The 57671-nt window shown below is 44.0% G+C and carries 53 protein-coding genes and 3 tRNA genes (2 of these 56 cut by a window edge); 29 read left to right on the top strand and 27 right to left on the bottom strand.

The window, feature by feature from the left end; genetic code table 11:
* The 4 genes from recD to PYW33_RS13835 all read left to right on the top strand — a co-directional run.
* On the top strand, positions 1–354 hold the end of the coding sequence (recD, locus tag PYW33_RS13850; protein ID WP_004647339.1) for an exodeoxyribonuclease V subunit alpha. Its footprint begins 1428 nt before the window's first position; 354 of the gene's 1782 nt are visible here — the last part of the coding sequence; the start codon falls outside the window, past its left edge; the stop codon is at positions 352–354.
* A gap of 894 nt (positions 355–1248) precedes the next feature.
* A complete protein-coding gene (gene rpsO, locus PYW33_RS13845) occupies positions 1249–1518 on the top strand; it encodes a 30S ribosomal protein S15 (protein ID WP_004278577.1) in 270 nt (89 codons plus the stop codon).
* Positions 1519–1778: 260 nt separating this feature from the next.
* Complete coding sequence (pnp, locus tag PYW33_RS13840; protein ID WP_016806862.1) at positions 1779–3866, top strand: polyribonucleotide nucleotidyltransferase; 2088 nt, start codon at positions 1779–1781, stop codon at positions 3864–3866.
* A 250-nt stretch (positions 3867–4116) separates the two neighbouring features.
* Positions 4117–5352 (top strand): magnesium transporter CorA family protein, encoded by a 1236-nt coding sequence (locus tag PYW33_RS13835; protein ID WP_004647341.1) that lies wholly within the window; start codon positions 4117–4119, stop codon positions 5350–5352.
* A 114-nt stretch (positions 5353–5466) separates the two neighbouring features.
* On the opposite strand, the gene PYW33_RS13830 is transcribed toward PYW33_RS13835, so the two are convergent.
* The 6 genes from PYW33_RS13830 to PYW33_RS13805 form a co-directional block, all read right to left on the bottom strand.
* Complete coding sequence (locus tag PYW33_RS13830; RefSeq protein WP_004278574.1) at positions 5467–5724, bottom strand: HP1242/YdcH family protein; 258 nt, start codon at positions 5722–5724, stop codon at positions 5467–5469.
* Positions 5725–5813: 89 nt separating this feature from the next.
* The gene (locus PYW33_RS13825; protein ID WP_004647342.1) at positions 5814–6143 is read right to left on the bottom strand and encodes a chaperone modulator CbpM; all 330 of its coding nucleotides are present in this window, start codon (positions 6141–6143) and stop codon (positions 5814–5816) included.
* 484 nt (positions 6144–6627) lie between these two features.
* Positions 6628–7089, bottom strand: coding sequence for a DUF2147 domain-containing protein (locus tag PYW33_RS13820; protein ID WP_004647343.1), 462 nt, complete (start codon positions 7087–7089; stop codon positions 6628–6630).
* Positions 7090–7410: 321 nt separating this feature from the next.
* The gene (hslO, locus tag PYW33_RS13815; protein WP_004647344.1) at positions 7411–8286 is read right to left on the bottom strand and encodes an Hsp33 family molecular chaperone HslO; all 876 of its coding nucleotides are present in this window, start codon (positions 8284–8286) and stop codon (positions 7411–7413) included.
* A 50-nt stretch (positions 8287–8336) separates the two neighbouring features.
* On the bottom strand, positions 8337–10190 hold the full coding sequence (locus tag PYW33_RS13810; RefSeq protein ID WP_004647345.1) for a cation:proton antiporter domain-containing protein: 1854 nt from the start codon (positions 10188–10190) through the stop codon (positions 8337–8339).
* A gap of 75 nt (positions 10191–10265) precedes the next feature.
* Entirely contained in the window at positions 10266–12488 is a 2223-nt protein-coding gene (locus PYW33_RS13805) for a primosomal protein N' (RefSeq protein ID WP_004647346.1), read from the bottom strand.
* Between the two features lie 150 nt (positions 12489–12638).
* Between PYW33_RS13805 and gspF the strand changes: the two genes are divergently transcribed.
* The 3 genes from gspF to PYW33_RS13790 all read left to right on the top strand — a co-directional run bounded on the left by gspF (position 12639) and on the right by PYW33_RS13790 (position 14978).
* Positions 12639–13844 carry a type II secretion system inner membrane protein GspF gene (gene gspF / locus PYW33_RS13800; protein ID WP_004278568.1) on the top strand — a complete coding sequence of 402 codons (1206 nt, stop codon included), beginning with the start codon at positions 12639–12641 and terminating at the stop codon, positions 13842–13844.
* Between the two features lie 79 nt (positions 13845–13923).
* Positions 13924–14358 (top strand): type II secretion system major pseudopilin GspG, encoded by a 435-nt coding sequence (gspG, locus tag PYW33_RS13795; RefSeq protein WP_004278567.1) that lies wholly within the window; start codon positions 13924–13926, stop codon positions 14356–14358.
* 284 nt (positions 14359–14642) lie between these two features.
* Positions 14643–14978, top strand: a complete 336-nt coding sequence (locus tag PYW33_RS13790) for a hypothetical protein (RefSeq protein ID WP_004278566.1) — start codon at positions 14643–14645, stop codon at positions 14976–14978.
* Positions 14979–15131: 153 nt separating this feature from the next.
* Here PYW33_RS13790 and lnt read toward each other — a convergent pair whose 3' ends face one another.
* A complete protein-coding gene (lnt, locus tag PYW33_RS13785; protein ID WP_004278565.1) occupies positions 15132–16691 on the bottom strand; it encodes an apolipoprotein N-acyltransferase in 1560 nt (519 codons plus the stop codon).
* Positions 16688–17527, bottom strand: coding sequence for an HlyC/CorC family transporter (locus PYW33_RS13780; protein ID WP_004278564.1), 840 nt, complete (start codon positions 17525–17527; stop codon positions 16688–16690). Before PYW33_RS13780 ends, lnt begins: the two co-directional genes overlap by 4 nt.
* A 201-nt stretch (positions 17528–17728) precedes the next feature.
* On the opposite strand from PYW33_RS13780, the gene tusA reads away from it, so the two are divergent.
* Together tusA and PYW33_RS13770 are read left to right on the top strand one after the other, a co-directional pair.
* Entirely contained in the window at positions 17729–17986 is a 258-nt protein-coding gene (gene tusA, locus PYW33_RS13775) for a sulfurtransferase TusA (protein WP_004278563.1), read from the top strand.
* 103 nt (positions 17987–18089) lie between these two features.
* Positions 18090–18608: a hypothetical protein gene (locus PYW33_RS13770; protein WP_004278562.1), complete on the top strand. Its 519-nt coding sequence runs from the start codon at positions 18090–18092 to the stop codon at positions 18606–18608.
* Between the two features lie 41 nt (positions 18609–18649).
* On the opposite strand, the gene PYW33_RS13765 is transcribed toward PYW33_RS13770, so the two are convergent.
* Positions 18650–20362 (bottom strand): electron transfer flavoprotein-ubiquinone oxidoreductase, encoded by a 1713-nt coding sequence (locus PYW33_RS13765; RefSeq protein ID WP_004278561.1) that lies wholly within the window; start codon positions 20360–20362, stop codon positions 18650–18652.
* Between the two features lie 186 nt (positions 20363–20548).
* On the opposite strand from PYW33_RS13765, the gene PYW33_RS13760 reads away from it, so the two are divergent.
* The 5 genes from PYW33_RS13760 to PYW33_RS13740 all read left to right on the top strand — a co-directional run bounded on the left by PYW33_RS13760 (position 20549) and on the right by PYW33_RS13740 (position 24972).
* Positions 20549–21160, top strand: a complete 612-nt coding sequence (locus PYW33_RS13760; protein ID WP_004278560.1) for a DUF1285 domain-containing protein — start codon at positions 20549–20551, stop codon at positions 21158–21160.
* A gap of 48 nt (positions 21161–21208) precedes the next feature.
* Positions 21209–22081, top strand: a complete 873-nt coding sequence (murI, locus tag PYW33_RS13755; RefSeq protein WP_004278559.1) for a glutamate racemase — start codon at positions 21209–21211, stop codon at positions 22079–22081.
* Positions 22082–22197: 116 nt separating this feature from the next.
* A complete protein-coding gene (locus PYW33_RS13750) occupies positions 22198–23226 on the top strand; it encodes a DUF4062 domain-containing protein (RefSeq protein WP_004278558.1) in 1029 nt (342 codons plus the stop codon).
* Between the two features lie 65 nt (positions 23227–23291).
* The gene (hemH, locus tag PYW33_RS13745; RefSeq protein ID WP_004278557.1) at positions 23292–24305 is read left to right on the top strand and encodes a ferrochelatase; all 1014 of its coding nucleotides are present in this window, start codon (positions 23292–23294) and stop codon (positions 24303–24305) included.
* Between the two features lie 22 nt (positions 24306–24327).
* Positions 24328–24972, top strand: a complete 645-nt coding sequence (locus PYW33_RS13740) for an MBL fold metallo-hydrolase (RefSeq protein WP_004278556.1) — start codon at positions 24328–24330, stop codon at positions 24970–24972.
* Positions 24973–25012: 40 nt separating this feature from the next.
* Here PYW33_RS13740 and PYW33_RS13735 read toward each other — a convergent pair whose 3' ends face one another.
* Together PYW33_RS13735 and PYW33_RS13730 are read right to left on the bottom strand one after the other, a co-directional pair.
* Positions 25013–25195 (bottom strand): hypothetical protein, encoded by a 183-nt coding sequence (locus PYW33_RS13735; RefSeq protein ID WP_004278555.1) that lies wholly within the window; start codon positions 25193–25195, stop codon positions 25013–25015.
* A 175-nt stretch (positions 25196–25370) separates the two neighbouring features.
* On the bottom strand, positions 25371–25544 hold the full coding sequence (locus PYW33_RS13730; RefSeq protein WP_004278554.1) for a DNA gyrase inhibitor YacG: 174 nt from the start codon (positions 25542–25544) through the stop codon (positions 25371–25373).
* A gap of 85 nt (positions 25545–25629) precedes the next feature.
* Here PYW33_RS13730 and PYW33_RS13725 point away from each other — a divergent pair, with 85 nt between their 5' ends.
* Complete coding sequence (locus tag PYW33_RS13725; RefSeq protein ID WP_171054286.1) at positions 25630–26274, top strand: class I SAM-dependent methyltransferase; 645 nt, start codon at positions 25630–25632, stop codon at positions 26272–26274.
* Between the two features lie 4 nt (positions 26275–26278).
* Entirely contained in the window at positions 26279–27478 is a 1200-nt protein-coding gene (locus PYW33_RS13720) for a TIGR03862 family flavoprotein (RefSeq protein ID WP_004647349.1), read from the top strand.
* Positions 27479–27628: 150 nt separating this feature from the next.
* Here PYW33_RS13720 and PYW33_RS13715 read toward each other — a convergent pair whose 3' ends face one another.
* Entirely contained in the window at positions 27629–28216 is a 588-nt protein-coding gene (locus PYW33_RS13715) for a hypothetical protein (RefSeq protein ID WP_004647351.1), read from the bottom strand.
* Positions 28217–28231: 15 nt separating this feature from the next.
* Positions 28232–29008 (bottom strand): class I SAM-dependent methyltransferase, encoded by a 777-nt coding sequence (locus tag PYW33_RS13710; protein ID WP_004278550.1) that lies wholly within the window; start codon positions 29006–29008, stop codon positions 28232–28234.
* A 113-nt stretch (positions 29009–29121) separates the two neighbouring features.
* Here PYW33_RS13710 and PYW33_RS13705 point away from each other — a divergent pair, with 113 nt between their 5' ends.
* The 3 genes from PYW33_RS13705 (at position 29122) to PYW33_RS13695 (ending at position 31757) form a co-directional block, all read left to right on the top strand.
* The gene (locus PYW33_RS13705) at positions 29122–30393 is read left to right on the top strand and encodes an alpha/beta fold hydrolase (RefSeq protein WP_004647352.1); all 1272 of its coding nucleotides are present in this window, start codon (positions 29122–29124) and stop codon (positions 30391–30393) included.
* Positions 30394–30518: 125 nt separating this feature from the next.
* Entirely contained in the window at positions 30519–30716 is a 198-nt protein-coding gene (locus PYW33_RS13700; RefSeq protein WP_004647353.1) for a hypothetical protein, read from the top strand.
* Between the two features lie 87 nt (positions 30717–30803).
* Positions 30804–31757, top strand: a complete 954-nt coding sequence (locus PYW33_RS13695) for a 2-hydroxyacid dehydrogenase (RefSeq protein ID WP_004278547.1) — start codon at positions 30804–30806, stop codon at positions 31755–31757.
* A gap of 68 nt (positions 31758–31825) precedes the next feature.
* Here PYW33_RS13695 and PYW33_RS13690 read toward each other — a convergent pair whose 3' ends face one another.
* The 4 genes from PYW33_RS13690 to PYW33_RS13675 all read right to left on the bottom strand — a co-directional run bounded on the left by PYW33_RS13690 (position 31826) and on the right by PYW33_RS13675 (position 34477).
* Positions 31826–32299, bottom strand: a complete 474-nt coding sequence (locus PYW33_RS13690) for a hypothetical protein (protein ID WP_004278546.1) — start codon at positions 32297–32299, stop codon at positions 31826–31828.
* Between the two features lie 229 nt (positions 32300–32528).
* A complete protein-coding gene (locus tag PYW33_RS13685) occupies positions 32529–32918 on the bottom strand; it encodes a hypothetical protein (protein ID WP_004278545.1) in 390 nt (129 codons plus the stop codon).
* A gap of 265 nt (positions 32919–33183) precedes the next feature.
* Positions 33184–34006 (bottom strand): IS5 family transposase gene (locus tag PYW33_RS13680; RefSeq protein ID WP_115736961.1). Its coding sequence is split into 2 segments (ribosomal slippage): positions 33184–33624 and positions 33626–34006, totalling 822 coding nucleotides; the frame shifts between segments, so codons are not numbered across the junction.
* A 39-nt stretch (positions 34007–34045) separates the two neighbouring features.
* The gene (locus tag PYW33_RS13675; RefSeq protein WP_004647355.1) at positions 34046–34477 is read right to left on the bottom strand and encodes a Pycsar system effector family protein; all 432 of its coding nucleotides are present in this window, start codon (positions 34475–34477) and stop codon (positions 34046–34048) included.
* A 92-nt stretch (positions 34478–34569) separates the two neighbouring features.
* On the opposite strand from PYW33_RS13675, the gene PYW33_RS13670 reads away from it, so the two are divergent.
* Positions 34570–35598, top strand: coding sequence for an IS701 family transposase (locus tag PYW33_RS13670; RefSeq protein WP_080591875.1), 1029 nt, complete (start codon positions 34570–34572; stop codon positions 35596–35598).
* A 13-nt stretch (positions 35599–35611) separates the two neighbouring features.
* On the opposite strand, the gene PYW33_RS13665 is transcribed toward PYW33_RS13670, so the two are convergent.
* From PYW33_RS13665 to glyQ, 3 genes are all read right to left on the bottom strand, one after another.
* Positions 35612–36295 (bottom strand): adenylate/guanylate cyclase domain-containing protein, encoded by a 684-nt coding sequence (locus PYW33_RS13665; RefSeq protein WP_004647356.1) that lies wholly within the window; start codon positions 36293–36295, stop codon positions 35612–35614.
* A gap of 70 nt (positions 36296–36365) precedes the next feature.
* A complete protein-coding gene (gene glyS, locus PYW33_RS13660; protein WP_004278543.1) occupies positions 36366–38435 on the bottom strand; it encodes a glycine--tRNA ligase subunit beta in 2070 nt (689 codons plus the stop codon).
* Positions 38435–39418: a glycine--tRNA ligase subunit alpha gene (gene glyQ, locus PYW33_RS13655; protein WP_004278542.1), complete on the bottom strand. Its 984-nt coding sequence runs from the start codon at positions 39416–39418 to the stop codon at positions 38435–38437. The genes glyS and glyQ overlap by 1 nt, the downstream gene beginning before the upstream one ends.
* Before the next feature lie 312 nt (positions 39419–39730).
* Here glyQ and PYW33_RS13650 point away from each other — a divergent pair, with 312 nt between their 5' ends.
* Positions 39731–40537 carry a transglutaminase-like domain-containing protein gene (locus PYW33_RS13650; protein ID WP_004278541.1) on the top strand — a complete coding sequence of 269 codons (807 nt, stop codon included), beginning with the start codon at positions 39731–39733 and terminating at the stop codon, positions 40535–40537.
* Positions 40538–40781: 244 nt separating this feature from the next.
* Positions 40782–41891 carry an HPP family protein gene (locus PYW33_RS13645; RefSeq protein ID WP_004278539.1) on the top strand — a complete coding sequence of 370 codons (1110 nt, stop codon included), beginning with the start codon at positions 40782–40784 and terminating at the stop codon, positions 41889–41891.
* A gap of 37 nt (positions 41892–41928) precedes the next feature.
* On the opposite strand, the gene PYW33_RS13640 is transcribed toward PYW33_RS13645, so the two are convergent.
* A complete protein-coding gene (locus PYW33_RS13640) occupies positions 41929–42309 on the bottom strand; it encodes a hypothetical protein (RefSeq protein ID WP_004278537.1) in 381 nt (126 codons plus the stop codon).
* Between the two features lie 405 nt (positions 42310–42714).
* The gene (locus PYW33_RS13635; protein WP_004278536.1) at positions 42715–42990 is read right to left on the bottom strand and encodes a PspC domain-containing protein; all 276 of its coding nucleotides are present in this window, start codon (positions 42988–42990) and stop codon (positions 42715–42717) included.
* Between the two features lie 244 nt (positions 42991–43234).
* Between PYW33_RS13635 and PYW33_RS13630 the strand changes: the two genes are divergently transcribed.
* Positions 43235–43924: a hypothetical protein gene (locus PYW33_RS13630; protein WP_004647358.1), complete on the top strand. Its 690-nt coding sequence runs from the start codon at positions 43235–43237 to the stop codon at positions 43922–43924.
* A 182-nt stretch (positions 43925–44106) separates the two neighbouring features.
* Here the strand turns inward: PYW33_RS13630 and PYW33_RS13625 are convergent.
* The 5 genes from PYW33_RS13625 to PYW33_RS13605 all read right to left on the bottom strand — a co-directional run bounded on the left by PYW33_RS13625 (position 44107) and on the right by PYW33_RS13605 (position 50116).
* Positions 44107–44182: transfer RNA gene (locus PYW33_RS13625), tRNA-Lys, on the bottom strand.
* A 72-nt stretch (positions 44183–44254) separates the two neighbouring features.
* Positions 44255–44330, bottom strand: a tRNA-Lys gene (locus tag PYW33_RS13620).
* Positions 44331–44350: 20 nt separating this feature from the next.
* Positions 44351–44426: transfer RNA gene (locus tag PYW33_RS13615), tRNA-Lys, on the bottom strand.
* Between the two features lie 195 nt (positions 44427–44621).
* Positions 44622–46463: a long-chain-acyl-CoA synthetase gene (locus PYW33_RS13610; protein WP_004647359.1), complete on the bottom strand. Its 1842-nt coding sequence runs from the start codon at positions 46461–46463 to the stop codon at positions 44622–44624.
* A gap of 173 nt (positions 46464–46636) precedes the next feature.
* A complete protein-coding gene (locus tag PYW33_RS13605; protein WP_004647360.1) occupies positions 46637–50116 on the bottom strand; it encodes an Rne/Rng family ribonuclease in 3480 nt (1159 codons plus the stop codon).
* A gap of 766 nt (positions 50117–50882) precedes the next feature.
* On the opposite strand from PYW33_RS13605, the gene PYW33_RS13600 reads away from it, so the two are divergent.
* From PYW33_RS13600 to PYW33_RS13575, 6 genes are all read left to right on the top strand, one after another.
* Positions 50883–51839 (top strand): RluA family pseudouridine synthase, encoded by a 957-nt coding sequence (locus PYW33_RS13600; RefSeq protein ID WP_004278531.1) that lies wholly within the window; start codon positions 50883–50885, stop codon positions 51837–51839.
* Positions 51840–52201: 362 nt separating this feature from the next.
* Complete coding sequence (locus PYW33_RS13595) at positions 52202–52870, top strand: HAD-IA family hydrolase (RefSeq protein WP_004278528.1); 669 nt, start codon at positions 52202–52204, stop codon at positions 52868–52870.
* Positions 52871–53277: 407 nt separating this feature from the next.
* Entirely contained in the window at positions 53278–54075 is a 798-nt protein-coding gene (locus PYW33_RS13590; RefSeq protein WP_004647361.1) for a 2-keto-4-pentenoate hydratase, read from the top strand.
* Positions 54076–54099: 24 nt separating this feature from the next.
* Positions 54100–54996, top strand: coding sequence for an acetaldehyde dehydrogenase (acetylating) (locus PYW33_RS13585; protein WP_004647362.1), 897 nt, complete (start codon positions 54100–54102; stop codon positions 54994–54996).
* 12 nt (positions 54997–55008) lie between these two features.
* On the top strand, positions 55009–56028 hold the full coding sequence (gene dmpG, locus PYW33_RS13580; RefSeq protein WP_004647363.1) for a 4-hydroxy-2-oxovalerate aldolase: 1020 nt from the start codon (positions 55009–55011) through the stop codon (positions 56026–56028).
* Between the two features lie 430 nt (positions 56029–56458).
* Positions 56459–57671, top strand: the 5' portion of a protein-coding gene (locus PYW33_RS13575) for an OprD family outer membrane porin (RefSeq protein ID WP_004647364.1). 50 nt of this gene lie beyond the right edge of the window; only the first 1213 of its 1263 coding nucleotides appear in the window; it begins with the start codon at positions 56459–56461; its stop codon lies beyond the right edge, outside the window.

The following is a 57671-nucleotide window of genomic DNA, read 5'->3' as shown; positions in this document are numbered from 1 at the left end:
GAGCAATCTGGTCAGCACCAGTTTGAAGTGTATTTTCCGAGTTTAGAAAAATGGGTGTTAGCCACCCGTTTACCTAAAAGTATTGAAACTGCTTTTGCACTGACCATTCACAAATCTCAAGGTTCAGAATTTTCCCATACCGCAGTGGTGCTGGATCAATATGCAAAAAATTTATTGAGCAAAGAGTTGATTTATACTGCAATTACTCGAGCCAAAAAAGTGGTCAGTTTATTGGTAGATTATGATGCTTTTACACAAGCACTTTGTGTCAGAACCACCCGGAAAAGTGGTTTGAGCCAAAAAATCATTGAAAAATCTAGTAATTTAATTGGCAAAAATAATCAAATCTTGTAGGTAAAAGCTTACAAGGATTCAGGAAATTGACGCATAGAGCTTTTGCTCGGTTTTTGAGAAGATTGGTTCTACAAAATAACTCAACACGGAAAGTTGAGCATAATCGTATAATGATAATAATAATGTCGGTAGACAGCGAACTTACAGTGAAGTAAGTGAAAGAGGAAACTTACAGCCGCTAAGCCTTGTAGTTTTGGGAGAGACTACAAGGCTTTTTTATATCCTGATTTTTTTATAGGAAGCTTGCTGGATTTTTATCCTAATTTCTTAGCAAAAATTTTCAGCCCTAGCCAGTAAACTTAAGTAAATAGCGTTAAATAAAACGAGAGCTATGTAACATTATGCAAATTTTCACCCTGTGATGTACGAAATGGCTTACAGCAAAATGAGGCAAATACCTCTATTTGTCTGGTGGGAATATGGCAAAATCTACCACACAAGGAAGATGATTTTTCAACAGGATGTTTGAAAATAATAATAAGCGTAAAACGCCATAATAATACAATAAATAATAATGATAAGAGAAAGAACTACAGCGCCAAAAAGCCCGAGTTTACTCGGGCTTTTTTTTATCCATTTTCTATGGGGAGTAGCTGAAGATTCAAGCGAGCTAAAGGGTTTGCGGGCTTTTCAAAGGAGTTTCTATATTTAATTTATTCTGGATTTATTTCATTAAAATAATGCAAAACCTAAATCTTTAAGGAACAAGAGTCATCGGATCTGAGCTGTATCAATGAGCAACCAAAACCATGCAAAAATCTGGATCTATTTTTGCAATTTGATGCGTTTTCCCTTAAAATATGCAACTTGCTGTAGTGATGCACGGCAGTCAAGGTTTTGAATTCTCATCACTTTGATTTTTATCAAAATATACAAGCATCTCGGAGAAATCGAATGGCTTTAACTAACGCAGATCGCGCAGAGATCATGGCTAAATTCGCTCGCGCTGAAAACGACACTGGTTCACCAGAAGTTCAAGTAGCTCTTTTAACTGCTCAAATCAATGATTTACAAGGTCATTTCAAAGAGCACAAACACGACCACCATAGCCGTCGCGGTCTTATCCGTATGGTTAACCAACGTCGTAAACTACTTGACTACCTTAACGGTAAAGACCACGGTCGTTATGTAGCATTGATCGGTGCTTTAGGTTTACGTCGTTAATTCGATTTAAACTTTATTTTCGGGTGTATTGCATGCTTTGTGCTTTATTGCTGAAAACTAAAGTCGGTTTAGCTTTGCGCTAAGCCAGTGGAAGGGGCGAATGTTTCGCTCCTTCTTTGTGTTTAAAAATAGTATTTAATCTGGTGAGGTCGGCTTCTAAGCTTTGTCATTTACTCGTCCATATGGTCATGAATGCCAAACCTTAGGGGTCTCCACTAGAATAATTGTTCACAAGAACTAGGAAAAAATAAAACATGTCAATGTTTAATATTATTCGTAAAGAATTCCAATTCGGTCAGCACAACGTTATCCTGGAAACAGGTCGTGTTGCCCGTCAGGCAAATACTGTTGTGATCACCATGGGCGGCGTACAAGTACTTGTTGCTGTTGTGGCACAGCCTAAAGCAAAAGCAGGTCAAGACTTCTTCCCATTGACTGTAAACTATCAAGAAAAGCAATATGCTGCTGGTCGTATCCCGGGTGGTTATGGCAAGCGTGAAGGCCGTCAGTCTGAAGCTGAAACTTTGATTTCACGTCTGATTGACCGTCCAATTCGTCCGTTGTTCCCAGAAGGTTACTTTAACGAAATTCAAGTTACAGCTACTGTTATTTCTTCTGACAAAACCATGGATGCTGACATTGCTGCAATGTTAGGTACTTCAGCTGCATTGTCTATCGCTGGTACACCTTTCCGTGGTCCGATTGGTGGCGCGCGCGTTGGTTTAATCAACGGTGAATACATCCTGAACCCAAACCTTGAACAACTTAAAGAGTCTGATCTTGATCTTGTTGTTGCGGGTACGGAATCTGCAGTATTGATGGTTGAATCTGAAGCGAAAGAGCTTTCAGAAGACCAAATGCTGGGCGCTGTATTGTTCGGTCATGACGAAATGCAAATTGCGATCCAGGCGATCAAAGAATTTGCTGCAGCTGCAGGCGCGGTTGAGTCAACTTGGGTTGCTCCAGTTAAAAACGAAGAACTTCTTGGTAAATTGAAAGAAGCTTTCGAAGCGAAAATCTCTGAAGCTTACACGATTGCAGTGAAACAAGACCGTTATGCGGCACTTGACGCGCTTTATGCAGAAGCAGTTGCACAGTTCGTTCCTGAAAATGACGAAACTGGCATTGCAGAAGAAGTAAATGAGCTGTTCGAAGACCTTAAATACCGTACCGTACGTGACAACATCCTGTCTGGTAAGCCACGTATTGATGGTCGTGATACCAAAACTGTTCGTGCAATCGACGTACAAGTAGGCGTTCTAGATCGTGCTCATGGTTCTGCATTGTTCACACGTGGTGAAACTCAAGCCTTGGTCACAACGACTTTGGGTAATACACGTGATGCGTTGATGGTTGATACTCTTGCAGGTACCAAAACTGACAACTTCATGTTGCACTACAACTTCCCTGCATACTCTGTAGGTGAAACGGGTCGTGAATCTGGTCCTAAGCGTCGTGAAATCGGTCACGGTCGTCTGGCACGTCGTGGTGTTCAAGCTGTACTTCCTGCGGCTGACCGCTTCCCATACGTGATCCGTATCGTATCTGACATCACTGAATCTAACGGTTCATCTTCAATGGCGTCTGTATGTGGTGCTTCATTATCATTGATGGATGCTGGTGTTCCACTTAAAGCACCAGTTGCAGGTATTGCGATGGGTCTAGTGAAAGAAGGCGAGCGTTTCGCAGTTCTTTCTGACATCTTGGGTGATGAAGATCACTTGGGCGACATGGACTTTAAAGTAGCTGGTTCTGCAAACGGTATTACTGCGCTACAAATGGACATCAAGATCGAAGGTATCACTGAAGAGATCATGGAATCTGCATTGAATCAGGCTTATGCGGGTCGTATGCACATCTTGAATGAGATGAACCAAGTGATTTCACGTGCGCGTCCTGAAATTTCGATGCACGCACCGACATTCCAGGTGATCAACATTAACCCGGATAAAATCCGTGATGTGATCGGTAAAGGCGGCGCGACCATTCGTGCAATTACTGAAGAAACTAAAGCAGCGATCGATATCGAAGATAACGGTACAGTTCGCGTATTTGGTGAAACTAAAGCGGCTGCGCAAGCTGCAGTTGCCAAGATCCAGGCACTTACTGCTGAAATCGAGCCAGGTACAATTTATACAGGTAAAGTGATTCGTATCGTTGAATTCGGTGCGTTCGTAAATATCCTGCCAGGTACTGATGGCTTGCTTCACATCTCTCAAATCTCAAACGAACGTATTGCGAACGTGGCAGATGTATTGAAAGAAGGTCAAGAAGTGAAAGTACAGGTTGCGGATGTTGATAACCGTGGCCGTATCAAATTGACGATGAAAGACATCGAACAAGTTTAATTCTTAAAATATTCACATGGGAAAACTCATGTGAATAACAACAAAAAAGCCCTGAGATTGGTCAAAGTGTTTACTTTGGCTGGCTCAGGGCTTTTTTTATGCCTTCAATAAGATTCTGCTACGCAAATAAAGACTGATTGGATTGCTTAAGTCTTCGGCTCGGCTCATAATTTTAAGACGGATAGATGGGGAAGGCCTAGCTCTATCCTGCAACAACAAAAAGCAGAATTGTGAATAGAGAATTGTCTTAATGCAGGTTTATTATTTTTACCAACATCCGACCGAACATCATATTTTTGTACAAAAAGAGCCTATTGCTCAAGCCGAACCTGAATTTATCTGGATCGACTATACCCGGGCAGATGTGGTTAATCGGGCTGAGACTTGGCAAAAAGAAATAGAACAGCAGACCCATTTATACCTAAACGAATTGCATGTAAACGATATTCTTAATTTAGAACATCCTTGTGTATTTGATAGCATGGATGACTATGAGTTGCTTATTTTTCGCAAGCTGATTACCCCGGATGATGACATCGAGAGCGGTGAGCAGGCGCTGGAACAGCATGAAAAAGTATTTGGTCTGGCGACTACTCCGATTAGTTTTATCATGACTCCTCAAGTGCTGATTACAGTACGTGAGCAAGGCAATAAAGCAATAAAAAATTATATTTCCCGTATTGAAACCCATGTGATCCGTTCCACTCAGGAACAAAATAAGTCACGAAAACTCCCGATGACCCCGCTGGATTTATCGTTACGTTTGCTGAATAGCATGGTGGATGGTTATTTGGATTTACGTGTGCCTTTAACCCGACGGGTTGAATTCTGGCAACAGGAGTTATTACAGGGGCATCGCCGCTTTACTAAATGGAACCAGTTATTGCAAGAAAGCATATCTTTTCAACAAGTGGAAAATCTCTGTGAAGAGCAAATTGATACCTTGCAAGAACTGCGAGATGAAATTATCGATAATTATCCACACTTGAAAGGCAAGAAGAAGTCGGAACGGCAGGATATTATGCTGGTCCGAATGAATGACCTGGTCAGCCATGTAGAGCGCATCCAAAAACACACTGTTCGTTTGCGTGCCTCGATTCAGGCGGCTATCGACCTGCATTTTTCAGCCATTGCTAATCAGACCAATGAAAATATGCGCATCTTGGCGATAATTACCGCTATTTTTGCACCGCTGACCTTATTGACCGGGATTTACGGGATGAACTTTGAATTTATTCCGGGGGCGAAATCTCCTGTCGGGTTCTGGAGTATGTTAATGATCATGTTCATTAGCACGGTATTGCTGGTGTATTATTTCTATCGCAGACATCTGGTCGGCCGAGGGGAGCGCAGTGTGATTGATCTACTGGCACAACAGCATAAGAATCAACACGTGAATCTGTTCTGGTTCCTGGACTATGAGCCGATTAAGCAATCAGTGAAAGAGACCATGAAAGAAGTTGAAAAGCTGACCAAATTAAAATAGAGCTACCTTTATCAATCGATATTTATAAAAGTTGTCCTATTTTTCAAGCACACGTAGATCAGTGGACTTCAATTTTAGATTAGCTCTGTAGAAATCAACACTCTGTTCTGCTGATCACTCAACTTGAGCTGTTCGAGTCAGTATTTTATAGATTTCATCTTTTAATTTCAGTTTTTTACGCTTGATCGCCTCAATATCATTGTTGATATGATTGACTGGATCAAGTTCAAGCTGGCTGATTTCTTTGTCCAGCTCATTATGTTCCTCGAATAACTTGGCAAAATAGGGATTTTCCTCGCGAAGTTGCACAATCAAGTCGCGGTATTCGGGAAACATGTATTTGATTTTCTTATTGCAATCTTTGGTTTTCATAGGGATTCTTATACTCTAATCATAAAATTAAATATAAATATGTTCTGATCTGCACTTGAAAATGCAGATCGACAGAACATGAAAAGGATTTACTTGAAGTGCAAATGTTTGACCTCGCGACGTAACTCCTGCACTTCATCAATGAGGTCCAGCATCATGGCAACGGCGCTAAATGAGGCATCAAAATCGCGTTGCAGGCGATAGGCGCGTTGTGCACGCGAGATATCTTCACCGAGGAAAGTGCTGGTCGGGGTTGTAGAACGATTTGGTAAAATTCCATGTTCAATTAACTGCATGACCCATTCCGGGCTTTGTCCACACGCTTCTGCAAAGTGGATCAAGTCAAATGAACGATCGTCTATAATTTCTGAGGGGGTATAACCTTGGGAAAAACTTTCTTGGTACTGAATCGTAGTCATGGGTCTACTCCTTAAACAGCCAAGTGTGCAAAATCCGGAGAAAGGGAAGGTGCTAAAATAGAACGCTTTCCAATCCTTGGACATGCAGACTCAGAGTGATGACTCAAATGATCATGAGTCAAGAGTCGGGATGCGCTGGTAGTTGATGAATCAGTCGGTCTGACCGGATCTTTATCAGCAGCATGCGAGGCAAAGAAGGTTAAAGCTGAAATGGTTTTTATAATTTTATGTGTTATCGACAAAGCGTATTCAATCACTTTCCTGTGTTGAATAGAGGGTGCCATATGAAGTCTGTAAAGCAGACCAAAGGGCAAAATTGAACGAGGCTGAAGATTGATCATCATAAATGGATAAAAAATAACCGTCTTCAATCCATTATTATGACTTTGCCTGCCCCAAAACAGTTTTTATTTGTACCTTATTGTTTCAAATCATGACAAAGAAAAAAGCCCCTGATACAGGGGCTTTGAAAATATTTCTGAAATTAATATTTTACCCAGGTTACACTGCGGCCAATTACCGATACCCCGACATAACCACGCAAGGTAAGACGTTTGCCATTGGCACTTAAGCGTGCTTTACCTTTGTAAACTTTGCCACTGATCGGATCAAGCACTTTGCCATCATGGTATTCCCGCGGCTTTTTCGGATCTGCCTTAAAATCCCAGATAAACGGCAGGCCTAGAAAAGGCTTGTTCTTGAGCTGACCTGGACATTTATGACAGATCCCCATTTTTTCTGCGCCAGGCAGGCTGCGTGTTTCGACAATCACCCCTTCATAACTGCCATCTGCTTTCTTGCGAATTTCCACATCCGCACGAGAATAACCCGATTGATCATCGATGGTTTTCCATTTACCCAATAACGGATCTTCATAGGCAAAGGCCAAGCTAGAAACTGCTGCTAAACTCATCCCCATTACTAGAGTATTCAATAATTTTCTCATAACATACCTGTTAAATTGATGATGTATTCATTTTAGAATTATTGCTCTAATTTATTTTAAAAGCATAATTAAATCAATAGGATGAACTGTGAAGTCTTTCTCATAATTTTTTGAAAATGATGAATATTTAGGTTTTGTTAATGTGAATAATCTTATAATTCAACAGGGATTCTTAGATTGGATTCACAGGAGAGTTTGATTCAGGGAGTAGACGGGTTTTCTAATGTAGGGGAATACGCTCTGTTGAACTCAGTCCCATAGGTTTTAAAATATAAAAAAAGCATTCCTAGGAATGCTTTTAAACTTAAGGATTCTAAGTACTTAGCTCAGGTGTTTACCAAATAGACCCAAGGCTTCTTCAGCCGTAAAGGTATATTGGCTATTACAGAACTGGCAGTCCATCTCGATCGGATTCTGGAATTCCAGCGTTTCACGGATCGACTCTACGCCGATTTGCTGTAAAGCGACTGCACAACGCTCTTTAGAGCAGGTACAACCGAACTTCAACACTTCCGTATCTGGCAGACGCACTTCTTCTTCATTATATAAACGATACAGAATATCAGTGGCTTGCAAACCGACTAACTCTTCAGTTTTTAGGGTCTCTGTGAGCATGGTCAGACGTGGCCATAGGTCTTCATCTACCCGGCGTTGTTCTTCTTCACTATTACGTGGTAACAGCTGAATCAGTAAACCACCTGCACGCTGATGGTCGCTCGCCAGCACAATGCGCGTTGGAATCTGTGCAGACAGGTCATAATACTGCATCAGACAGCCCGCCAAATTTTCTTTATCAAGGGGTACAATCCCCTGATAACGCTCGCCAAATTCTGGTTCGATATTGATGAACAGAACCGGAGAGGTGAGTGACTTCAACACGGTACTGCTGTCTTCACCGACCAGAAAGTGCGGATCTTCTTCATAGTCAGCCAAAGCGCGAACTTCACCCAAATGGTTACATTCAGCCATAGCCCATTTAAATGTGCCTGATGCCTGAATTTGCAGGCTGATACGTCCTTTAATCTTCAATGTGCTGGCCAGCAGTGCAGTGGCACTGAGCATTTCACCTAGCAGGATTTTAACTGCAGGGGCATAGTCACGTTGCGCTAAAATGGTTTGTAAAGCTTCTTCAAGATGCACCACTTCACCACGAACAGGGCTATCTTCAATAAAAAAGCGTTGGCGTAAATCAGACATAAAATTCTCCATAACCCTGCTTTAATGGTGTCATTATTGTAAAACACAAGTTATGACAGTTCATCTCTTAACGTATCAATTCCTGCGCCGTTTGTATCCTGTTGCTGCTGTGTAGCTTGTTTTTGCGCTTTATGGCGTTGATCCTGGGCAAACAGATGCTCCAGTTCGGCTAAACTGCTCCGCTGATTTTCATAATTTGGATGTTCATCCGGATCCAGATGATATTGGCTGTTGAGCAGTTTTTCATCCTGTTCGCGGAAGTTTTGAATCTGTTGCTGGCTATTTTCGAGGTCAGGATTGAGCTGGTTTAGTAAGGCCTGACTGAGTTCCAAAGCTGAAAGATAAGTTTCACGCCAGATGTGTTTCACGCCCAAATCCTGCAATAAATGCACATGATGCCGGTCACGGGCACGTATCCATAAACAGGTTTCAGGATAATTCAGCCGCAGATGCCGCACGATCAGCATCGAGTCTTCAATATCATCAATCGCCACAATCACCTGTTGCGCTGTAGCAATGCCGGTCTGTATCAAGGCTTCCGGTTCTGTTGCATCTGCCTGATAGAAAGGGATGTCGTACTGCGCCAGAAGTTCAGTGGCTGGCAAATTGCTGTCCATGACACTAAAAGCGTGTTGCTGCTGCAGTAAAATCCGGGCAATAATCTGTCCGAAGCGGCCAAAGCCAATCAGCAGGATTGGTGTATGGGCTTGAGGATTGGAATCGGTTTCAAAGGTTGCCGCCAGATGATTGTGGCGATCCAGACGCGGTAAGATCTGGCTATGCAATAACCAATAAAATGCGGGGGTCAGCAGCAAGGAAAAACTCACCATCCAAAGCAAGGGGGACAGTAGATTGGCCGTAATAATCTGGTCGGATACTGCAATCACCAGTGCCAGTAAGGCAAATTCGCCGCCTTGCGCCAGACTGGCTGCCAGCAGGGTACTATTGCGCCAGCTATTTTGATGATAACGTGCCAATGCCAGACTGATTGCAAACTTGACCAAGATCAAAGCGAAAGTGCCGCCCAGAATCATTCCGGGGAAATCCAGCAGATCAGCTAAGTGCAGTGACATGCCCAGACTGATAAAGGCCAAGCCGATCAACACGCCCTGAAAAGGTCGAATCGTACTTTCTACCGCAGGCCGGAAATCTGAATCTGCCAGTAAAATGCCGGCAAACAAGGCGCCGAGAAATAGATTCAGTCCAAGGGTATTCATTAACACCAGCAACCCCAAGGTCACCGCAATCGCGACAATCGCATGCAGTTCATGACTGCCACTTTTGGCAATCCAGCGATACAGCGGTTGCATCAGGTAGCGATTACACAGGAACAGACCGCTCAACGTCGCGATGAGGGCAGCAAAGTAGGCCACGCCATGTTCGGTCGAGCGAATCCCGGCAAATAAGGGAATGGCTGCAATCACCAGAATGGCCAACAGAGCATGAATCAGCAGAATCGAATAGGCTTGCTGACCATAGCTGGTGGCGAACTGTTCCTGATGATTGAGATGTTGAATCACCAAAGTCAGGGCGGACAAACTGCCGGCGAGTCCAATTACAATGCTGGCGAGTAGGCTTTGCTGAAGGAAAACCCAGGCCATGAGCGTGAAAATCAGGGTGCTGATTAGTACCTGTAAAGCAGCCATCATCCACAGGGAGGGATTAATCTGCACAATGCGTTGTGGTCTGAGTTGCAGGCCGATCCAGAACATCAGTGCCATCAGGCTGACTTGCATGAAACTACTCATGACTTCGGGTGTCTGAATCAGGTGCAAAAGGCTTGGACTTAAGATGATCCCTGTTAACAGATAGCCCAGCACACTTGGCAATCTGAGCCTTTTACTCAGTGGCACTATCAACAGTGCAATGACCAGAACCAGTGTTATTTGTAACAGTATCGACATTTTCCTGCCCTAAATTTATTCTTGATCCAGACTTGCAGTTTCGTATTCCAGATCGATCCTCAGGCGCAATATCTTTTAGCTCAGTTCCTGAGGGTCGATGTCCAGCGTGAGCTTCATGCTAGAAGGTTTGTCCTGCAGCATGTTTTGCCACCAGCTACGCACATAGTAATGCAAACGTGGACGATCCGCTGACAATAGCACCATATGCGACTGATAGCGCCCCGCCTTGCGTTCCATTGGCGCAGGAATCGGTCCCCAGATGTCCAGCTCCAGATCAGGATATTGCCTGAGGAGTGCTGCATGTTTCTGTAAGAATTCGGTATTTTGTGACTGATCCTTGGATTCACAGCGAATCAGGATGGCATAACGATAGGGCGGCATTCTGGCCATCTGCCGTTCTTTTAAGGTTTGCTGGGCAAATACGCGATAATTTTCATTGACCAGGGTATTCAGCAGGGCATGATCAGGTCTGAGGGTCTGTAGGTAAACATCACCCTTATGTTCACCACGGCCTGCGCGGCCTGCCACCTGCACAATCAGTTGTGCAGTCCGTTCAGTAGCACGGAAATCCACACTGAGCAGACCGGAATCGATATCCAGAATCGCCACCAGCGTCACATAAGGAAAATGATGGCCTTTGGCCAGCATCTGGGTGCCAAGCAAAATGGCAGGTTCGCTTTTCTGAATCTTGTCATAGATTTTTTGCCAGCTGCCGACCCGACTGGTGGAATCGCGATCGACCCGAATCACCTCAAAATCCGGAAAGAGCTCATTCAGATGCTCTTCGACTTTGCCGGTGCCCATACCCAGTGTAATCAGTTCCTGATGCTGACATTGTGGGCAGTGTTCCGGCATACGGTGAATAGTACCGCAGTGATGGCAATGTAGATGCTGATAAGGCTGGCGGTGTACAGTGAAGTTGGCATCACAGTGCGGACATTTCGCCTGCCAGCCACAGCTGCCACACAGCAGGACGGGGGCATAGCCACGGCGGTTTAAAAAAATCAGCACCTGTTCTTTTTTCTCCAGGCGCTTTTTGATGTCCTGAATCAATTGCAGGCTAATCCCATGCTTTTTTTGCGCAACTTTTAAATCCAGAATATGGATTTTGGGCATCAAGGCCGTGCCGGCACGCTGGTTCAGCTCCAGTGCCTGCATCTTGCCATGTTGCACCAGCGCATAACTGTCAATGCTTGGTGTGGCTGACCCTAAGATTACCGGACATTGCTGTAAATGGCCGCGGTACAGGGCGACATCGCGGGCATGATAGCGGAAGCCTTCCTGCTGTTTAAAGGACAGGTCATGTTCTTCATCCAGAATGATCAGGCCCAGATTCGGCATCGGGGTATAAATGGCAGAACGTGTACCGAGTACGATTGAGGCTTTGCCGGTTTCTGCCGACTGCCAGGCTTGTAGCCGTTTGGAATCATTCAGCCCGGAATGCAGCAACGCAATATGGCAATGAAAACGGGACTGAAAACGGCTGATGGTTTGCGGCGTCAGGCCGATTTCCGGCACCAGCACCAGCACCTGTTTGCCCTGTTTCAGTACCTGTTCCATGATCTGCAAATACACTTCAGTTTTACCGCTGCCGGTCAGACCATCCAGTAAAAAAGCTTGATATTGATTGCGATATTTTAATACCTGTTCGACTGCATGTTTTTGTTCAGGATTGGCAGTAAGCGGCATTTGTGCCAGCTGCATCGGCTGCGGATTGAAATCTTGTGGCTCCAGCACACAGGCGCAAATCTCTTTTTTCTCCAGCGCTTTTAAGGTCGCGGTTTCAATCCCGGCCATGTTCAGCACATTTTCAGTGGTCCCGACCGGATGCAGTTTTAAAATCCGGTAAGCTTCCTGCTGCTTGTCCGAACGGCGTACTTTGGCCTCGGCATCAGGGTCCAGGAATTTCCAGGTACGGGCCAGCAGGTTATAAGGCTTACCCTGACGCAACAGAGTCGGCAGGGCACTGTGGACGACTTCACCGATCGGAAACTGGTAATACTGCGCTGACCATGTCAACAAACTTAAAACTTTGGCATCTATAATGGCGCGTTCATCGAGCAGTTCGGTTACTGCCTTAAGCTTAAAGCGTGGGTCGAGAGGAGTGTCTGCAGGCAGTTTTTCGATAATCACCCCGACCAGATTCTGCCGACCAAACGATACCAGTACACGTGCGCCAATCTGCGCCTGTTCAAATTGTTCTGCACTCATTGTGTAATCAAAACAATCAAATACATGTACAGGTACAGCAACGCGTACGCGATAAAGTAGACTGGAATCGGTGTGAGAATTTTGCATATCTTGGGGTGGAGATCCTGAAGAAATTTCGTCGTGCTTAAAGTTCGATTATGTTAGAGTGAGCAGATAATTTATATCAAAGAATATGAATGATTTCGGTGGTCTGACGCAACAGCGTTAAGCAAAATTTTGGAAAATTAGAGCATTACAATGCCTGCATATCAGTTTATTGCGCTTGATGCTTCAGGAAAGCAGCAAAAAGGCGTGCTGGAGGGGGATTCTGCACGTCAGATCCGGCAACAATTACGGGATAAAGCACTTATTCCGGTCTCTGTTGATCCTGTCGAAAAAAAAGACCAGCAGCATCGTCGAAAATGGTTTGAAAAAAGCATCACCGCCTACGATCTGGCCCTCATGACCCGGCAGCTATCTGTGCTGGTCGCTGCCGCGATTCCGCTGGAAGAAGCCATCCGCGCCGTCGGCAAGCAAAGCGAAAAAGTGCATGTACAAAACCTGCTGATGTCGGTTCGCTCCAAGGTACTAGAAGGGCATAGTCTGGCGCAGGGTTTGCAGCAATCCGGACGTTTTCCTGAACTGTATATTGCTACGATTGCGGCCGGTGAGCGTTCCGGACATCTGGACCTGATTCTGGATCAGTTGGCTGACTATACCGAAAACCGGTTTGCCATGCAGAAAAAAATTCAGGGTGCAATGGTCTATCCGATTATCCTGATGCTGATGTCCTTTGCGATCGTGATGGGGCTGATGACCTATGTGGTGCCGGATATCGTCAAGACTTTTGATCAGAGTAAAGACGCCTTACCGTGGATTACCGTGGCCTTGATGAAAGCCAGTGATTTTATCCGCATTGCTTGGCCATTTTTATTGATTGGTGGTGCTTTGGGGATTTTCCTGTTGGTCCGGTTTTTAAGAACCACCGCCGGGCATTATGCCTTTGACCGTCTGACCTTAAAATTACCTTTATTCGGCAAATTGTCACGCGGGATTAATGCCGCACGTTTTGCCAGTACCTTATCCATTTTGACCCAGTCTGGCGTGCCGCTGGTCGATGCACTGCGCATTGGTGCTGCAGTCAGTAACAACTGGGTGATCCGTGATGCTGTCAATCTGGCAGCGGAAAAAGTCACTGAAGGTGGCAACCTGGCGACCCAACTGGAACGCAGTGGTTATTTCCCGCCGATGATGGTACAAATGATCAAAAGTGGTGAAGCGTCTGGTGAACTGGACCGCATGTTGGAACGTGCTTCACAGATGCAGGATCGCGAAGTGACCACCCTGATTTCAACTTTACTGGCCTTGCTGGAACCTTTAATGCTGGTATTGATGGCCAGTATTGTTTTGGTGATTGTGATTGCAGTGATGCTGCCAATTGTGAATATGAATAATATGATTTAAACAGAAGCCAGTTAGAATTTTGCTGTGATCAAGATTCAAGTGGAAATTCTGAATGATGCAAATAAATGAGAGAGATTGAATGAAAAGGAATCAATTAAATAAACAGACGGGCTTTACCTTAATCGAAGTCATGGTGGTGATTGTTATTCTCGGTGTGCTTGCTGCGCTGATCGTTCCGAACGTGATGGGACGCGGTGAAAAGGCCAAAGTAGATACCACCGTGATCAAGTTGCAGAGCATTGCAGGTTCACTGGATCAATACAAGCTGGACAATGGCAAGTATCCAAGTATGCAGGAAGGTGGTCTGGATGCACTGGTGAATCAGCCAGCGACTGCAAAAAACTGGGTGCCGGGCGGTTATGTCAAAGGCGGTTTTCCAAAAGACAGCTGGGATAATGAACTGCAATATGTGATTCCGGGCACCGATGGTCGCAGCTTCGATCTGTATTCATTTGGTGCAGATGGTCAATCGGGTGGTGAAGGAACAGATGCCGATATTTATTATCAGCCTTAATTGAGAATCATTATAAATTCTCGATAGATGGCATATATCACTTCACTTAATAGGCTATTTCAATACGAAGTGAAGTGATAATAACTATTAATTATTAAATATAATGTAAGTTATTGATATTTATAATAATGAAATAATAAAAACGATATGCGAGTTATAATAAGAATTATTCCCATATTTATCTATTACAATTCTCGTAAAATATGAATAAACATACACTTTCTATTTATTTAAAAAAGCTCATAATGATCTGAATGGTACTTGACTCGCCAACGGAGAAGCACATGAAAGCATTAATCTTAGGAGATGAAATCAATCAATTTCATTGGTCGATGCTGAAATCTGTTCTTCTGGTTTTAAGCATGCTGCCGATCAGTCAGGGAATCGTCCATTTATGGCAAAGCACCGAAGGCAGCAGCCAGATTATGGTGGCTTTCTTTGCTATCAGTTTGATGAGCAGTTTATTAGCCCTGTGTTTCTGGTCAGCATTAAATGCGAGTGTAATCCGCATTCAAGCCGAACAAGGTTCAGCATTTGAGCAGACATTGGTTAACCTGTATCGTCATGTGCCGATGTTGTCTCTTGCCAGTATGGTGTGTTATCTGGCTATACAGTTTTAAGTTTTAAAGAGATAAAAAACCGAGGCTGTGACCTCGGTTTTTTATTGCCTTGAGTGTTCTTCGCTTTCATAAAGGGAGCTTAGGAGGGATTGATAAGGTGCTATATTCAGGAATCCCCTAAATCCCTCTTTGTAAAAGAGGGACTTGAAGAAATTATCTTCTTGACTTAAAGCTGACATCCACTTTACGTGGACGGAAGCGCCATCCAATAAGCAAAAGCAGAACTGAGAAGATCATCACTGGCCAATCACTGAGTTTCATATACAGCGTTTCGCCCTGCATGGCTGGAAGTTCACCACGTAATACCGCTTCCTGATCCACCGGGGCTTTTTTCACGATGTGGCCATTGTGGTCAATAAAGGCGGTTACACCGGTATTGGTGGCGCGAATAAACCAGCGGCCATTTTCTTTAGCACGCATTTGCACCATTTGCAGATGCTGTAATGGTCCTGCCGTGCCGGTAAACCAGGCATCATTAGACACGGTCACCAGAAAATCACTTTGGCTGGCATTGCGACGGGTCAAATTCGGGTAGGCCACTTCATAACAAATTGCAGAACCCAATGGATGATTTTTCACATTCAATGGTTTTTGATGATCTGCGCCCCGGGTAAAACCACTCATGGAAGGATCATTTTGCAGACCTGGCAAGACCCAGCTCAGCCAGCCTGATAAGGGGATATATTCACCAAAGGGAACCAGTCGTTGCTTCTTGTATAGCCCATCAGATTCATTTCCGCTGGCCATAATGCTATTGTAATATTTTGGATAGCCTGCAGCCTGTGATTCTGCTAAATCCCAATATGGAATGCCGGTCACCCATGCAGTGCCTGATTTTTCAGCTTGTACTTTCATGGCCTCCAGAAAGGCTTCAATATCAGTCTGGAACATGGGAATCGAAGATTCCGGCCAGACGATCAGATCACGGCCCCATTCGGTTCTACTCAAATTGGCATAAATCAATAAGGTCTTCACCTGATATTCAGTTAGCCATTTCAAGTCTTGCGGAATATTGCCCTGAATCAGGGAAACCGTTAAAGGCTTTTGATTTTTTTGCTCAACAAACGTCAGCTGTGCTGCGCCCCAGGCACCGAGTAATAAAACTGCCGAAGGAATGGCCCAGAACAGGCGTCTATTTAGAATTTCAACCAGCGCACAGGCCAGAATGATCACCACGAAAGATACGCCAAACACCCCGAATAAGGGCGCATAAGCATCTAGGTAGCGTTCGGTAAAGGCATAGCCGGCGAATAGCCATGGGAATCCGGTAAAGACCCAGGTCTTGGACCATTCAAACAGCACCCACAGCGGGGCAAAGGTTAAAGGAGTTTCCGGGAAAAAGCGGCGATAGACAAACGTTTGAACGGCACTAAACAGACCCATCACCAGTGCCATAATCAGGATCATTACAACGCTGAGAAATGCACTGGTATCGCCATAGACATGAATCGAGGTATAGAGCCAGAATGCGCCGACAAACCACAAGCCGATCCCATAAGCCCAGCCAATGCCAAAAGCCTGTTTTGCTGTACGTCCGCGCAGGCAGGCATAGAGCAGTGCTGGAGACAGAATGGCCAGCCACCAGTAATGATAGGGGGCTAGTGCCAAACTAAAGATGGCACCTGCGAATAAGGCAATTAAAACAGGATAGATCAGCGGCAACGGTTTTTGCTGTTGATTAGAACTCAACAGCTTATCAAAATACGCTCTCATTGGCGCACGGCTCGAATTAGGTGAATCGAGCGTGAATCTGCCTCAAGAATGGTAAATTGCCAGTTTTCCAGTTCAATGGTCTGACCTTCAAGATCACTTACCAGACCAATTTCCTGTAATAACAAGCCACCCATGGTTTCCACTTCATCATCAGGGAAAGTCGCATCCAGCATATTATTGAAATACTCAATTGGGGTCAGCGCTTGTACCACCCAGGTATTGGCCGTAGTCGGATCATTGTCCGGAACAATGTAGTATGCTTCTTCATCAGCATTGTCATGTTCATCTTCAATTTCACCGACAATTTCTTCCAGAATATCTTCCAGCGTCACCAGACCCGAAGTCGTACCGTATTCATCAATCACCACCGCAATATGCGTCTGGGTATTCTTCAACATGCGCAAAACCTGATCGGAGCGGGCGCTTTCTGGAACAAACAAAGGCTGACGCATAAGCGCGCGAATATCGACTTTGGCCGTCGGTTCAGTTAGAAAAGGCAATAAATCCTTTGCCAACAGAATGCCGACTACATTATCGGTCTGATCGGAAGAAAATACCGGAAAACGTGAATGCGCAGATTCGACCAGCACATGCAGGATATCCAGCAGTTGGTCATCTTCCTGTAAGCTGATCATGGACGTGCGAGGCGTCATGACTTCACGAATTTTGGTTGCCGGGAGGTCAAGAACGCCCTCAAGCATGGCAACAGTATCGGGTTCTAAAAATCGACGTGAATCTTGTACTAATTTTAGCAGTTCGTCGCGAGTTTCGGGTGCAGTTCCCAGCCATTTGCGTAAGCCGCGCATACCCCACGACGGGCCTGATTCCTCGTGCATGATTTTTCCTGAAGACTCTTAATATCTAAAAAAACGTGGTTTTATCATACCGCAGAAAATACGCTTGTCTATTGTAAATATGATGCAGAGTCTTGATCATACGAGTCAGGCCTAATTTTGGAACTGGCCACGTATGCAAAGCAGCAATGTAATCGCAGCTTTATGCTAAAATATGGCGGTCTTTCCATCCTGAGTCTATCGATGTCCCCAACTGAAATTATTCCAAGTCTGCAATTGAATACCCGAGGTTTACGTTGTCCTGAGCCAGTGATGATGTTGCATCAGGCGATCCGTAAATCTAAGGCAGGTGATGTGGTTGAGGTGTTTGCCACGGATAATTCAACGTCGTGGGATATTCCAAAATTCTGTATGCATTTGGGGCATGAGTTGCTATTGCAGGAAGAACGTCTGGATGAAAATGGTAATAAAGAATTTCATTATTTAGTGAAGAAAGGCTAATAAATGAAAAAAATGCATAACTTTAAAGTTATGCATCTTAGTTTAATTAAAAAAATAAAGTATGGTAAATGCTATAATTTTGAAAAGTTGAAAATTATTAATAATGGAAAAATTAAAATACTTAATAGGAATATTTTTCCTTTTACTTGTTAATGTTACTGCCCGAGCTGAAGAAGTTTATGCAGTATCTGAGAATATTCGAGATTTAGATAATATAGAAAATCGTATTTTTAGAGATATAGATTTAATGATTTTTTTGCCCTCTGAAAATGAATGGAAAGCTCTACAAGGAATTGAATATTTATATTGCTCTGTAGTGGCTGATATTTTAGATGATAGAGACAATGCTAAGATTTTTTATAAAGATGGAATGGATTTTTTAGATTTTCATGCTAAAGAATTTGTAAGTGATAAATCTTCAATCAAACGTTCGATGATTTTAGAGAGAGTTGATCATATAGCATCGAAGTATTATTTTTTTGATCAAAAAGAGACTTTTAAAGGAGCACTTTTTGCGACTTTATTTAATAATATTGAAGATACATATGTATCAGTTGGACCTACTAGACACTTAGTAGCTTTAAAATTTAGGTCTTCGTATGAAAGACATTGTAAAAAATAAACCCGCTTTAAAGCGGGTTTATTTTTATCTCATATGAGAGATTACATATTTGGATAGTTCGGACCACCGCCACCTTCCGGTGTCACCCAGGTGATGTTCTGGGAAGGGTCCTTAATGTCACAGGTCTTGCAGTGCACACAGTTGGCTGCATTGATCTGGAAGCGTTTCGAACCGTCATTATTTTCCATGATTTCATAAACACCTGCCGGGCAGTAACGCTGTGCAGGCTCATCCCATTTCGGCAGGTTCACTTCCACCGGAATTGAAGCATCGGTGAGTTTCAGATGCGCTGGCTGGTTTTCTTCATGCACGGTATTCGATACAAACACTGAAGACAGACGGTCAAAGGTCAGCTTGCCATCCGGTTTTGGATAGTTTGGCTTGAAGCTTTCAGCTGCCTGGGTTTTTAGTGCAGCATGGTCTTGAACCAGATCGTGCAGGGTAAATGGCACTTTAAACACGTTCTGGTCGATAAAGTTAAAGGCACCCCCGATCCATTGACCGAACTTGTGCATTGCCGGGCCAAAGTTACGCGAGTTATACAGCTCTTCTTTCAGCCAGCTGTTGTTAAACTTGTCGGTATAAGCAGTCAGTTCTTTGACAAAGAAATCTTCGCCTTCCACTACACGCGCCACCGCCAGATCACCGCCTTTTTCTACACCAGCAGCAATCGCTTCAAACACCGCTTCACCGCAGAGCATGCCGGATTTCATCGCAGTATGTGAACCCTTGATCTTGGCAAAGTTCAGGAAGCCGGCATCATCACCAATCAAAGAACCACCCGGGAAGGTGAATTTTGGTAATGAGTTAAAACCACCTTTGGTCACAGCACGCGCACCATAAGAAATACGCTTACCACCTTCCAGATACTGCTTGATCAATGGATGGGTTTTCCAGCGCTGCATTTCCATGAAGGGATACATATGCGGGTTGGTGTAAGACAGATCTACGATCATGCCCAGAGTCACCTGGTTATTCTCAGCATGGTATAACCACCAGCCACCTGAAGAACCAGTTTCATTTAGTGGCCAGCCGGCACCGTGCATCACCAGACCCGGTTTATGCTTGGCAGGATCGATTTCCCAAAGCTCTTTAATGCCGATACCGTAGTGTTGCGGATCAGCGTCCTTGTCCAGGTTGAACTTCTGGATCAGACGTTTACCTAAGTGACCACGACAGCCTTCAGCGAAAATTGTGTATTTGGCATGCAGTTCATAACCCGGGGTAAAGTTATGCGTTGGTTCGCCATCTTTACCAATACCCATATCACCGGTTTGGATGCCTTTGACTGTACCATCGGCATGATACAGAATTTCAGACGCGGCAAAGCCCGGAAAGATCGACACTTCCAGTTCTTCCGCTTTCTGGCCTAACCAGCGCACCACATTGCCCAGTGAAATGACATAGTTGCCATCGTTATGCATGGTTTTAGGCACCATCCAGTGCGGTGCTTCCTGTGATTTTTCATCTGAAAGCAGGAAGAAGGTTTTATCTTCAGTCACCGGGACATTCAGCGGGGCACCCTGTTCTTTCCAGTCGGGGAACAGCTCGTTCATGGCACGTGGTTCAAGCACAGCACCAGACAGAATATGTGCACCGACTTCGGAGCCTTTTTCTACGACACAAACGGACAAATCGTTTAAGTTGTTTTCAATTGCAAGTTGACGGATTTTGATCGCAGCAGAAAGACCCGCAGGGCCTGCGCCTACGATGACGACGTCAAACTCCATCGATTCACGTTCGATGTGTTCCATGTAGGACTCCTCATATTACTATTCGGTGGCAACCATAATCATATGATTGGGTGCTGCCATAAGTGTTCTTGGTTCCTAGACACAAAAATGCTAGTGTCTTTGATAATCTGGGCTAGTATAGTTTTAAAGCCGGTTTTAGCCAATTGGCTGAAACATATTATTTTTCCGTCATTAAGGTCTTCTTTTATGGATAAGCCAGTACCCAGCACAAATCCGACGAAAAAAGTAACTTATCCCGATGATAAAAATTTAATGGATATCGCACAATACTTAAAAGATGCACAGGGCAGTCACAAAAGGTCAATACCCCCTTTGGAGCAATGGCAGCCAAAGCATTGTGGCACAATGGATCTCAAGGTTTTAGCCAACGGCGAATGGTGGCACGAAGGTCAATTGATCAAGCGTCAGCCGATGATTGACCTGTTTGCAACGGTGCTCTGGAAAGAAAACGATAAATTCTATCTAAAAACACCAGTAGAAATGATTGAAATCGAAGTTGAAGATGAACCTTTATTTGTCAATCAGGTCGATCAGGTTGAGATCAATGGAGTGACTTATCTGCAACTGGGCACAACCACGCAAGACCTGATTATTGTCGATGCTGAACATCCAATCTTTATGCGTGAATACAAAGGTGAGTTGCGGCCTTATGTGCATGTGCGTTTTGGGATTAATGCCCTGATTCAGCGTGCGGCATTTTTACATCTGGTCGAGATGGGAGAGCTTGATGAAAATCCGGCAGGCGAAACCGTTTTAAGTTTGAAAAGTGGTGATTTAGACTTGCATTTGAGCACCTGAGGTTTAAGCTTGATCGCTAGAAATTTCAAACAAGCTACCTGCAACGTTATGAGCGCTATTCAACCAATTTCCCAGTTATTAGACCCGATGCCCAATGCCACGGCAGATGCGCCTATTGGCATTTTTGACTCAGGCGTAGGCGGCTTGTCAGTCGCCCTGGAAATTGCCCGCCATTTGCCTAATGAACGCTTTGTCTATTATGCGGATACTGCGCATGTGCCTTATGGCCCGAGAGATGATCAGGAAATTCGTGCCTTGACGGCTCAGGCGATTGAATGGCTTTATCGTCAAGGTTGTAAAGTTGCGGTGGTGGCTTGTAATACCGCTTCCGCTTTTAGTCTGGATTATTTGCGTGACTATTATGGTGAAAACTTTCCGATTATCGGTTTAGTACCCGCACTTAAACCGGCCGTCCTGAATACCCAGTCGAAAACTGTGGCGGTATTGGCCACGCCTGCAACCTTCCGCGGCCAGCTGATTAAAGATGTCATTTCCCGTTTTGCCGAACCGGCTCAAGTCAAAGTCCTGCCTGTGACCAGTCTGGATCTGGTGCCTTTTGTTGAGGCTGGAGAGCAGATGAGTGCAGCCTGTTTGCAGACATTAAAAGAGATTTTACAACCAGTTGTAGATCAGGGCGCTGATTATTTAGTATTAGGATGTACACATTACCCCTTCCTAAAATCGTCAATTCAGTATATTTTTGGTCAAAAGCTGACATTAATTGACTCAGGATTCGCGGTTGCAAGACAAACGGCCCAAATTTTAATTAAAAATGGGTTATTATTTGAGCATGAGTCTAAAGAAAGCGTGAAAATTGAATTGGTGGTGAGTGGGCAGAATGCTGAACAGCTCCGACCGATTTTGCAGCACCTGATTCCGGCCGATTTAAAATGGCAGGTCAGTAATATGAGTGCAGTTTAAAACTCATTTTTATAATTTAAGAAGAAAGATATTTTGATTGTGGGGTGGCCATATTGGGTAAAGAAGCATGTGATGATGCATTTTTTACCCAAATGTACAGGAGAAGAGGATAGCCCATGCTGGATAAACGGTACCAAGTGTTCATCTCAACCTCTGGGGCAGAAATGCAACCGGAGCGTATCATTCTGTCTCAAACACTGGTAGGAATGGGGTTTTTCTCGTGGGGACTGGAACAGCGTACACCGCTGAATACTGCATTTGCACGCCGCCAGATTGATGACTGTGATTATGTCGTGATTCTGCTGGGAAGCCAGTATGGAGAGCAGTCGGTATCGGGTGTTGGCTATATGCATCTCGAATATATTTATGCAGTGACCAAGCAAAAACCGATTATTGTGTTTATGCATGATGATCCGGCATCACGTGAAAGTGCATTGCATGATGCCAAACCGGAATTACAGGAAAAATTTAAGGAATTCCGTCAACTGTTACAGCAGGAAGTCGATCAGGTCTTTACTTACCGTAGTCTGCGCGATCTGGAAATGGCGGTACGTTTTAACATGCCACAAATGCTGGAGCGCTATCCGGTGACCGGCTGGGTGCGTCCGCAAAATACCCAGGCGCTGCATGACGAGATTGACCAGCTGAAAGCTAAAGTCGCGCAATTGGAACGTGATGGCGGAACTGCAGAAGTTGATCCATTCCTGAGCTTGCCCAAAGTGGCGATGCATGAAGTTTTTTCTTTTGAATACCGGATGCATGCTTATCAGGATGGTAATTTTAAAGAAATCAAAGTTCAGAAAAAACTCACTTGGGCACAATTATTGGCATTGCTGGGTTCAACCTTTGTCAATCCCACACCTGAAGAGTTTTTCTCAAAGCGCATGAATGAATATCTGAATGAAACCGGTTTGCAGGATGCACGGGTGCAGATGCCGCGTGCGCATGCAGTTGCGCGTGCCCAGATGAATATTCGTGCCTTGCATAGTTTAAAAATTCAAATGCGCCAGAATGACTGGATTGTGCCATCCGGTCGTGATGACCGACAGCGCATGCTGTGGCAGATCACGCCAAAAGCGCAAAAGTTGCTGGACAGCAGCTTGCTGGATTTAGATCGCACTTTTCAATATAAGTCAGCGTATTAATCCATAGAGAGAATAAATAAAAAGCTGTTAAAGTACAGGGGTTGATATCCTGACGGACGAACTGAATGTATTCTCCTGCTAAAGCGAAAGTGACGATTATATTGGCAAACTTGGGCACACCAGATGAGCCTACGATTCCAGCGGTACGCCGTTTCCTCAAGCAGTTTTTATCTGATCAGCGTGTGATTGAAATTCCCAAACCGATTTGGCAAATCATTCTGCGCTTATTCATTTTGCCTTTCCGTCCAAAGCGGGTATCACAGGCCTATGCGCAAGTATGGGGACAGGATTCGCCGATGCGTGAAATTCTGTTTGAGCAGGTCGCAGCAGTTAAGACCCATTTAACCCAGCTTTATCCGCAGTTTGAACTGAATGTGATACCTGCTATGACCTATGGCAATCCGAATATTCAGGATGTCTTGGCACAGGTCTCCGCGCAGCCACAGGAACACGTGATTCTATTTCCCCTGTTTCCCCAATATTCAGCCACTTCGACCGCACCTCTATACGATGCTGTGGCGAAATGGGTGGTTAAACAGCGCAATTTACCCGGTTTGACAGTGATCCGGGATTATTATCAACATCCTTTATTTATCCAGTCGCTGGCTCAAAGTGTACGGGACTATCAGGCAATTCATGGTCGGCCAGAGAAATTGTTGATGTCTTTCCACGGTATTCCACAGCCCTATGCTGATAAAGGCGATCCTTATGCCGACCGTTGCCGCATAACTGGCAAGCTGTTGGCTAAAGCCTTGGGTTTAAGCGAAGATCAATATGCGATCAGCTTCCAGTCGCGGTTTGGCAAACAGGAATGGATCAAGCCCTATACCGATGTTTTGCTTGAAGATTGGGCTAAGCAGGGGGTGAAATCAATTCAAGTAATGAGTCCAGCATTTTCCGCGGACTGTCTGGAAACGCTTGAAGAGCTGGCAATCGAAAATGCCGAGACTTTTAAAGCACTCGGCGGTGAAAGCTATAGTTACATTCCGGCATTAAATAGCCGTGAAGATCATTTGCGATTGCTCAATAGTCTGCTTCAGGCTAATCTGGATGCATTGACACAGACACTTACCCATTAACTTGCCCGAGGTTTTTCACCCCATGTTACAAGTCAAAATTGTTCCAGTTACTGCATTTCAGCAAAACTGTTCCATCGTTTGGGATACGGAAACTAAAGAAGCCATTTTGATTGATGCTGGGGGCGAACCTGAAAAACTGAAAACTGAAGTTGAAGCGCTGGGTTTAACGGTTAAAGCCTTGTGGCTCACTCATGGCCATCTGGATCATGCGGGTGCGGTGGGTGCGTTAAAAAAGGCTTGGGATGTACCGGTGATTGGACCGCATAAGGAAGATGCATTCTGGCTCGACATGATTCAGGAAGTTTCTGCACGTTATGGCTTCCCGATTCCGGAAAAAGTCGAAGTGACCCAATGGCTGGAAGGTGGAGAAGTGCTCAAACTCGGCAATGAAGAATTTGAAGTGCGTTTTGCTCCAGGCCATACGCCAGGTCATGTGATGTTCTATAACAAAAATTATGACTTGTTATGGACAGGGGATGTATTGTTTAAAGGTTCAATTGGCCGGACTGATTTCCCGCGTGGCAACCATCAGCAGCTCTTAGATTCCATTCAGAGAGAATGTTTTAGTCTGCCGGATGAAACTCAATTCATTTCAGGACATGGATCGATCAGCACCATTGGTTTTGAAAAGCAGCATAATCCTTTTGTTGCAGGTAAAGCGGGTTAAAAGCGTAAATAAAAGACCAACATAGTTTGGTCTTTTATTTTTATTCTGAAAAGGGATTATTGCGAAGTTGTCGCGTTTGCATGTGTATGAGCCAAGCGGCAAAAGCAAAAAGCACACCCAATACAATAAATAAACTATCTTGTTGGAAAATGCCGACTCCCAAAGAAAGAAGTGCGAGTAGACCGACCCCAATTAATATGACTCTTAAAATAATATAACCCATATTATTGCTCTAAAAATAATGTGAAAATTTAGAGTAGAACAATAATACTAAGGCTTTATGAATGATGTTAATTCGTGTTGCTTTATCTAAGTAATTTTATAAAACTCATATGATTTATTTACTTAATTTCGACAAGATTGTACTTTCGGACATAAGTCTCGACAGGTAAGACATTTTATTCTTCGCTGTTGTCGGCTTGTGGTGCATCCTGGGTAGGCAAACTATATTCCTCATTGGCCCAAGCCCCCAGATCAATCATTTTGCAACGTTCTGAGCAAAAAGGACGGAATTCATTATCTTCCCATGTAGTCAGCTTGCCACAGCGCGGACAGTTTAAAGTGGTAGGCATGACAATAACTCCAAAGAAAAATAAAGGTTCGATTAGGCAAATATAGCCGCACTTGTTAGACTTATGCGGTTTTTATTAGTTTGATCTGATTATGCCGATTCGTCAATTTCAAGCACAGCGTATGCATGCGCCCCGTGATTTTCAAAGCATCAGTCCTGAACCGGTCTGCGTTGAAGTGGGAGCGGGTAAAGGTAAACATGCCTTGTTATTCAGCAAGAACAATCCCGACACTCAACTGATTGCAATTGAACGTACCCGTGAAAAATTTCTGGCGATGCAAAAACAGCATGCTGTTGAGGGTCAAACTAATTTACAAACCGTTCATGCCGATGCTTTACCGTGGATCGTGCATGCACTGTATCCGCAGCAGGTAGAACAATTCTTTATTTTATATCCAAATCCTGAACCGCATAATCCGGCACAGCGCTGGGTCAATATGCCATTTTTTGAGTTTCTGCTTTCCCGCGTGAAAACCGGTGGAACGATTACGCTGGCCAGTAATATTCCTGCCTATATCGAAGAAGCAGAAATACAGGTACAAGAGCTCTGGAAGCTACCTTTTGTCAAAGAAGTGATTGCTGCAGATTCGGCGCGTACCCATTTTGAAATTAAATATCTGGAGCGCGGTGAACTATGCCAGCAACTGATCATCAGCAAGCCTGAAACTTATGTGACACGTTTTGATGATTTCCAGCCTTTGCAAGGGCAGAATGCCACCGTCTCGGAATAATCAGATGAGCAAACGCATTGCTATTGTGGGCGCAGGCCCCGCAGGCTTAATGGCAGCAGAAGTGCTCAGTCAGTTTGATTATGAGCTGCATGTTTATGAGCAAAAACCGTCTGCTGCGCGTAAATTCCTGATGGCAGGCAAAACCGGTCTGAATATTTCCCATGCCGAGCCTGTGCCACAGTTTGTACAACGTTATGATCAGGTGGAGTGGTTGTCACCTTGGATCAAACGCTGGGATGCGCTCTGGATTCAAGACTGGATGAAACAGCTCGGTATTGAGCCTTATATCGGTTCGTCTGGCCGGGTATTTCCCACAGAGATGAAAGCCGCGCCTTTACTGCGTGCCTGGCTCAAGCGGTTGGCCAATCATGGTGTCCAGTTTCATTACCGGCATAAAGTCAGCCAGTTGCAGCAGCAACAACTTGAGCTGCATGATCTGAAAAATAATGAACATCGCACTGAACACTTTGATGCCATTATTCTGGCTTGTGGCGCAGTGTCCTGGTCAGAGTTGGGTAGTGATGGGGCATGGCAAGCTTGGTTAAAGCCGGACGAAATTGAGCCATTTCAAGCCAGTAATGCCGGGGTGGAATATCCGTGGTCTCGGTTTATGCAACCGGTCTTTGGTCAACCTTTAAAGCGGGTTGAGGCATGGTTAGGGCAAGGTGAAAAGACCGTTGGCGATATCGTAATTAGCCATTACGGTCTGGAAAGTGGCCTGATCTATAAGCAGGGTCGGGGTTTACGCGAGCAACTAAAACAGGGGCAGCCGATGCAGCTGCATCTGGACCTCTTCCCAAATCAAAGCATGGAACAGCTTGCGCAAAAATTACAGCCAAGTAAGAAGCAGTCTTTAACTAATGTCTGGCGTAAAGCTGGATTGGACGGTGCCAAGGCGGCCTTAGTACGGGAATTGGTAGCCAAAGCGGTATGGCAAGATGCTGCTGAATTAGCCAAAAAAATTAAACATTTGACCCTTCCACTCACAGGTTTTCGCCCGATTGAAGAGGCGATTAGCTGTGCAGGTGGTGTCAAGCGTGAAGTGTTGTCAGAACAGCTACAATTGAAATCTAACCCACATGTATTTCTTTGCGGAGAAATGCTGGACTGGGATGCACCGACCGGCGGTTATCTACTGACAGCCTGTTTTGCCACAGGGCGTGCAGTGGGTGAAGGTGTGCATCAGTTTCTGACAGCAGATTAAGTCATTTTATAGCTAGGATGATCTAGTATTTATACTGAATGCAGACTCAACAGATCCGGCCTTGTTCATTCACGCTGTTTTAAAGCTGCCAGTTCAGCTTAGATTATTTTTGTATTTTATCTAAGCTGTGTGCCAATCTAGCATCCTAGACTATTCCTTCACTTGCCGGGAAGCTGGTTCTTTCTTGGCGAGATCCGGATATTGCGAACGCCAGCGTTCCAGTTGTTCTTGGGCGTGTAGATATTTCCCTAGACCTTTGACATTCTCACTGGCTTCATTCACGGGTGTAGCTTGAGTCTTGGGAGTATTGAGTAATTTGTCCTGATGTTCCCAGTATTGATACATTAAGCCCTGAATATAACGGCCCTGTTCGGTTTTCAGTTCTAAAGCCTTCAACATATTCAATGCTGACTGGACATGATCACGCTGACGTTGCTGGACAAATTCTTCTGTCATATTTTCATCATCGCGCATGCTGTTTAATTCTTTTTCCAGGTCGCTGCTCATTTCCTGAAAGCGCTGTTCATAATCCGTCAATGCAGCAATATCATGTGGATCATCGGCAGTTTTAGGGAAGTCTTTCAGTGGCTCGGTTTTCAGTTCCTGCATGACTTGATCTGAAGCCGTATTATCTGTTGTCGCTTCAGTCGGAGTTTCGGTCGTTTTCTGGTCACATGCCATCAACAGCATGGCCGCAGCGAACAACAGCGTTCGTGTCATTCCTGGTATTTTATGCATGATCGCCTCCTGTTTTTAATTACTTTTCTTGAACACATAGATATGGGTGACATAAGGAAAGTCGATCATTTCCTCTGCGCTTTTGGCTGTATATTGCTGGATGATCTGTTCAAATTGTTGTTTTAACTGTGCCTGCTGCTGTTCAGGCATGGCTGCAATAAAACTAGTCGAGAGCAGCCGCTTGGATACCACCTGCTCGACACTGCCATGCTGTTGCTGGGTCATTGTGGTTTCTGCATAGGGCTGAAATAGCGTTTGCTGTGCAAAGACCTCGCGCCAGGTGCCGCTATGATAGCGCGGCGTATCGCCTTCCAAGGGGGCAATACAATCGGCCAAGGCCTGAACCCAGTCGATCCGAGTATCGCGCTGATTCCAAATTAACACCAGATAACCCTGCGGTTTGAGTACCCGATCTAATTCTTGTAAGGTAGCAGAATCGGCAAACCAGTGAAATGACTGTGCACAAAATACCGCATTCAGGCTATGATCGGGCAGGGGAAGTTGATGGCTAACACCTTCAAGAGCATGAATGTCCGGATGCGCCTGTTTTAATTGAGCCAGCATTTCCGGGACAGGATCAATCGCGATAATGTGCTTACTGAGCGGGCGTAAATAGGGGATAAACTTGCCAGTTCCACTACCCAAATCCAAAAGATGCGCATCTGCAGGCAAAGCCAGCGTTTCACTCAGCCATTGGCTGATTTCTGCCGGATAATCGGGACGCACTTGCTGATAGAGCTCAGCCGACGCACTAAAACCCCGTTTTGCTGCCGGATGTAATGATTGTGTCATATTTTGCGCTTTTTAATCTTTTTGATCGATATAAAATAGCATATTCACTTTTTTGACAGCGTTCATTGACTGAATTGTTGTGGAAGGGTTCGATTTACCAGCACGGGAAAGTTATGGACAAGCAGATTGTTTTTGAAGATGAACATATACGCGCGATTTTTATGCCGGGATCTTCTTCAGAACTGATTTTTTCATTTGGCGATTTGATTACCCGTGCCAAGGGCCTCAACATCAATGCAGAAAAGTCACTGGCGAAATTCGAGTTTAATGTGCTTGGTATTATGCCCAAGCATAAATCCTGGTTTCCGCAAGGTTCCATGTGGAACATGTTGCAAGCCATCGCAGATCTAATTGCGCCGTTTCAGCAGCGTATTGCGTATGGCGGTTCGATGGGTGGCTATGCCGCGATTAAATATTCCCATGCCTTGGGTGTGCAACGGGTGGTGGCGATGGTGCCGCAATACTCGATTGATCCGGAAGATGTACACGATGCCCGCTACAACATGTTCTATCAGCCAGAGCTGAATGCAAATATGCGGGTTGCGGCCGAAGATATCGATAATGCCTGCGAATATATTATTGTCTATGATCCTTACTGTGCTGAAGATCGTGCCCATTATCTGAAATTAGAGGCACTAATCCCACATCATCATGTGCTGCATCTACCTTTTACCGGACATGATGCGATCGCAGTTTTGGCCAGTTCCGAATTGCTCTATGACTTTTTGGTACATGAATATGAGCCAAGCTATTTCTACCAGAAAATGCGCCGGGTCAAGAAAAACAGTAAGTTTTATTATCGCAAGGTGATTGAAAATGTCTTGCCACGACACCGTATGGCCTTGGGACACATTCTGAGAAATAACGATCTGCAACTGGATAACCAGTTTTTTGATGCCAGCCAGAAACAGGTGATTTTGCGGGAACTGTTACGCAATAAACAGGTCGATCAGCATGACCTGCTCAAGCTCGGCATTCATGTGAATTTGCCGCAGGAAAATCGTCAGTTGCTGTTGGACCAGTATGGACATGGTCTGGTATTTAATGTCATCAGCCATAAAATCGAAAGTTATGCAGAAGGTGCAATTGCCCTGAACCATAAATTCCTGATTCCGATTTATGCCAAAGGTAATGGTTTATTGAGCATTAACCTGAATGATGAACGTTATCTGGTGGTGATGAATGACCGGCACATCATGAAACTGATCAAGGAACAGGATGAACTCAGTCTGGGCATGCACCCGATTTTAATGAAGCGTTATAGCGATTTTTATATGTTTAGCTATAAGCAGCTGAATCTGAGTACCAATGAGTATGGTGCTGCTGCTTTTATCGACGCTAGTGACAAAAATACGCAGTTTGTGACGCACAGTGAGATAAATTAACTAAAAATTTTTATAAAAAACAATTACTTGAGTTGTGATGGGCTTGGCATAATATAGAGATAAGCGGTATAAATAATAAACCAATTATATCGTTCCCGATGGTTGAAACGAAGAAGGGGATCTCTATGATGCAAGTGACTCGGATGATGCAAGTATGTTTTATCTTCGGTTTGGTTCTACCTAATCTGGCGCATGCAGAAACTGTGCATCCTGCAGTGATCATGGTCAGTGCGTCCATCATCTTTATGATTATTCTGTCCGTGTATGTGGTGTATCGAATCCGCAAGTCACTACGTAATCATATGGATAAACCGCTGGATTAAGCTTCAGGCTGGAAACAGGTTGAAAAGACTCAATGACTTGTTTTAAATGACAGACATAAATTGTCAAACAGGATTGAGGGAACAGCCATGAAAGCCGTTTATTTAGACTATGCTTCTTTAGACCAGCAGGATTTGGACTTTCAGGCACTGCATGCAGCATTTGATCCACTGGTTTTGTATCCGGCGACCTCGGCTGTCGAGATTGCATCCCGTGTAGCCGATGTCGATGTCATCATTACGAATAAGGTGATGATCGATGCAGCTACGATTCAGCAATGCCCTCAACTCAAACTCATTTTAATCTCTGCAACCGGCACCAATAATGTCGACCTTGAGGCGGCCAAAGCGCAAGGGATCGTCGTGTGTAACTGTCAGGCTTATGGCACTTCGGCAGTCGCGCAGCATACCATCATGTTGATGCTCAATCTGGCGACTTCATTCCTGTCTTATCAACGTGCATTAGAACAAGGCGAATGGCAAAAAGCCAGTCAGTTCTGTTTGCTGGATGCGCCAATTGTCGAGCTGGCCGGAAAAACATTGGGCATTGTGGGTTATGGCGAACTGGGCCATGCGGTGGCGAAACTGGCCGAAGCCTTTGGCATGAAAGTGCTTATTGCCGCGCTGCCAAATCGTCCGGCGGATGCATCTCGTGCGCCATTTGCCGAGCTACTTCCTCAAGTCGATTTTTTAACTTTGCATTGTCCACTCACTGAAGATACCCACCATTTAATCAGTCATACTGAGCTGGATGCAATGAAAAGCAGCGCATTTTTAATTAACTGTGCGCGTGGCGGAATTGTCGATGAAGCGGCATTGGCTGAGGCTCTGCGTGCAGGCAAGATTGCCGGTGCAGCGACAGATGTACTCACGGTAGAGCCACCGAAACAGGGCAATGTGCTGCTCGACTCTACGATTCCCAACCTGATTGTGACACCGCATAATGCCTGGGGCAGTGTCGATGCACGGCAACGTATTGTGGATCAGATGGTGGAAAATGTAGCAGCATTTAAACAAGGTCAGCCGATTCGACAGGTCAATTGATAGATCGCGTTAATACAAGATAATAGTTTTATTTTCTAAAAATAAAAAAAGCCCATCACGGGCTTTTTTTATAAATCGGTTACCGCATAACTGGTAGCTGATCCTGACTGGGGTTGAGTCTGTGGTGTATTTGGGTTTTGCGTCGCACTCGACTGGCTTAAAGGCTGCTGCACGATAGGTGCCTGTTGTGAATTTCCACGCCAGACTTCTTTGGTCTGCTGGATTTTCTGACCGGTTTGCTGGGCTGCCTGAGTTGCACCCTGATCTACTTTTTGCAGTGTATCAGAGGTTGCAGATTTGGTATTGCTCCAGGCCCGGTCTACCCCCGGCTTGATTTTGGCAATGCCTTTTTCCGTTGCTTCACCGACTTTCTCAGCGGTATTAATCACGCCTTCCTGTGCTTTATAAGCAAAGACATGCAGCAGGTTCGGATTTTCACCATAAGGCTTAACCGGTTTAGCAGACTGAGTCGTGGTTTGTGCGAATGCTGGAATAGAAAGCATTAAAGCTGTCGTTAAAATAATTGGGGTTTTGATATTCATTATGGATCGACCTCGAATTCGTCTAAGTGCGGTCTGAGTTTGTTTTTCAGTGTAACGGATAATGGGTCAAAAACAATGAATATCCTGTGAAGAGTGCAGAGCTTTCAGGTTGATCTGTGCCGAAATATTGTAATTTTTAAAGAAAGGGCAGTAGAAATTAGCCCAAGTGTCGAATTGATTTTTAGCAAAATAAAAGCCCTGTTCTTAGACTAGAAACAAGGCGATTTTTTTAGTCACATTGTGTCAGGGCATCTTTGGCGAAATGTTCGCGTAAGCTGACAAAGTTCTTTTGTACGCCTGCATCGTGCAGGTCAAATTTTTGTGCAGTGCTAGTACCGTCGCGCTGGAAAGTCGCTGAGCCGGCATCGATTAGAGTCATGCCTTTAAATGACCATTGTTCAATGACACGGTTATTGCCAATATCGCCGGTGAATTCAATCACGCATTTGTCGAGGAATTTGGTCAGTTTTGCCTTGTTGTTGGTCGTGGCTGGAACCACTTCGAGGTTTTGGACTTCCTGTAAGACGCCAACCTGAAGCTGTGGGATTTTGGGTGCAGATGTACAAGCTGTAACTGCGATACTCGCAAGACCAGTCAGAATGAGGGTTTTAAATTTCATATGATTCTTTCTTGTTGAGTGTTGTTAGATTGAGTATAGGAAATATAAAGTGAAATGCCTATAACAAATAGTCTAAATATTGTTTTGGTTGAAGATGTTGAATATCTTGATTTACGACATCAATTTTCTTCATATTAGGGGCAGATAGAAAGCTTATAGACCCCACTATAATAAGCACAAAAATTAATACTATTGCATGGCGTAAGCGGAAAATTTTTAGATCACGAATGTAGATTAACTTTAAATAGATCTCTTGCGAAAGTCGTTATTGCAAGTTCATCCGGTTTACCAGTGCAGCGATTAAGTTAATGCGTAAACCGAATCTTTTCCGTCTATTTCGATAGCGTTCACTTAGTATTCTAAATCTTTTCAATTGACTGTTAATATGTTCGATTACAACTCGTATTTTTCCAATCATTTTATTGTAATTTTTCTCAGCATCAAATAAGGGTAAATTCTTCTTTTTCTTTATTGGCATCAATAATTTAAAGCCATCTTGCTCTAACCCATAGTACCCTAAATCGGTCATAACATAGTCACAATGTTTGAATTTCTTAACTGTTTTTCTTGCCAATTTAATATCATGCTGACTGCCAGACGATATATCTACTCCTATGATTTGTTTGCTCTTCGGATGATAGATCACTTGGGCTTTTAACGTATGTTTCTTCTTTTTACCACTGTAGAACTTACTCTGATTTTTTTTTCGGGCGTTCTATTAAACATTCTGTCGCATCAATAATTACCCAGTTAAATTGTTCGTCTGCTGTGGTAATGCTTCGTTTTGGCAGGGTAAAACGTCTTGATTTCATTAATGCATCTTCAACCTTTTTAATAGTTCGATTCACATTACTTTCAGCGATATGGTAATTTGCCGCCAATTCCAATTGGGTGTTGTAGCTCCGTAAGTAATTGAGTGTTAATAATAATTTATCCTCTATAGCTAAAGTATGAGGACGCCCTAATTTCTTTTTAAGTGATTCTGCTTCTTTTAAAACTTCGACCATTTCACTAAAAACTGCTCGAGGTACACCAACCAAGCGCTGGAATTCAGAATCTGAAAAACGATTTAATTTCTGATATTTCATGAAATCTATATTGAGGCAGTTTTTACTTTCGCAAGAGGTCTAATGTTCATAAGCTAATTCTTTTGAAATATCTAGAGAGGTGTCTTCAATTTCATTTTTGTAGTCTTGGACAGATTTTGTGGCAAAGTTCTTTGTTCGCCAAAAAATATTTAATAATTTGAAGTTAAATAAACCACCGCCAAAATATAGCCCTTTTTGATTTGTATTATCTGAAATATGCTTACTAGGATTATCTATTGCGGAGAGTGCTAAAAGTAAAATAAGAACGGTTGCTAGCCACATTACAAAAATTATGGCTGCTAAAGCATGCTGCCACCAAAACTCGTTAATTGTTAAATATTTGAAAATTTCTCTTATTTGAGGAAAAGGAACAATTAAACCTGCTAATAAAGCCCCAATTTTAAAATCTATAGCACGAATATTTTGTTGGGTGTCTTGGATAGCTGAATGAAGAAAATCAAGTTTATCCATTGGCTTGAACCCATGTATTCATCAATATATTTATAATAGGACTTACGCATTGACGGATTTAAAAAAGTCTCAAACTACTTTATAACGTATCTGTGATCAGACGAACTAAACATGCTTCTACAGCAACTTGTACATTACCCATTTATATGGGCTTTCTCATGACAGAACCAAACTCTATTAGCTGCACACAACTTGCCGAGACTTATAATATCTCGCATGACAGTGTAAATCGCTTTTTGGAGCGTGAAGACTACACAGCTCACGATCTATATCAAGAAGCAATTCAACACATTGATAATAATAAACTTATAGTCAGTATTGATGATACTGTTTTAGATAAGCCATATAGTCAACATATGGACTTAGTTAGCTATTTTTGGTCAGGTAAACACCACCGATCCGTCAAGGGTATTAATCTCATTACCTTGTATGCGACAGATCAACATGGCAAAAATATTCCAATTAATTTTCGAATTTATGATAAGTCAGAAAGTAAAACCAAGAATGATTACTTTATGGAGATGTTAAGTGAAGTACTCGATTGGGGTGCAAAGATTCAATTCATTACAGGTGATAGTTGGTATTCATCGACTGAAAATCTAAAAACCATAAGAAAACATGGTATTCGATTTATGTTTGGTGTCGACAGTAACCGTAAGGTTTCCCCTGAAAAAGGACAATGGTTTCAACTCCGTTTATTGCCGAATTTTCATCAGGGTCAAGTGGTCTGGCTCAAAGATGTTGGCTTTGTACAATTATTTAAGACTCAGTTAAAAGAACAGCAGAGATTTTATATTGTGCATCAAGATGAAGATGATTTATTGTCCTTTGATGGTTTTTATGAATTACATTCAAGTCATTGGAAAATAGAACAATATCATCGAGTAATTAAACAGGTTTGTCATATTGAAAAGTTTCAAGTAAGACGATCCAAGCTGATTTTGAATCATATTTTCTCAGCCTTGATGGCCTATGTTGAGATACAAAAGAACCAGTTTGAGCGGATCTTTGAAAATGTATATCGTTGGCAGAAGAAATTATTTAGACCAATTATCAAGAACTTTATTGATGAATTTATTCTCGATAAGAATCATCTGCTGCCACAGAAAATCTATAAATAATAGTGCGTAAGTCCTATATAACATCACACTCATAGAAATCCGTATAAGGTACTTTGTCACATAGCTTTTTATTGTCATCATTTAAATTTTGGTGAAATACATCAGAAAGAATGATTGGTTTGCGCCATCCTTTGTTTGCATTATTGCAATAGTGAGCTGTTTTTCCAATTAGTTCGCCGATCCAAGTAACTTCATTGATACCACTACCTTTATAGCCAGCTTTTATAACTAAAGCTTGTCCATAATGAAGCCCCATACCAACTTTAAGCTGAGTATAATTTTTTTTCTTAAGTTTTATATTTAAAGTATGAATTAGTGAATTAGCTTTAGCAGCGGTAGTAAATACCTCATTAATTTGGACAGTTGTTTCTGTATTGAATACCCCCCAAACACAATCACCTTCAATATAAATTTGCTGGATATTTTGATTACCGTTAAGGAGCGCAACCAATTCAGAAATATAGGCTCTATATATTTTTGCTAAAACTTTCTTTTGATGTTGAGTAGCTAGGTCTTTTGAACCACGTAGATCAATAAATAAAGCAGAGCAATTTATATGATAGCCGTTGGTGTATGTTAGATCATCTATACCAGGTACTTTATTACTCTCTTGATAATTATTATCTGAAGAGTCTAATATTTCATCAATTCTTTCACGGCTTTTTTCAAAATCATATGATTTGTAATTTGCTTGCATTTTTTATTCATTCATTAAAAACCCCACTAACTTATAGCGGGGTTTTGTTTAACTTTCAAGCAATTAAGGCTTAGTGCTGTAACACCGAAATATCTGCCACTTTCGTAAACAACTCACGAAGCTGTGCAAGCATACGTAAACGGTTTGCTTTCAGGTCGGCATCATCCGCCATCACCATGACACCGTCAAAGAATGCATCAACAGGCGCACGAAGTGCAGCAAGTGCAGACAATGCAGCAGTGTAGTCTTTGGCAGCAAATAATGGCTCAACTTGAGGTGCAATCTTAGCAAGTTCAGCGAACAATGCTTTTTCAGCATCTTCAACCAGGTTTGCTTCAACCACTGAACCTTCAGGCGCAGCTTCTTTCGCTAAGATATTCGCAACACGCTTATTCGCAGCAGCAAGCGCAGCAGCTTCAGGTAATGCACGGAAGTGATTGACTGCATTGACACGCTTGTCAAAATCAAGAGGAGATTTTGGTGACAAAGCTTGAACCGCTTGAATCACATCAACAGCCACGCCTTGGTCTTCGTATTTTGCACGGTAACGACCTTCCAAGAATGCAACAGCATCTGCCAAAGTCTTGTCGTGATCTTTCAATACATCGCCATAAGCAGCTAAAGCAAGTTTGATCAGGTCTTCAATTGAAACATCAAGCTCGTTTTCAGTGACAAGACGCAAAATACCAATCGCAGAACGACGAAGTGCAAACGGGTCTTTAGAACCTGTAGGCGCTTGACCGATCCCGAAAATACCAGTCAATGTGTCTAAACGATCCGCAAGGGCAATGGTTGTACCTGTTTTGGTTTTCGGTAAAACGTCACCCGCGAATTTAGGTAAATATTGCTCACCTAAAGACTCAGCCACTTCAGCATTTTCACCTTCAAGACGCGCATAGTAAGTCCCCGCGATCCCTTGAAGTTCAGGGAATTCACCCACAAGCTCAGAGGTTAAGTCACACTTCGCAAGAAGGGCAGCTTTTTCAGCATCTTCCGCTTTTGCACCTGTAATAGGCGCAAGTGCAACAGCCAATTTTGCAATACGTTCAGACTTGTTCCAAAGCGTACCAAGCTCTGCCTGGAAGACCATGTTTGCAAGCTTCTCTTTACGCGATGCAAGCGGTTGCTTTTGATCTTGTAGGAAGAAGAATTCAGCATCAGACAAACGTGGGCGAACAACTTTTTCGTTACCTTCAATGATTTGTGTCGGGTCTTTTGACTCAATGTTTGACACAGTAATGAAGTAAGGCTGTAATTTGTTGTCAGCATTGACTAAGCAGAAGTACTTTTGGTTGTCCTGCATGGTCGTGATCAATGCTTCTTGAGGAACAGCAAGGAAGCGTTCTTCGAAGCTTGCACGTAGCGCAACAGGCCATTCAACCAATGCAGTCACTTCGTCACGAAGATCCGCAGGCACAATTGCAATTGCATTGACTTCATCAGCCAATGCTTTCACTTGTTGGTCGATGGTTGCTTGACGCTCTTCAAATGAAGCCACAACATGCGCTGCTTTTAACTTCGCTAAGTATTCGTCTGCATGCGCTAAAGTGATCGCTTCTGGCGCGTGGAAACGGTGACCAAAAGTCACGTTACCGGCTTTGTGATCTTGAATCGTTGCATCAACTACGTCGTTGTCTTTTAACAACACAACCCATTTTACTGGACGTACGAATTCAGTACGGCTTGCCGCAGAACGCATACGTTTTGCAATTGGAAGGTTATCCAAGGCATTTTGTAAAATTTGTGGAAGTAAAACGTCGAGGCTTTGACCTTTTACGTCTTTTAAGTAGCAAACTTTTTCAACTTTACCCGCTTGGAAAGTTGATACTTGATCAACTGTGATGCCTTGACCACGCATAAAGCCTTCTAAAGCTTTAGTCGGGTTACCTTCAGCATCAAACGCTGCCTGTTTGGCAGGGCCGTCAAAACGTTTTTGTGTATCTGCTTGCGCAGCATCAACGTTGACAATTTTAAGCGCAAGACGACGTGGTGCTGCATAAGCTTCGATTGAATCAAAAGCAAGACCAGCATCTTTTAAGCCTTTTACGGTTTCTGCATGTAAGGCATCACGTAATTTTTTTAAGCTTTTTGGTGGAAGTTCTTCACAACCCAATTCGAACAAAACGGTATGTTTAGACATTATTTGCTCTCCTTGTTTGCTTCTTTCGCTTCTGCTTCAACTTGTGCTTTTAACTGTGCCAACACTTCATCACGTAACGCTGGTTCAGCCATTGGGAAACCAAGTTCCGCACGTGCTGCTACATAACTTGTCGCAATAGAACGTGCCAAGGTACGTACACGTAAAATGTAACGTTGACGTTCAGTCACAGAAATCGCGCCACGCGCATCTAATAAGTTGAAGCTGTGTGATGCTTTCACGACTTGCTCATATGCAGGAAGTGGAAGTTTCGCTTCGATCAAACGCGTTGCTTCAGCTTCGTAGAAATCGAACAATTCAAACATTTTTTCAACGTTTGCATATTCGAAGTTATAGGTCGATTGTTCCACTTCATTTTGATGGAACACATCGCCATAAGTTACCGTACCGAACTGACCTTTGGTCCACACCAGATCATAAACAGAGTCTACACCCTGCAAGTACATTGCAAGACGTTCAAGACCGTAAGTGATTTCACCAGTCACTGGGTAGCATTCAACACCACCGACTTGCTGGAAGTAAGTGAACTGCGTCACTTCCATACCATTGAGCCAAACTTCCCAGCCTAGGCCCCAAGCACCCAGTGTTGGAGATTCCCAGTTGTCTTCCACGAAACGGATATCGTGTACCAGTGGGTCAATACCGATCGCTTTAAGCGAATCAAGATAAAGCTGCTGGATGTTGTCCGGGTTTGGCTTAAGCACCACCTGGAATTGGTAATAATGTTGCAAACGGTTCGGGTTTTCACCATAACGGCCATCTTTCGGACGGCGTGACGGTTGAACATAAGCGGCATTCCAGGTTTCAGGACCCAGTGCACGAAGGAAAGTCGCAGTGTGGAATGTCCCTGCACCCATTTCCATATCATAAGGTTGCAAAATGACGCAGCCTTGCTCCGCCCAGTAAGTTTGTAAGGCAAGAATTAAGCCTTGGAAGGTATCAATATGCGATATGGCGCGACTCATGGTCATCCACTTAAAATTAGAGAAAAATTGTGCTCAATTATAAGGACTTTGCAGGGGAGTGGCAAAGGGTTAATGTAGGGATACTTTTTTGAAAAAAATAAAACAGGCTTAAAGGATACGTGGCATTTAGAGGCTTACTGCGATTTTAGCTGTACTGGTCGATACAGGCTGATCTGAAAATCAGGAATAAATCTGATATATGGCATGCTGTTAACTGGAGAGTCATAAAGTTCAACGGATCTCATACGATTGCGATCCTCAAATTAGTTTAATATTCACGCAATATAATAACGCTTAAAAATAAGGAACTTCATGACCACTTACCAAATTCAATGCCATTTAAAATACAAGGTCGTGCAACCGACAGAATTTATTTTTATGCTTCAGGCGGCACATCATTCCGATCAGAAGATTCTTGAAGAACAACTCAGCTTTAATCTGCCCGTAGCATGGCATGAATTTCAGGATGCCCAGCATCAAAATCGACATGTTCGGCTACAGGTCGAACCCTGTGAAACTTTTGAGCTGAATTATACGGCGACAGTAGTCCGTCATCCGAGCCTCTCTCTGGAACTTCAGCAGGGTCTAAAAGAAGTGGCCATTCCTGAGCTGCCCGATGAAGTATTGCCTTATTTGCTGGCCAGCCGTTACTGCAATTCGGATTTATTGCTGGAAATGGCGAAACGCTCATTTGGCTGGATGACACCGGGCTATACGCGGGTCAAAGCCATTGAACAGTGGATTTATAACAATATTTTTTATGTATCTGGCAGTTCCGACCAATTTACCACTGCCACAGATGTACTGGTGCATCGTGCAGGCGTATGTCGTGACTTTGCCCATTTGGGCATTGCGCTGTGCCGTGCTTTGGGAATTCCGGCACGCATGGTGGTCGGTTATGTGGAAATTGAAAAGTTTTTACCCGATTTTCATGCTATTTTTGAAGCGTATTTAGACGGTGGCTGGGTGCAGTTTGATCCGACCCGTTTGGCTCCGGTCGAAAATCTCATTCGGATCGGTACTGGAGTCGATGCCGGAGATGTGGCATTTTCAACCTATTATGGTGAGGTCGAACTGTTAAAAATCCAGCCACTGATTCAACCTGAAATGAGCCATTAAGCTGTTTTAAAAAAATTTGAACAACGATTTAAGCAGAAGGTTAGAAAGGATTTTTCCATACAAATGACTACCGGTAATAAAGTGATCATTCTATAAAAAGCCGAATGAATGTTTTAATCTGAGTGAAATATTATTTTAAAAAGCCTGCATTCGCGAATGATGAAAAGATGTAAAACACAGATGCCTTTCATCGGGCTTGGTTCTATAATGCCCAAAATCTACAAACAATAAGATCAGGCGCACTGTGTTTCATTCCCATCTCGACTGGCTCAATACCTTAAAACCAAATTTCAAAGTCCTTCCACTCAAAGACCGTTTGCTCTGCGGAGTTGGAGCACTATTGGGTTTGGTGGTTTCGTCTTTGTTGAGTTTATGGATTCTGGGGGATTTTGAAGCCTGGTATATTGCCCCGATGGGCGCATCCTCGGTATTGCTGTTTGCAGTGCCTGCCAGTCCTCTGGCACAGCCCTGGAATATTCTGGTCGGCAATACCATTGCTGCGGTGATTGGCGTGAGCTGTGCCTTGTTAATTGCCAGTCCGACCGAAGCCTTTAGTGTCGCCGTGGCCTTGGCGATTGTCCTGATGATGACCACAGATTCCCTGCATCCACCGAGTGGCGCCGTGGCCATTACCGCAGTGCTGGGTGGCCAGCCGGTGCATGAACTGGGTTATGCCTTTGTATTTTATCCGGTGCTGCTCAATTCAATTCTGCTCATGGTGATTGCGATTGTCTTTAACCGGATGATTGGCAAGGATTATCCACAGCAAGCCCAGTTAAATACCCGTTCCAAGGATCCGACGCCGACCCAGAAAGTCACCATTCAACCTCAGGATATTCAGGAAGTGCTGGATCAGCGCACCGAGCTGCTGGACATCAGTGAATATGACCTGCAAAAAATCATTATGGAGGCACAAAACCGCGCCAATGCGCGTGCAGTGCATGAATTTAGCTGCCAGGATATTATGACCAAGGATGTGGCAACCCTGCATGAAAATGATGATATTCAGCACGCACTGGACAAGTTCAAACAGATGAACCTGATGAGCCTGCCCGTCGTTAATGCCGATGAACAACTGGTCGGTACACTGGCAATGTATCAGGTGGTGGAATGGTTCAAGCGCGCTGCCGATGTGCGCAGTAGCTGGGAACATCAGGTCAAACATATCATGACCCGTAAGGTGATCACAGTGCAGCCTTTACAACCCATTCAGGATCTGGTGCCATATTTTGTCGAGCGTTCCTTCAACTATATTCCGGTGGTGAGCGAGCAGAAATTGGTGGGAATTATCAGCCGGGCAGACATGATTGCCGCACTCAATCAGGAGCTGAATCATTTTAAAATGAAAGCTTAAAACCGGATTAAAACAGAAGTTAACAGGCAGGGCGTGATCAACTCTGGTCAGCTTGCCAGCTGAGAAAACTGTAAAATAGTGCCATCGGCAGGGAAAAACACAGCAGAAACAAAAAATGGGAACTAAAATTTTCACTTGGAGGATGCGAGATATAAGCCAGAATCAGGGTTCCCAGTACGCAGCTCATTAAAATCGTGATGATATTAAACAGCTGATAATGGCATAGCAGCAGGTGAGTCACTAATAGAAAAGGAAAGACCATCACCCAGTAAGTCAGGCAGACAAAAAAGCTAATAAAAAGCGCTGCAAACAGACTCTTGAAAATGGAGAAAACCCCATAACTGACTTCATGAAATAGCGCATAAGGGAATAAAATTACAGCGATGATCAAAGGTGCAAGCGCGAGGTTAAATGTCATTTTCCAGGGAGAATTCTGGATCGGTCGGGATATGAACTGAAATATCTTATCCATAAATGATTTAACGCTTCTATGATTTTTAGACTATATGAAATTTATACTTTTTTATTTTTAGAGCATACACTTTTTACGATCAGCGACAGCTTAAAAATACGTTAAGTGAATGCTAAAAATATATTTAAGCAGATTTTTTTATATCAATCGCAGGATGCAGTTGATCTTGAATCAATCTGAAAGATAAACAGAGAGGCTAAAGCTCAGTCATCATAAAAGATAGGCAAAAAAAGCCACGATAACTTGGGGAAATTACCGTGGCATCAAAATTTCATCCCATTTAACCGGGGTGAAAGAGGAAGCTCTGCGATGAAACTGGTTAAGAACGCTTGTTAAAAATGACTGTACAGCTTAATAGCGTTTATCCTGATTCACTGTACGCACAGGATTTTGATAGCCCTGAGGTTGATGAACGCTGTCATGATCAATTCTGTACTGTTTTTTCGGCATGATTAACCACAACACCAGATAAACCAAAATACCCGGGAAGGCGGCACTCATGATTGAAATCACCACAAAAATTAGACGTAATAAATTTGCGTTCCAACCAAAACGTTCAGCAATACCACCCATCACACCTGCAATCATGTTTGAGCGGTTAGAGCGATATAAACCAACATTGGCCATTAAAATCTCCTGATTAAAAATAGGTGTGAATCCTAAAACTAGATCCATACTTAAAGAAATGGAGTTTGCTTAAGCTTTTTAAAGTGCTGATTAAAAATAAAATCGTTAAGTAATGTTAATAAAGATTAAAACCAGATCTAAGAGCTACTAACATAGTGAAAATTCTATTGAACTCTTGTGTAAAGTTCAGCAGCTTTGCTGTGTGCTTTTTGCTCGCCATTTTTCCTATTTAGGTTTATTAAAAATGAAATTGGATGTATCCCGTTGTACATTAAGCAGTTTTTTTAAATGTAGCCTGGTGTTGGGGAGTATGGTGATTTTGCAGGCTTGTGATCAGCAGCAAGTCAAACCTGAACAGGAAAGTCAGGCGACCTCAGAAGAAGGTGTTAAAATTTCCGCTGCCAATACAAAGGCCGATGTAGTGACCGTCAGTGCCAAATCCTTAACTCAGGTCGCAGGGCAGGCGACTCTTCCGGCAGAAGCTGATTTAAACCCGGCAACTGTACCAGAGGATGCCAAGGCGTTTATAGGCCGCTATCATACTGAAATCGACTGTGATGGCCGCTTTGCGCCTTGTACTGAAGGCAAGGCAGAATTTATTTTGACTCTGATGCCGGATGGTACGGTGCATCGCAGCATTTTACAGTATGGCAAAGTATTTATTGATAATACCAAAAACAGCACGGCTCACAATATCACCTACCGTAAAGACCGCTGGTTTATCAATCCGGAACGTACCGATGTGGTAGTGAATCGCAAAGAAGGGGCGAGCTTTTACTATAAGATTAAAGATTCAAATCACTTGGTCATGAATCTGGAAAAAATCTATAGTGAAAAGGAAAGAACCAACCGGGAATTATTTGATCGCGGTTATCCGGCACCTTCAAAAGCCTATGAACTGGTCAAAGACACATCCTTTCATATTCAAAAATAATGCCTGATAAAAATTGGCTGATCTGGTCGAAAGCTTAATTCAAATACGATTTAGATTAGACAATAAAGGCGAGTGGTGGGAACGCGTGAGCATAAAATCTAGGCGCAGAAATACACGACCAAAACATCGTAATCTAATTAAAATATAATGAAGTAAATCAGAGAAACATTCTAAGGAAAGAATGGTGGGTCGTCCGCGATTCGAACGCGGGACCAACGGATTAAAAGTCCGCTGCTCTACCAGCTGAGCTAACGACCCTGAGGAATAAAAATGATGACCATTTTTATGACGCAAGAGTGTGGTGTACTTTTACGTGATCCTTTCGGAAGATGGTGGGTCGTCCGCGATTCGAACGCGGGACCAACGGATTAAAAGTCCGCTGCTCTACCAGCTGAGCTAACGACCCATCAAGGAATATCAAATAAGTGGTGGGTCGTCCGCGATTCGAACGCGGGACCAACGGATTAAAAGTCCGCTGCTCTACCAGCTGAGCTAACGACCCTGAACCATCATTCAAACCAGGTTTGAATGTGCAGTGCAAGTCAAGCTAAATAGCTTAAAGCACCACTTTGTTTGATGGAGCGTATTGTAGCAAGATCTCATTTCAGCGCAAGCAAAAAATAACAAAGTTGCCCATGTTTGATTATAAATACAACAATTATGCTTTATCTAAACAAAAAATAGGCAACTTCAGTACTTAGAAGCGATATTGATAAGCCTGAATATTGGCAAAAATCTCTGCGGTGAGCTCGGAATATGCCGTTGCACCTGGCAATAACACCAGCAGGCGTTCATCGGTTTTACTCGGATCAAATGCTTGCTCTTTCAATTTATTTTTCTGGTATTTAAAGGTACCTGTAGTTTCAATCTGCTGTTGTATACGTAAAAATACCGGTACCGCATAAGCCGGCAAGCATTTTTTAAAGCAAGCGGCCATGGCTGCTAAATCTGCATCATCCAATTTTACATCGGGTTGCAGGGTAATCGCGGCCATACCGGCACGACCATTGGTATTGGGAATTTCTACGCCATACACCACCGCTTCAACGATTTTGTCATACTCGGTCAGCATGTTTTCCACTTCAGTGGTGGAAACATTCTCACCTTTCCAGCGGAAAGTCTCGCCTAAACGATCAACAAACTGCGCATGACGGAAGCCGATATTGCGCACCAGATCTCCGGTATTGAAGTAAGCATCACCTTGGGTAAATACATCCTGCATGATGACTGACTTGTTTTTTTCCGGATCGGTATAGCCATCAAAGGGTGAACGGCGGGTAATTTTACCAATTAATAAACCAGTTTCGCCTTTTTTCACCCGTTTGCAATGGCCTTTGGCATCCCGTACCGGCTCATTTTTATCTTTATCAAAGGCAATAATCGCATACGGTGTGGGTGAGAAACCGACGGTATTGTCAAAATTGAAAATATTGCTAAAACCGACATTGCCTTCACTAGAGGCATACAGTTCCAGCACTTCCTGAATGCCAAAACGGGATTTAAATTTATCCCAGATATTTGGGCGTATGCCATTCCCAATCATCTTAGTCACGCGGTGACCTTTTTCCAGTTCAGATGGGGGAGCATCCATCAGATAGCGGCACAACTCACCGACATAACCAATCGCAGAGGCATCAAATTTTTGCACATCCTTCCAGAAAGAAGAGGTCGAAAATTTACGGCGAATAGCCAGGGTGCTGCTCCCTGCAATGACACCGCACCAGCACACCACCATGCCTGTGGCATGATAAAGCGGCAGGGTACAGTACATCACATCATCTTTATTGAGATTCAGCACATGCCCATAGGTGCCATAAGCCAGCGTCCAGCGACCATTGGTAAAGATCACCGCTTTAGGTAGACCCGTGGTGCCCGAGGTGTAAATATAGAACAGCCCGTCTTTGCCCTGTACCGAATGAGTAGTTGATGGATTGAATTTGGGAGCAAGATCGGTTTTTTCAGCCAGGTTGATAAAGCCTTCAGGCGCCTGACCCGGATCGGCTTGAGTGTTTTGATCTGCAAACCAGTGCAGGCGGTCACTGCTAATATTCAGGTCATTACGAATCTCGTTAACTGCATGACGGCACTCTTCGCCGACAATCAGGGCAATCGGTTTGACCAGATTGATACTGTGCGTCAGCACCTTGCCGACTTGAGAGGTATTCACTAAAGCGGTCGTCACACCCAGTTTGGCCAGACCAATTACACTGGCAATCAGTTCAGGACGGTTCTCGACCATGACGGCAACGACATCACCTTTCTTGGCACCCAAGGATAGATAGAAATGGGCAATCTGGTTGGCCCAGGCATTGAGAGCAGCATAGCTATAGCTTTGCTCTTCAAAACGCAAGGCAATGCCTTCCGGGTTACGCTTGGTGGCTTTTTCAAAAGCCAGACCCAGGCCGGCCGGTGTGTTCGGAGTACGTAAATATGCCTGTCTTAGACCAGTGAGCAAATTGGGCACTTTGGTCAAGAAAGCCGGGATTTTGGCAGCGACATCTGCAATCCCAATCAGATCGTGTGGTTTCATTTGGGTCATGAGAATCCTATTTATTTTTCGTATCCGATACGTTCAATTTATATACAGTAGACGAGCTAGCCATCTTTTAGCGTTAAAACACTAGTGCAATCAACCTATTCTGACTAAATCTAGCAAAAAAAACCTAGTCACCGAAATGACTAGGTTTTTTTATATGACTGCAATTGAGCAAATTATGATTCAGTTGCAGTATTGGCTTTTTTCGGTGGACGACCACGTGGACGACGTGGACGAGCAGCCTGTTTCTCCGCTTTTTCAGCTTCGCTGGCTTCAGTGTCTTCTGTTGTTACTTCGGCCTGATCTTGGGCTTCTGTAACAGGAGCTTGTGATTCAGCATTTGCTTCAACTGGCGCAGCATCTTCAGGTTGAGCTTCAGTCACTGGAGTCTCTTCTGCAGGAGCTGCATCTACTGGTGCCGTCGTTTCAGTGGCTTGTTCAGCTGGCTGAGCATTTACGGTTTCTTCAATAGCTACTTCAGTGGCTACTGGAGTTTCAGTTGCTGCTGCTTCAGCTGACTCTGCTTGCGCTTCTGCTGCTACAGGTGCTTCTGGCGCAGTTTCAACTGCCGGAGCTGTTTCTACTTTAGCCTGTTGCTTGGCTTGTTGTAGGGCCTGTTCTGCAGCCTGTTTAGCTAGACGGCGACGCTCACGTGGATCGTTTGCGACACGTTTGTCCGACACCGGTTTTGGTGGAGTCAGGTCCAGAACTGGAGCAGGCTCTGCTTCAACCTTGGCTACGGTTACTTGAACATCACGGGTAACCGGTTTTTTCTCTGCGGCAGGCGATGCTGCAGCCACCAGACTCGCGTTGTACTCTTTTGTGAACTTCTCTAGAGCACGGTTGAAGGTTGGCAATAAACCAAACTGTTCAATCAGTACGGAGCAGTCTTCACCATAAACATGGCGAATCAGGCTACCAATGGTGAACTGACCCAATGTTGGTACTTGTGACGGAGTCAACTTCTGAACTGTGGCCTGTTGAGGCTGGCCTTCACGCTGCTGACGGCGACGCTGACGCGGATCGTTGCTGGCACGTGGTTTTTCAGCACTTGATTCTTCAGTTGGCACAACTTCTTCAACAGGGGCTGTCAGTGCAGCTTCCACTACATTTTCAGCCGCGGCTTCTTCAACTGGCGCATCTGCCAGTGCAGTAACTTCAACCGCTGGCGTTGCAACTGCAGCATTGTCATTCAATGCCACGATTTCGCTTTTTGCCTGGTCAATATTCACGACCATAGCGGTTGGCATCACGACTTGACGTGGTGCATCAACCAATTCAACACGAAGCTGCTTGTCGTTGACTGCTGGAGCTTCAACGACTGCAGGTGCTGCTTGTTGAGCCTGCTCATTCAGCACGCTTGGATCGCGGTGGCGATTTGGACGTTCCTGACGTGGCTGGTTACGGCGGTCACGACGTGGCATTGCCTGTTGTGGCTGTTGTTCATTGTTTTGAACATCATTTTGCTGAGATGGCTCGTTGTGATGCTGACGGCGAGAATTACGCTTGTTTTCACGTGCTTCATGACGTTGCTCTTGACGAGATACCTGAACCACTTCTTCATGCACCTGATGTTGCTGAGGAGCGGAAGCTTCAGACTGAACCTGCTCACGCGGTTCTTTGTGCTTCGGATTACGTGGTTTTTTGTTGTTATGACGCGGTGCTCTTTCATCACGTTCAGCCGGTTTTTCAGCATCACGTTCCTGTTTTTGCGCTACAGTCGATGGTGCCAGGTAAGCATTGCTGCTTGCCGGAGCAGCAGGTTGAGATACTTGCTGTGGAGCAGGTTGTGCCACCGGTGCAGACAATTGACCGAACTGACCACGGCTCACCGCACCGCCATTGATCATTTGTTCAATTGCTGCAGCTGCATTGTTGGCAGTACGCGATTGATCAACAGTCGCAGCCTGTTTTTGAACAAAGAGGTTTTCTAACCAGGCACATGGGCTAGATGCAGGAGCAGCAACTTGTGCTTGGGCAGGAGCTTGTTGCGCAACAGGTACTTGCTGTGCATTTTGGTTTTGCTGGTTACGGCGTTTATTGTTTCTGCCGTTGTTTTGCTGTTGAGCAGGCGCTGGTGCAGCAGCATGCGTATGTTGTTCTTCTTCTAAATGCCATTCAGATGACTCATAGCCCAACTCTTTTTCACTTGAACGAGTTGCTTCAGTACGTTCATAGCTGGTTGGTGCAAAGCCTTCGGCATTATAAGTGATTTCATAATGCGGTGTTTCCAGATGCGGATGCGGCAGCACAGTGACACGTACATTTGAAGTCTGTTCTAAATAGACCAAGGTGTGACGTTTTTCATTCAATAAGAAGGCAGCAATTTCGACTGGAACTTCGACTTGAACTTCACCATGACGTTCACGTAACGCGATCTCTTCCACTTTACGCATAATCGAAAGTGATAAAGAACGAAGATCACGAACCATGCCGGTACCATGGCAGCGTGGGCAAACGTAGCCAGTCGCTTCTTCAAGAGAAGGACGCAGACGTTGACGGCTCATTTCCATCAAACCAAAACGTGACAATTGACCGAACTGGATACGGGCACGGTCACTTTGCGTCGCTTCACGCAGCTTCGCTTCCACCATACGCTGGTTGCGGTCTTTAGTCATGTCGATGAAGTCGATCACCACCAGACCACCGATATCACGTAAACGTAATTGACGCGCGATTTCTTCTGCCGCTTCAATATTGGTATTTAACGCGGTGTCTTCAACGTCGCTACCGCGAGTCGATTTTGCTGAGTTAATGTCAATTGACACTAAAGCTTCAGTTTGGTCGATCACGATCGAACCGCCAGAAGGCAATTTTACTTCACGTTCATAAGCGGTTTGAATTTGACTTTCAATCGCGAAATGCGCGAATAAAGGTTCATTTAAGGTATAAGTTTTCAGTTTTTCTAACTGACGTGGCATTACCGCTTTTACGAAGTTATAGGCTTCGTTATAGGCTTGTTCTGAGTCAATCAGGATTTCAGCAACATCATCACGCAGGTAGTCACGAATGGCACGTGTTACCACGCCCGCTTCCTGATGTACCAACATTGGCGATGGACCTGAACTTGCCGTGCTCTGGATTTGTGCCCAAAGGTCTAACAAGTGCTGTAAGTCGAGTTGCAATTCTTCTTGTGAACGACCGATCCCGGCAGTACGCACAATCACACTCATACCACGTGGCACGTTCAGTGTTGCCAGCATTTCTTTCAGTTCTTCACGCACTGAACCAGAAATCTGACGGCTGATACCACCACCTTTCGGGTTGTTTGGCATCAAGACCAAATAACGGCCAGCAAGTGAGATAAAAGTAGACAAGGCAGCGCCTTTATTACCACGCTCTTCTTTTTCCACCTGAACCAGAAGCTCGGTGCCTTCAGTGATCAGTTCACGGATATTCGAAGTTTGGCGAGGATCGGCTTTGTAATATGAATTTGCGATTTCACGCATTGACAGGAAGCCTTGGCGACCTGCACCGTATTCAACGAATACAGCTTCTAAAGAAGGCTCAACGCGAGTCACGTGACCTTTATAGATATTGGATTTTTTTTGTTCACGGGTACGATTTTCTAAATCAAAATCGTAAAGACGCTGACCAGTGACAAGTGCAACGCGAATTTCTTCGGCATGTGTTGCATTAATCAACATACGTTTCATGGGTGTAACACCTTATAGTGATACACAGCAAAAAATCGCTATACACGTAGCGAACATCACACATCACGGATCAATGGCTCAAATCTGCAATGAATTTCATTGTGGTTTGAGTCTTTTATGACCGAGCTCTATTTAATATAGATGGGCTTCGGTTTTTGATTCACGTATTGATGATGGCAATACGGCTTCAATCTTTAAACGGATTAAAGTCACCTGAACGCTTCACTGGCGGACGAGCGGTGCATTGGATGTGTGTAACTTTCACTGTCACATTGCTCGAAGATCATCCCTTCTTTATAGAAAGTGTCTTGATACGGAATTGTCGTCGTATCTTTACAAACTGTGCAGATCCAATGCATCAACGCTGTAGCCTGAAGTCGTCTTCAGGTTGCGACTAATCTGATGTGTATCAGTTTACGTTTAAAAACCAACAAAGTTGGCGACATATTTTTTAAGACAAACTGATTTATGTACCTGAGGTACAATTAAACGCAACAGTTTGCTTTGTTTGCCGATATAATAAGCCTTCGGCGTGGCATAATTCTTTGGGGACCTTCCCGTATCATGTGAGTCTTTAATTGAACAATCAAGTTCAGAAAAATCTGAAATGATTCAACTTTTACTCACAAACGATGGTTTCCGTGCGCTGACTATATCAAACCTTGCATCATCTGCCTATGGGCTAAGCTTATGTTTCTTGTGTAAAGCATAACCTAAGTGATCAGTTTTTAATCAATTTTAGTATTTTTTGGGTCATAGTAACTGTATGAATTCTACGCAACAATGGCAAAACGTCACTTGGTTTGAAGTGGATGAACATCAAGATGGACAACGCATCGATAATTTCTTGTTTAGTCGTCTGAAAGGTGTGCCAAAAAGCCGTATCTATCGTCTGATTCGTGAAGGCCAGGTTCGCGTTAATAAAAAACGCATTAAAGCAGAAACCAAACTTGCAATCGGTGACCAGATTCGCGTTGCGCCGATTCGCTATGAACAAAAAGATGAATCTGCAGCACCGGTTTCCGACAAAGTGGCACAAGGCTTATTGGCCCGTGTGATTTATGAAGATGAAGGTCTGATGGTCGTGAATAAGCCATCCGGGATTGCCGTGCATGGCGGTAGCGGTGTGGCCTATGGTCTGATTGAAGGCTTACGTGCAGCAACCGGTAAAAAGTATCTGGAACTGATTCACCGGATTGACCGTGATACTTCCGGTCTGGTGATGATTTCCAAAAAGCGTAGCGTGTTGAAAACATTACAAGATATGTTGCGTGAACATAAAATCAAAAAAACCTATGCCGCTGTAGTAAAAGGGCAGGTCAGTCTGGATAAACAGCTGATTGATGCACCTTTACATCGTTACGAGCTGGCCAATGGTGAACGTCGTGTCTGCGTGTCCCCGAAAGAAGGTAAAGAGTCTAAAACCCAGTGGAATGTGCAGGAACGTTTTATGCATGCCACACTGGTGTATGCATCTCCGCTTTCTGGTCGTACCCATCAGATTCGTGTTCATGGTTTGAGTATTGGTCATCCGCTAGTAGGCGATGAAAAGTATGGTCATGAAACAGAATATCGTGGGCCAAAACCACGCCGTTTGTGTTTACATGCAATGCGTCTGGACATTCCGGGCTATCCAGCAATTGAAGCACCATTGCCAGAAGATATGCAGAGTCTGGTGGCGCAGTTAAGAGCGCAGAAAGCGGATAAACCGGCTGCCCAATAAGGACTTATTTTTTCTTTTAATAAATTTAATCCACCCTCACCCTCCTTTGAAAAAGGAGGGAATTCCCCTATTTCTTAAAGATGAAGAACATTGTTCCGCAAGAGGGGAGATTAAATTTCGAAAGAATCCTCTCCCTGAGCAGCACTGCTGCGCAAGTCTCCTTCTTGCACGTCTTTTAAAGCAGTGCTTTAAACTCGTTCAGGAGATGGAACGTTACTTATTAAAGAGCAATGTTGAGTTAAAACTTCATTGATAATTCGACTTTATTGGTTCTTTTAATAAAGTCATTGGCTTAAGAATGAAAAAATCTCTCTCCTTGTAGGAGAGGACGTCAAGACTGAATCAAATCTAGGAAACCTTATATGAACTCACCTGCAAAATTGGTCATTTTTGATTGGGATGGCACTTTATTTGATTCAGTTGGTCAAATCGTGGCGAGTTTGCAGTTTGCCGCACAGCAATTTCAGCAGCCTTTAACGAATGCAGATGCCAAAAGCATTATTGGCCTAGGTTTGCCTGAAGTCGCGCAGCGTTTATTCCCGGCAGTACCAGAATTACATACGGATATTTTGCAGGCTTATTCCGACCATTATGTTGCCAACTCGTCAGGAGATTCCTGGTTTGAAGGCGTAGCGCACATGCTCGCAGATTTACAGCAGCAAGGCGTAAAGCTGGCTGTTGCTACAGGTAAAAGTCGTAAAGGTCTGGATCGTGTATTGAAACAGACGAACAGTGAGGAGCTGTTTGTGACTACGCGCGCAGCCAGCGAAACCCATTCTAAACCTCATCCATTAATGTTAGAAGAAATTCTGGCGGAAACCGGTGTGCAGGCTGAACATGCCATCATGGTCGGTGATACGTCTTATGATCTGGAAATGGCGCAAAATATTGCCATGCCAAGTGTTGGCGTAAGTTATGGCGTACATGCGCCTGAACTTTTGGCTCAATTTAATCCAGTCTGTATCGTGGATGATGTGGCTGCTTTGCATAGTGCATTGTTGGCTAAAGTCCAATGGAAACCAGCAGTTTAATCCAGTATCTTGGTTGCAGTGCAAGGAATGTATTTCCCCGGTTTAAATTGGCTGGGGAATGCGGCAGATTTAAGCGCTGGTTCTTATCTTTTAGTCTAAAGTCGTAATTGTACTGATTTTATTCGGTCATATTACGGCAGTTATTTTGCTAAATAGAGATGTGTTTTAAATAATAAGATTTTGTTTTATTTCGTTTTTTATAAATTATTCTTATAGATAATAGCTATAGCAAAAAATAAAATAACTATTGGCACAAACGCCGGATTTTTCCCATCCTAAAACTGTTTATTCCTATGCTCGCTCTGAGAAAGGCAGTCCATGCGGATGATCAGCCTGATCATGTCCCTATTTTCTGTCCCTCTTAGATCCCGGCATAAGCCTAATTTTTGCAGTTTAAGGAAACATTGATGTCGAATTCTGCTGTTGTTGAATCAGTTGCACAAGCACTTCGTAGCGCTGAATTATCACAAACTGCGATTGCACCGATTCGCCCGGAACTTGGCGGTGAAAGTGCTGACGTAGATATCGCCTATGCCGTTCAGGAAGTGAATACCGAGCGTGCTTTGTCTGAAGGTCGCCGTCTGGTGGGTCGTAAAATCGGTTTGACGTCTAAAGTCGTTCAAGCGCAACTGGGTGTAGATCAGCCGGATTTCGGTATGTTATTTGCCGATATGGCTTATGGCGATGGTGAAGCAATTCCAGCCGGCCTTCTGATTCAGCCGAAAGTTGAAGCAGAAATCGCATTGGTGATTAACCAGGATTTAACCAAAGAAAAACACACGTATGCAGACATTATCAGCGCAACTGATTATGCACTGCCTGCAATTGAAGTGGTCGATAGCCGTATCGAAAACTGGAAAATTAGCCTGATTGATACTGTGGCGGATAACGCATCTTCTGCTGCATTTGTCTTGGGTTCTCAGCCGGTTAAGTTAGAAAAACTTGATCTTGTGAACTGCAAGATGGTGATGACGCGCGGTGAGGAAGTCGTTTCTCAAGGCGTGGGTAAAGCATGTCTTGCAAACCCATTGAATGCTGCTGTTTGGCTTGCAGATGAAATGGTGCGTCGTGGCCGTCCGCTTTTAAAAGGCGACATCATCTTGACGGGTGCTTTAGGTCCAATGGTTGTGGCGCAACCAGGTGATGAATTCAAGGTTGAAATTGAAGGCTTCGGTTCAGTAACCGCTGCATTCGCTGCTGAATAATCAAGATTCCAAGAGAGTACATTCATGAAAAAGATTAAATGTGCAATGATCGGTCCAGGGAATATTGGTACTGATTTGCTTTATAAATTACAACGTAGCGAATGGTTAGAGCCTGTTTGGATGGTGGGGATTGACCCGACTTCTGAAGGTTTGGCGCGTGCTGCGAAAATGGGTTTAAAAACCACAGCTGAAGGTGTCGATGGTCTGCTTCCTCATGTGATTGCTGATGACATCAAAATTGCATTCGATGCAACTTCTGCCTATGTCCATGCTGAAAACAGCCGCAAGCTGAATGAACTTGGCGTGTTGATGATCGACTTAACGCCTGCTGCGATTGGTCCATTTTGTGTACCACCAGTCAACCTTGAAGCATTGCTACAAGCGGGCGAAGTACCAAACGTGAACATGGTGACATGTGGCGGTCAGGCAACGATTCCGATGGTGGCTGCGGTTTCTCGCGTTCAACCTGTTGAATACGGCGAAATCATTGCAACTGTATCGACTAAGTCGGTTGGTCCGGGAACGCGTAAAAACATTGATGAATTCACACGTACCACTGCGGGTGCAATCGAGAAAGTCGGCGGCGCGAAACAAGGTAAAGCGATCATTATCATTAATCCGGCTGAGCCACCTTTAATGATGCGTGACACAGTACATTGCTTGGTTGAAGGTGAGCCGGATCAGGCAGCGATTACTGAATCTGTACATGCCATGATCAAGGAAGTTCAAAAATACGTACCAGGTTACAAGCTGGTAAATGGTCCGGTATTTGATGGCAACCGCGTATCAATTTACTTGGAAGTTGAAGGTCTGGGTGACTTCCTGCCGAAATACGCAGGCAACCTTGATATTATGACTGCAGCAGCTGCACGTACTGCAGAAATGTTCGCAGAACACGTGTTCAACACCGCTGAAGCTTAAAGGAATACCAAAATGTCTAAGATTATTGTTCATGATATGACTTTGCGTGATGGTATGCACCCGCAGCGCCATCAAACGACTGTTGAGCAAATGATTGCAATTTCAACCGCACTTGATGATGCTGGCGTACCTTTAATTGAAGTAACGCATGGTGACGGCCTGGGTGGTTCATCAGTGAACTACGGTTTTGCTGCTGCAACGGATGAAGAATATTTATCTGCTGTTGTGCCACGTATGAAGAATGCAAAAATATCTGCATTACTTCTCCCTGGTATCGGTACAGTTGACCATTTGAAAATGGCACATGAAATTGGTGTTTCTACCATTCGTGTGGCGACGCATTGTACTGAAGCGGATTGTTCTGAACAGCACATCACCGCTGCACGTAAACTAGAAATGGACACCGTCGGTTTCTTAATGCTGGCGCATATGGCGACGCCTGAAAAACTGCTTGAAGAAGCAAACAAGATGGTGTCTTACGGTGCAAACTGTATTTACGTAACAGACTCTGCAGGTTATATGCTTCCTCAAGACGTGATCGACCGTGTGGGTCATTTACGTCAACACTTGGATTCAAGCATTGAGCTAGGTTTCCACGGTCACCACAACTTAGGGATGGGTGTATCGAATACTGTTGCTGCAGTTCAAGCAGGTGCGGTACGTGTTGACTTGGCATCTGCAGGTTTAGGTGCTGGTGCGGGTAACACACCACTTGAACTGTTTATCGCTGTGGCAAACCGTATGGGTATGGACACTGGCGTTGACTTGTTCAAAGTACAAGATGTTGCTGAAGATCTAGTGATTCCAATGATGCACAACCCAATTCGTGCAGACCGTGATGCGGCTACTTTAGGTTATGCGGGTGTTTACTCGTCATTCCTGTTGTTTGCTAAACGCGCTGAAGCGAAATATGGCGTATCTGCACGTGAAATCCTGATGGAACTGGGTCGCCGTGGTACGGTAGGTGGTCAGGAAGACATGATTGAAGACCTGGCATTAACCATGTCTAAAGCGCGCGAGTTACAAGCTTAATTTTTAATGCATTCGTATTAAAATAAGGCTAATAAAAAAGCATCCGATTTGGATGCTTTTTTATTATGAAGTAGATTTAATAATATATTAAAACTCTGATCTCAGATATTTTAGTTATAGTGCTATGTGAAGATTATTTCAGTTTAATTTTTTCCTTAAACATAAAAACGATAAATAAAAAATATTATCTTAAAGTTTTTAAAAAAATTGCGCTTATTAATAAAGGAAACAGAAATTTGAATTAAATATCTGGTCAAATTTTTATTTTCATTAATCGGTTTAAAATCTAAGAGATTGAGTGCTTAAATCTGGGCCCGGAATATGCAGAGCTAAAAGAGCAAAAGTTTAATACTGTGGTCGGATTTTTTATTTAAACCGACTTGCGCATGATGGCTGCATGGATTTTATCAGCTGAATGGGGGAACTCATCATGCGTCGTCACAATTTATGGATTGCAATGCTTGCTGCGACAGCAACTTTAGGGACAACTGCAACGAATGCAGACTTTATTGACGACAGCAATGTTCAACTCAAATTTAAAAACTTTTATCTAGACCGTCAGTATCAAGATGACTATTCATCACGTAACTGGGGTTCTTGGTCACAAGGGGTGACTCTGGATGCCAAGTCCGGTTATCACGATATCGGTGGTGGTGTGCAGGTTGGTGCTGATGTACTGGTGCAACATGCAGTCAAACTCAACGGCCATGATAAAAATCCGGACTGGGTTTTACCGCACGATGGCAAAGAATCAAAAGATCATTTCGGTAAAGTCGGCGCGACCTTAAAAGCCAAAGTTTCACAAACTGAGCTGAAAGTCGGTGAGTTATTGCCGGTATCTCCAGTCTTGGTATTCGATCCATCCCGTCAGTTATTAACGACTTATAGTGGCGCTTGGTTAGAGTCTAAAGACCTTAAGGATACCAAGTTAACTCTGGCGTATATTGATGGTATTAACAACCGTTATGACAACCAGTTCCGTGACTTAACTAAATTTGCTCCACCAAGTTTCTATGATACGGGTGCTGAAGCTGATGGCATGTGGATTGCGGGTGTAGACCACCAGCTTACTAAAGAAGTAGGGGCGAGCTACTGGTATGCCGATGTTCAAGACATTTACCAACAGCATTATCTGGGGGTAAATTACAAAACTGCGCTCGGTGAAAAAACCAAATTAGATAGCCACATTCGTTACTTCGATAACTCGGAGTCAGGTGACAAGCTGTATGGTGAGATCGATAACCAGGCATTATCTGTCGCTGCAAAAGTGAATCATGGTGCACATAGCGTAGGTGTGGGTTACCAGCAAATGTTTGGTGATAGTGCATTCCCGACATTGGGTGGCTGGGTGCCACAGCCTTATCTGGCGAACTGGGGGGTAGCGACCTTTACCGCACCAGAAGAAAAGTCATGGAGTGTTTCTTATGGCTATGACTTCTCTGAAATGGGTGCAAAAGGCCTAAACGCAACAGCAGTATATTTCAAAGGTTATGATCAGAAAGGTACTGGGGCGTATCAAGGTCAGAACTTCAATACGGATGAAGTGAATGCCATCGTGAACTACACTGTGCCAGAAGGTAAATTAAAAGGTTTGGGTGTACAGGCGATGTATATTGATGTGAATTTTGCCAATCCAGCAAAAC

The organism is Acinetobacter lwoffii (assembly GCF_029024105.1).
Lineage (GTDB): Bacteria > Pseudomonadota > Gammaproteobacteria > Pseudomonadales > Moraxellaceae > Acinetobacter > Acinetobacter lwoffii.
This window is presented reverse-complemented; position numbering and strand designations above follow the sequence as displayed.

What these genes read in the sequence shown, in the direction of transcription:
- rpsO (WP_004278577.1), top strand. Translation starts at nt 1,249, where the DNA reads ATGGCTTTAACTAACGCAGATCGCGCAGAGATCATGGCTAAATTCGCT.
- pnp (WP_016806862.1), top strand. Translation starts at nt 1,779, where the DNA reads ATGTTTAATATTATTCGTAAAGAATTCCAATTCGGTCAGCACAACGTT.
- PYW33_RS13835 (WP_004647341.1), top strand. Translation starts at nt 4,117, where the DNA reads ATGCAGGTTTATTATTTTTACCAACATCCGACCGAACATCATATTTTT.
- PYW33_RS13830 (WP_004278574.1), bottom strand. Translation starts at nt 5,724, where the DNA reads ATGAAAACCAAAGATTGCAATAAGAAAATCAAATACATGTTTCCCGAA.
- PYW33_RS13825 (WP_004647342.1), bottom strand. Translation starts at nt 6,143, where the DNA reads ATGACTACGATTCAGTACCAAGAAAGTTTTTCCCAAGGTTATACCCCC.
- PYW33_RS13820 (WP_004647343.1), bottom strand. Translation starts at nt 7,089, where the DNA reads ATGAGAAAATTATTGAATACTCTAGTAATGGGGATGAGTTTAGCAGCA.
- hslO (WP_004647344.1), bottom strand. Translation starts at nt 8,286, where the DNA reads ATGTCTGATTTACGCCAACGCTTTTTTATTGAAGATAGCCCTGTTCGT.
- PYW33_RS13810 (WP_004647345.1), bottom strand. Translation starts at nt 10,190, where the DNA reads ATGTCGATACTGTTACAAATAACACTGGTTCTGGTCATTGCACTGTTG.
- PYW33_RS13805 (WP_004647346.1), bottom strand. Translation starts at nt 12,488, where the DNA reads ATGCAAAATTCTCACACCGATTCCAGTCTACTTTATCGCGTACGCGTT.
- gspF (WP_004278568.1), top strand. Translation starts at nt 12,639, where the DNA reads ATGCCTGCATATCAGTTTATTGCGCTTGATGCTTCAGGAAAGCAGCAA.
- gspG (WP_004278567.1), top strand. Translation starts at nt 13,924, where the DNA reads ATGAAAAGGAATCAATTAAATAAACAGACGGGCTTTACCTTAATCGAA.
- PYW33_RS13790 (WP_004278566.1), top strand. Translation starts at nt 14,643, where the DNA reads ATGAAAGCATTAATCTTAGGAGATGAAATCAATCAATTTCATTGGTCG.
- lnt (WP_004278565.1), bottom strand. Translation starts at nt 16,691, where the DNA reads ATGAGAGCGTATTTTGATAAGCTGTTGAGTTCTAATCAACAGCAAAAA.
- PYW33_RS13780 (WP_004278564.1), bottom strand. Translation starts at nt 17,527, where the DNA reads ATGCACGAGGAATCAGGCCCGTCGTGGGGTATGCGCGGCTTACGCAAA.
- tusA (WP_004278563.1), top strand. Translation starts at nt 17,729, where the DNA reads ATGTCCCCAACTGAAATTATTCCAAGTCTGCAATTGAATACCCGAGGT.
- PYW33_RS13770 (WP_004278562.1), top strand. Translation starts at nt 18,090, where the DNA reads ATGGAAAAATTAAAATACTTAATAGGAATATTTTTCCTTTTACTTGTT.
- PYW33_RS13765 (WP_004278561.1), bottom strand. Translation starts at nt 20,362, where the DNA reads ATGGAACACATCGAACGTGAATCGATGGAGTTTGACGTCGTCATCGTA.
- PYW33_RS13760 (WP_004278560.1), top strand. Translation starts at nt 20,549, where the DNA reads ATGGATAAGCCAGTACCCAGCACAAATCCGACGAAAAAAGTAACTTAT.
- murI (WP_004278559.1), top strand. Translation starts at nt 21,209, where the DNA reads ATGAGCGCTATTCAACCAATTTCCCAGTTATTAGACCCGATGCCCAAT.
- PYW33_RS13750 (WP_004278558.1), top strand. Translation starts at nt 22,198, where the DNA reads ATGCTGGATAAACGGTACCAAGTGTTCATCTCAACCTCTGGGGCAGAA.
- hemH (WP_004278557.1), top strand. Translation starts at nt 23,292, where the DNA reads ATGTATTCTCCTGCTAAAGCGAAAGTGACGATTATATTGGCAAACTTG.
- PYW33_RS13740 (WP_004278556.1), top strand. Translation starts at nt 24,328, where the DNA reads ATGTTACAAGTCAAAATTGTTCCAGTTACTGCATTTCAGCAAAACTGT.
- PYW33_RS13735 (WP_004278555.1), bottom strand. Translation starts at nt 25,195, where the DNA reads ATGGGTTATATTATTTTAAGAGTCATATTAATTGGGGTCGGTCTACTC.
- PYW33_RS13730 (WP_004278554.1), bottom strand. Translation starts at nt 25,544, where the DNA reads ATGCCTACCACTTTAAACTGTCCGCGCTGTGGCAAGCTGACTACATGG.
- PYW33_RS13720 (WP_004647349.1), top strand. Translation starts at nt 26,279, where the DNA reads ATGAGCAAACGCATTGCTATTGTGGGCGCAGGCCCCGCAGGCTTAATG.
- PYW33_RS13715 (WP_004647351.1), bottom strand. Translation starts at nt 28,216, where the DNA reads ATGCATAAAATACCAGGAATGACACGAACGCTGTTGTTCGCTGCGGCC.
- PYW33_RS13710 (WP_004278550.1), bottom strand. Translation starts at nt 29,008, where the DNA reads ATGACACAATCATTACATCCGGCAGCAAAACGGGGTTTTAGTGCGTCG.
- PYW33_RS13705 (WP_004647352.1), top strand. Translation starts at nt 29,122, where the DNA reads ATGGACAAGCAGATTGTTTTTGAAGATGAACATATACGCGCGATTTTT.
- PYW33_RS13700 (WP_004647353.1), top strand. Translation starts at nt 30,519, where the DNA reads ATGATGCAAGTGACTCGGATGATGCAAGTATGTTTTATCTTCGGTTTG.
- PYW33_RS13695 (WP_004278547.1), top strand. Translation starts at nt 30,804, where the DNA reads ATGAAAGCCGTTTATTTAGACTATGCTTCTTTAGACCAGCAGGATTTG.
- PYW33_RS13690 (WP_004278546.1), bottom strand. Translation starts at nt 32,299, where the DNA reads ATGAATATCAAAACCCCAATTATTTTAACGACAGCTTTAATGCTTTCT.
- PYW33_RS13685 (WP_004278545.1), bottom strand. Translation starts at nt 32,918, where the DNA reads ATGAAATTTAAAACCCTCATTCTGACTGGTCTTGCGAGTATCGCAGTT.
- PYW33_RS13675 (WP_004647355.1), bottom strand. Translation starts at nt 34,477, where the DNA reads ATGGATAAACTTGATTTTCTTCATTCAGCTATCCAAGACACCCAACAA.
- PYW33_RS13665 (WP_004647356.1), bottom strand. Translation starts at nt 36,295, where the DNA reads ATGCAAGCAAATTACAAATCATATGATTTTGAAAAAAGCCGTGAAAGA.
- glyS (WP_004278543.1), bottom strand. Translation starts at nt 38,435, where the DNA reads ATGTCTAAACATACCGTTTTGTTCGAATTGGGTTGTGAAGAACTTCCA.
- glyQ (WP_004278542.1), bottom strand. Translation starts at nt 39,418, where the DNA reads ATGAGTCGCGCCATATCGCATATTGATACCTTCCAAGGCTTAATTCTT.
- PYW33_RS13650 (WP_004278541.1), top strand. Translation starts at nt 39,731, where the DNA reads ATGACCACTTACCAAATTCAATGCCATTTAAAATACAAGGTCGTGCAA.
- PYW33_RS13640 (WP_004278537.1), bottom strand. Translation starts at nt 42,309, where the DNA reads ATGACATTTAACCTCGCGCTTGCACCTTTGATCATCGCTGTAATTTTA.
- PYW33_RS13635 (WP_004278536.1), bottom strand. Translation starts at nt 42,990, where the DNA reads ATGGCCAATGTTGGTTTATATCGCTCTAACCGCTCAAACATGATTGCA.
- PYW33_RS13630 (WP_004647358.1), top strand. Translation starts at nt 43,235, where the DNA reads ATGAAATTGGATGTATCCCGTTGTACATTAAGCAGTTTTTTTAAATGT.
- PYW33_RS13610 (WP_004647359.1), bottom strand. Translation starts at nt 46,463, where the DNA reads ATGACCCAAATGAAACCACACGATCTGATTGGGATTGCAGATGTCGCT.
- PYW33_RS13605 (WP_004647360.1), bottom strand. Translation starts at nt 50,116, where the DNA reads ATGAAACGTATGTTGATTAATGCAACACATGCCGAAGAAATTCGCGTT.
- PYW33_RS13600 (WP_004278531.1), top strand. Translation starts at nt 50,883, where the DNA reads ATGAATTCTACGCAACAATGGCAAAACGTCACTTGGTTTGAAGTGGAT.
- PYW33_RS13595 (WP_004278528.1), top strand. Translation starts at nt 52,202, where the DNA reads ATGAACTCACCTGCAAAATTGGTCATTTTTGATTGGGATGGCACTTTA.
- PYW33_RS13590 (WP_004647361.1), top strand. Translation starts at nt 53,278, where the DNA reads ATGTCGAATTCTGCTGTTGTTGAATCAGTTGCACAAGCACTTCGTAGC.
- PYW33_RS13585 (WP_004647362.1), top strand. Translation starts at nt 54,100, where the DNA reads ATGAAAAAGATTAAATGTGCAATGATCGGTCCAGGGAATATTGGTACT.
- dmpG (WP_004647363.1), top strand. Translation starts at nt 55,009, where the DNA reads ATGTCTAAGATTATTGTTCATGATATGACTTTGCGTGATGGTATGCAC.